At 32.6% G+C, this 57,671-nt stretch carries 45 protein-coding genes and 1 pseudogene (1 of these 46 running past the window's edge); 21 read left to right on the forward strand and 25 right to left on the reverse strand.

Features of this window, described 5'->3' with window-relative positions:
• The 4 genes and pseudogenes from WNY60_RS14025 to WNY60_RS14040 all read right to left on the reverse strand — a co-directional run.
• Positions 1 to 773: pseudogene (locus WNY60_RS14025) on the reverse strand (hypothetical protein); the annotation flags it as partial.
• A gap of 141 nt (positions 774 to 914) precedes the next feature.
• Positions 915 to 1,949 carry an aldo/keto reductase gene (locus WNY60_RS14030; RefSeq protein ID WP_342862743.1) on the reverse strand — a complete coding sequence of 345 codons (1,035 nt, stop codon included), beginning with the start codon at positions 1,947 to 1,949 and terminating at the stop codon, positions 915 to 917.
• A gap of 179 nt (positions 1,950 to 2,128) precedes the next feature.
• Positions 2,129 to 3,082, reverse strand: coding sequence for an OmpA family protein (locus WNY60_RS14035; protein ID WP_342862745.1), 954 nt, complete (start codon positions 3,080 to 3,082; stop codon positions 2,129 to 2,131).
• A gap of 15 nt (positions 3,083 to 3,097) precedes the next feature.
• Complete coding sequence (locus tag WNY60_RS14040) at positions 3,098 to 3,859, reverse strand: exodeoxyribonuclease III (protein WP_145004282.1); 762 nt, start codon at positions 3,857 to 3,859, stop codon at positions 3,098 to 3,100.
• Between the two features lie 176 nt (positions 3,860 to 4,035).
• Between WNY60_RS14040 and WNY60_RS14045 the strand changes: the two genes are divergently transcribed.
• The 6 genes from WNY60_RS14045 (at position 4,036) to WNY60_RS14070 (ending at position 16,135) form a co-directional block, all read left to right on the forward strand.
• Complete coding sequence (locus WNY60_RS14045; protein ID WP_342862747.1) at positions 4,036 to 7,479, forward strand: hypothetical protein; 3,444 nt, start codon at positions 4,036 to 4,038, stop codon at positions 7,477 to 7,479.
• 122 nt (positions 7,480 to 7,601) lie between these two features.
• Complete coding sequence (locus tag WNY60_RS14050; RefSeq protein ID WP_261375375.1) at positions 7,602 to 7,928, forward strand: hypothetical protein; 327 nt, start codon at positions 7,602 to 7,604, stop codon at positions 7,926 to 7,928.
• Positions 7,929 to 7,995: 67 nt separating this feature from the next.
• Positions 7,996 to 12,309, forward strand: a complete 4,314-nt coding sequence (locus WNY60_RS14055) for a CusA/CzcA family heavy metal efflux RND transporter (RefSeq protein ID WP_342862749.1) — start codon at positions 7,996 to 7,998, stop codon at positions 12,307 to 12,309.
• A 4-nt stretch (positions 12,310 to 12,313) separates the two neighbouring features.
• Positions 12,314 to 13,459, forward strand: a complete 1,146-nt coding sequence (locus tag WNY60_RS14060; RefSeq protein WP_342862751.1) for an efflux RND transporter periplasmic adaptor subunit — start codon at positions 12,314 to 12,316, stop codon at positions 13,457 to 13,459.
• Positions 13,460 to 13,481: 22 nt separating this feature from the next.
• Positions 13,482 to 15,455 (forward strand): heavy metal translocating P-type ATPase, encoded by a 1,974-nt coding sequence (locus WNY60_RS14065; RefSeq protein WP_342862753.1) that lies wholly within the window; start codon positions 13,482 to 13,484, stop codon positions 15,453 to 15,455.
• A gap of 98 nt (positions 15,456 to 15,553) precedes the next feature.
• A complete protein-coding gene (locus WNY60_RS14070) occupies positions 15,554 to 16,135 on the forward strand; it encodes a hypothetical protein (RefSeq protein ID WP_342862755.1) in 582 nt (193 codons plus the stop codon).
• Positions 16,136 to 16,206: 71 nt separating this feature from the next.
• On the opposite strand, the gene WNY60_RS14075 is transcribed toward WNY60_RS14070, so the two are convergent.
• From WNY60_RS14075 to WNY60_RS14090, 4 genes are all read right to left on the reverse strand, one after another.
• Positions 16,207 to 17,748: a glycine--tRNA ligase gene (locus WNY60_RS14075; protein WP_339807672.1), complete on the reverse strand. Its 1,542-nt coding sequence runs from the start codon at positions 17,746 to 17,748 to the stop codon at positions 16,207 to 16,209.
• Between the two features lie 48 nt (positions 17,749 to 17,796).
• On the reverse strand, positions 17,797 to 18,354 hold the full coding sequence (locus WNY60_RS14080) for an rRNA adenine N-6-methyltransferase family protein (protein ID WP_145004304.1): 558 nt from the start codon (positions 18,352 to 18,354) through the stop codon (positions 17,797 to 17,799).
• Between the two features lie 116 nt (positions 18,355 to 18,470).
• Positions 18,471 to 19,376 carry a hypothetical protein gene (locus WNY60_RS14085; protein ID WP_342862758.1) on the reverse strand — a complete coding sequence of 302 codons (906 nt, stop codon included), beginning with the start codon at positions 19,374 to 19,376 and terminating at the stop codon, positions 18,471 to 18,473.
• Positions 19,377 to 19,545: 169 nt separating this feature from the next.
• On the reverse strand, positions 19,546 to 20,454 hold the full coding sequence (locus WNY60_RS14090; RefSeq protein WP_342862760.1) for a hypothetical protein: 909 nt from the start codon (positions 20,452 to 20,454) through the stop codon (positions 19,546 to 19,548).
• A 153-nt stretch (positions 20,455 to 20,607) separates the two neighbouring features.
• On the opposite strand from WNY60_RS14090, the gene WNY60_RS14095 reads away from it, so the two are divergent.
• Positions 20,608 to 21,291 carry a phosphoribosyltransferase family protein gene (locus tag WNY60_RS14095; RefSeq protein WP_342862762.1) on the forward strand — a complete coding sequence of 228 codons (684 nt, stop codon included), beginning with the start codon at positions 20,608 to 20,610 and terminating at the stop codon, positions 21,289 to 21,291.
• A gap of 87 nt (positions 21,292 to 21,378) precedes the next feature.
• On the forward strand, positions 21,379 to 22,962 hold the full coding sequence (locus WNY60_RS14100; protein WP_342862763.1) for an Ig-like domain-containing protein: 1,584 nt from the start codon (positions 21,379 to 21,381) through the stop codon (positions 22,960 to 22,962).
• Here WNY60_RS14100 and WNY60_RS14105 read toward each other — a convergent pair.
• Genes WNY60_RS14105 through WNY60_RS14120 form a run of 4 tightly spaced genes read right to left on the reverse strand, consistent with a single transcriptional unit; the run spans position 22,949 to position 25,807 of the window.
• A complete protein-coding gene (locus tag WNY60_RS14105; RefSeq protein ID WP_342862764.1) occupies positions 22,949 to 23,728 on the reverse strand; it encodes a nitrilase family protein in 780 nt (259 codons plus the stop codon). The genes WNY60_RS14100 and WNY60_RS14105 overlap by 14 nt on opposite strands.
• Positions 23,728 to 24,312: a hypothetical protein gene (locus WNY60_RS14110; protein WP_339807667.1), complete on the reverse strand. Its 585-nt coding sequence runs from the start codon at positions 24,310 to 24,312 to the stop codon at positions 23,728 to 23,730. The genes WNY60_RS14105 and WNY60_RS14110 overlap by 1 nt, the downstream gene beginning before the upstream one ends.
• Before the next feature lie 56 nt (positions 24,313 to 24,368).
• The gene (locus WNY60_RS14115) at positions 24,369 to 25,061 is read right to left on the reverse strand and encodes a LytTR family DNA-binding domain-containing protein (protein WP_342862766.1); all 693 of its coding nucleotides are present in this window, start codon (positions 25,059 to 25,061) and stop codon (positions 24,369 to 24,371) included.
• Entirely contained in the window at positions 25,058 to 25,807 is a 750-nt protein-coding gene (locus tag WNY60_RS14120; RefSeq protein ID WP_342862767.1) for a sensor histidine kinase, read from the reverse strand. Before WNY60_RS14120 ends, WNY60_RS14115 begins: the two co-directional genes overlap by 4 nt.
• A 405-nt stretch (positions 25,808 to 26,212) precedes the next feature.
• Here WNY60_RS14120 and WNY60_RS14125 point away from each other — a divergent pair, with 405 nt between their 5' ends.
• Together WNY60_RS14125 and WNY60_RS14130 are read left to right on the forward strand one after the other, a co-directional pair.
• On the forward strand, positions 26,213 to 27,109 hold the full coding sequence (locus tag WNY60_RS14125) for a thioredoxin family protein (RefSeq protein WP_342862769.1): 897 nt from the start codon (positions 26,213 to 26,215) through the stop codon (positions 27,107 to 27,109).
• Between the two features lie 79 nt (positions 27,110 to 27,188).
• A complete protein-coding gene (locus WNY60_RS14130) occupies positions 27,189 to 29,279 on the forward strand; it encodes a S46 family peptidase (RefSeq protein ID WP_342862771.1) in 2,091 nt (696 codons plus the stop codon).
• Positions 29,280 to 29,361: 82 nt separating this feature from the next.
• Here the strand turns inward: WNY60_RS14130 and WNY60_RS14135 are convergent, their stop codons facing one another.
• The 8 genes from WNY60_RS14135 to WNY60_RS14170 all read right to left on the reverse strand — a co-directional run bounded on the left by WNY60_RS14135 (position 29,362) and on the right by WNY60_RS14170 (position 40,913).
• Entirely contained in the window at positions 29,362 to 29,934 is a 573-nt protein-coding gene (locus WNY60_RS14135; protein ID WP_342862772.1) for a hypothetical protein, read from the reverse strand.
• A 26-nt stretch (positions 29,935 to 29,960) separates the two neighbouring features.
• Positions 29,961 to 31,730 carry a DNA mismatch repair protein MutS gene (locus WNY60_RS14140; RefSeq protein WP_342862774.1) on the reverse strand — a complete coding sequence of 590 codons (1,770 nt, stop codon included), beginning with the start codon at positions 31,728 to 31,730 and terminating at the stop codon, positions 29,961 to 29,963.
• A 5-nt stretch (positions 31,731 to 31,735) separates the two neighbouring features.
• Entirely contained in the window at positions 31,736 to 32,704 is a 969-nt protein-coding gene (locus WNY60_RS14145) for a M28 family peptidase (protein ID WP_342862776.1), read from the reverse strand.
• Between the two features lie 97 nt (positions 32,705 to 32,801).
• Complete coding sequence (locus WNY60_RS14150; protein WP_028282322.1) at positions 32,802 to 33,548, reverse strand: succinate dehydrogenase/fumarate reductase iron-sulfur subunit; 747 nt, start codon at positions 33,546 to 33,548, stop codon at positions 32,802 to 32,804.
• A gap of 9 nt (positions 33,549 to 33,557) precedes the next feature.
• Positions 33,558 to 35,555, reverse strand: a complete 1,998-nt coding sequence (locus WNY60_RS14155) for a fumarate reductase/succinate dehydrogenase flavoprotein subunit (protein WP_342862778.1) — start codon at positions 35,553 to 35,555, stop codon at positions 33,558 to 33,560.
• 15 nt (positions 35,556 to 35,570) lie between these two features.
• Positions 35,571 to 36,245, reverse strand: a complete 675-nt coding sequence (locus WNY60_RS14160; RefSeq protein ID WP_028282324.1) for a succinate dehydrogenase cytochrome b subunit — start codon at positions 36,243 to 36,245, stop codon at positions 35,571 to 35,573.
• Between the two features lie 107 nt (positions 36,246 to 36,352).
• Positions 36,353 to 38,047 carry an alpha/beta hydrolase-fold protein gene (locus WNY60_RS14165; protein ID WP_342862780.1) on the reverse strand — a complete coding sequence of 565 codons (1,695 nt, stop codon included), beginning with the start codon at positions 38,045 to 38,047 and terminating at the stop codon, positions 36,353 to 36,355.
• Between the two features lie 55 nt (positions 38,048 to 38,102).
• Entirely contained in the window at positions 38,103 to 40,913 is a 2,811-nt protein-coding gene (locus tag WNY60_RS14170; RefSeq protein ID WP_342862781.1) for a glycosyl hydrolase, read from the reverse strand.
• Between the two features lie 218 nt (positions 40,914 to 41,131).
• Here WNY60_RS14170 and WNY60_RS14175 point away from each other — a divergent pair, with 218 nt between their 5' ends.
• Together WNY60_RS14175 and WNY60_RS14180 are read left to right on the forward strand one after the other, a co-directional pair.
• The gene (locus tag WNY60_RS14175) at positions 41,132 to 42,427 is read left to right on the forward strand and encodes an aminopeptidase P family protein (protein ID WP_342862782.1); all 1,296 of its coding nucleotides are present in this window, start codon (positions 41,132 to 41,134) and stop codon (positions 42,425 to 42,427) included.
• Between the two features lie 73 nt (positions 42,428 to 42,500).
• Positions 42,501 to 43,151 (forward strand): peroxiredoxin-like family protein, encoded by a 651-nt coding sequence (locus WNY60_RS14180; protein ID WP_342862783.1) that lies wholly within the window; start codon positions 42,501 to 42,503, stop codon positions 43,149 to 43,151.
• Between the two features lie 55 nt (positions 43,152 to 43,206).
• On the opposite strand, the gene WNY60_RS14185 is transcribed toward WNY60_RS14180, so the two are convergent.
• Entirely contained in the window at positions 43,207 to 44,535 is a 1,329-nt protein-coding gene (locus WNY60_RS14185) for an aspartate kinase (protein WP_339807654.1), read from the reverse strand.
• 102 nt (positions 44,536 to 44,637) lie between these two features.
• Here WNY60_RS14185 and WNY60_RS14190 point away from each other — a divergent pair, with 102 nt between their 5' ends.
• Positions 44,638 to 45,294 (forward strand): hypothetical protein, encoded by a 657-nt coding sequence (locus tag WNY60_RS14190; RefSeq protein ID WP_292950134.1) that lies wholly within the window; start codon positions 44,638 to 44,640, stop codon positions 45,292 to 45,294.
• Here WNY60_RS14190 and WNY60_RS14195 read toward each other — a convergent pair.
• Genes WNY60_RS14195 through WNY60_RS14205 form a run of 3 tightly spaced genes read right to left on the reverse strand, consistent with a single transcriptional unit; the run spans position 45,291 to position 48,528 of the window.
• Entirely contained in the window at positions 45,291 to 45,641 is a 351-nt protein-coding gene (locus WNY60_RS14195; RefSeq protein WP_342862784.1) for a hypothetical protein, read from the reverse strand. The genes WNY60_RS14190 and WNY60_RS14195 overlap by 4 nt on opposite strands.
• 50 nt (positions 45,642 to 45,691) lie before the next feature.
• Positions 45,692 to 46,978 carry a branched-chain amino acid transport system II carrier protein gene (brnQ, locus tag WNY60_RS14200; RefSeq protein ID WP_342862785.1) on the reverse strand — a complete coding sequence of 429 codons (1,287 nt, stop codon included), beginning with the start codon at positions 46,976 to 46,978 and terminating at the stop codon, positions 45,692 to 45,694.
• A 2-nt stretch (positions 46,979 to 46,980) separates the two neighbouring features.
• Positions 46,981 to 48,528, reverse strand: coding sequence for a serine hydrolase (locus WNY60_RS14205; protein ID WP_342862786.1), 1,548 nt, complete (start codon positions 48,526 to 48,528; stop codon positions 46,981 to 46,983).
• A 93-nt stretch (positions 48,529 to 48,621) separates the two neighbouring features.
• Here WNY60_RS14205 and WNY60_RS14210 point away from each other — a divergent pair, with 93 nt between their 5' ends.
• Positions 48,622 to 49,395 carry an alpha/beta hydrolase gene (locus WNY60_RS14210; protein ID WP_342862787.1) on the forward strand — a complete coding sequence of 258 codons (774 nt, stop codon included), beginning with the start codon at positions 48,622 to 48,624 and terminating at the stop codon, positions 49,393 to 49,395.
• Between the two features lie 110 nt (positions 49,396 to 49,505).
• Positions 49,506 to 49,787, forward strand: coding sequence for a hypothetical protein (locus tag WNY60_RS14215; protein ID WP_145004376.1), 282 nt, complete (start codon positions 49,506 to 49,508; stop codon positions 49,785 to 49,787).
• Here the strand turns inward: WNY60_RS14215 and thiL are convergent.
• Positions 49,784 to 50,833, reverse strand: coding sequence for a thiamine-phosphate kinase (gene thiL / locus WNY60_RS14220; protein ID WP_145004379.1), 1,050 nt, complete (start codon positions 50,831 to 50,833; stop codon positions 49,784 to 49,786). The genes WNY60_RS14215 and thiL overlap by 4 nt on opposite strands.
• Positions 50,834 to 51,007: 174 nt before the next feature.
• On the opposite strand from thiL, the gene WNY60_RS14225 reads away from it, so the two are divergent.
• From WNY60_RS14225 to WNY60_RS14250, 6 genes are all read left to right on the forward strand, one after another.
• The gene (locus WNY60_RS14225; RefSeq protein WP_339807649.1) at positions 51,008 to 52,561 is read left to right on the forward strand and encodes a choice-of-anchor B family protein; all 1,554 of its coding nucleotides are present in this window, start codon (positions 51,008 to 51,010) and stop codon (positions 52,559 to 52,561) included.
• 4 nt (positions 52,562 to 52,565) lie between these two features.
• The gene (locus tag WNY60_RS14230) at positions 52,566 to 54,059 is read left to right on the forward strand and encodes a choice-of-anchor B family protein (RefSeq protein WP_342862788.1); all 1,494 of its coding nucleotides are present in this window, start codon (positions 52,566 to 52,568) and stop codon (positions 54,057 to 54,059) included.
• A complete protein-coding gene (locus WNY60_RS14235; protein ID WP_342862789.1) occupies positions 54,060 to 55,409 on the forward strand; it encodes a hypothetical protein in 1,350 nt (449 codons plus the stop codon).
• Positions 55,410 to 55,411: 2 nt separating this feature from the next.
• Positions 55,412 to 56,176 carry an MbnP family protein gene (locus WNY60_RS14240; RefSeq protein WP_342862790.1) on the forward strand — a complete coding sequence of 255 codons (765 nt, stop codon included), beginning with the start codon at positions 55,412 to 55,414 and terminating at the stop codon, positions 56,174 to 56,176.
• 3 nt (positions 56,177 to 56,179) lie between these two features.
• Positions 56,180 to 57,253: a cytochrome c peroxidase gene (locus WNY60_RS14245; protein WP_342862791.1), complete on the forward strand. Its 1,074-nt coding sequence runs from the start codon at positions 56,180 to 56,182 to the stop codon at positions 57,251 to 57,253.
• 105 nt (positions 57,254 to 57,358) lie between these two features.
• On the forward strand, positions 57,359 to 57,671 hold the 5' portion of the coding sequence (locus WNY60_RS14250) for an iron-sulfur cluster assembly accessory protein (RefSeq protein WP_028282341.1). 17 nt of this gene lie beyond the right edge of the window; the window shows 313 of its 330 coding nt (coding positions 1–313); its start codon is at positions 57,359 to 57,361; its stop codon lies beyond the right edge, outside the window.

Below are 57,671 nucleotides of genomic sequence, written 5' to 3' on the forward strand. Positions count from 1 at the left end.
GGAGAACCTGCTCCAGTTGGAGCTCCTGTTCCAGCTGGTTGAACAACTACTTCCCAAGCAGCTTCTGTCCCTCCTAAAGTCCAAGATAAATCTACAGATGTAGATGTTATACCTGCTGCTGTAATAGCAGATGGATTTGGACAATCCGTGTTAAATATTGAAACATCGTCAAAAGCAAAACCGTCATCTTGACCTGATCCATCAGAAGCAAAAGCAAATCTAAAGATTACATTTGTCTGACCAACTAATCCATCTAATGCATGATTAACATTAATCCATCCATTAGACCCTGTACCATTACGACCAGTCCAACCTTCTTGTTGTCCTCCTGGACTACCGTTAATAGTTCCATCATTGTACCAGTTTGGATCACCTAAAGCGCCAACATTCTGCCAAGATGTTCCTCCATCTATTGAACTTTGGAATACAGCACCATCCCAACTAAATTCAGCCTCGTACCATATATTAAATGATACTGTTGGCGCAGTTAAAGAAGACAAGTCAAACACTGGACTCGTTACAAATGAATCGTCATTTGCGCTATAAACATCTGTTAAGTTAGTAACCCATGAGTTTGCACCTGAAGCTGCACTATTTATTACTACTGCAGCTGGCAGACCAAGTGCCCAAGTACCATTATTGGTATTGTCGGCAACCCAACCACCATCACCTGCTTCAAAATCTTCTGAATAAGGGTAAGTTGTAATTTGTGAATTAGCTTGCCATCCTATAAATAGTAGTAGCAAAGCTAAAATGAACGTAGTTTTTTTCATTAGTTTGAGAAATCGTTAGTTAATTTAATCACCTAAACTAAAAAAAAAACAACGTGAAAAACTGTTAAAAATGCTATTATAGATTAACTGCTAATTTCATCGATAAAGCGTGTTAAAATAAGCAGTAAATGCCTACAACAGCTAAGGTGCAGGGTTTGGAATTATGGCATGAATATTTTCTATCTGTTCCATTAATTCTTCATTTAGTGTTAAATTTATAGAATTAATATTTTCTTTTAACTGAATTAAGCTTGAAGCACCTATAATATTACTAGTTACAAATGGTCGACGATTTACAAATGCTAACGACATTTGGGCCAATGATAGATTATTTTGCTCTGCTAATTCTAAATATTTTTTTGTTGCTAGCGTAGATTGCTCACTACTATATCTTGCAAATCTTGGAAACAATTTTAATCTAGAATTATCTCCAGCAATCCCTTTTACATATTTTCCTGACAACACTCCAAATGCCATAGGAGAATACACTAATAAACCAATATTTTCTCTTAAAGATACCTCAGCCATATCTCCTTCGAAAACACGGTTTAAAAGCGAGTAAGCATTTTGGATGGTTACTGGTCTTGGTAAGTTATTAGTTTTAGCCTCTTCTAGATAACGCATGGTTCCCCAAGCTTTTTCATTGGACAAGCCAATCTCTCTAATTTTTCCTTCTTTTTTCACTTGGTTTAAAGCTTCTAGAACTTCTTTAAAATTATCTATCCAAGGATCCTTTGGGTTATGCTTGTAGTCTCTTACTCCAAAGGTATTGGTTTGACGTTCTGGCCAATGTAATTGATACAGATCTATATAGTCTGTTTGTAATCTTTTTAACTCTAAATCTACAGCCTCTTTAATTGATTCTGCTGTAAAGCCTGTTGTACGTATATGGGCTGTATAATCTCCTGTTCCTGCTATTTTTGAGGCTATAACTACATCTTCCCTTTTTTTGTTTTTTAACCATGTCCCAATAATCTTACTTGTTCTACCTGATGTTTCGGCTGTTGCTGGAACAGGATACAGCTCTGCTGTATCAATAAAATTAACACCTTGCTCCACTGCATAATCTAATTGTGCATGACCTTCGGCTTCGGTATTTTGATTTCCAAAAGTCATTGTGCCTAAACATATTTTACTGACTTTTATGTTTGTATTTGGAAGTGTTGTGTATTTCATCGATTTGATTGTTTAGCTTTTAAACAAATATAAAAAGACCTTTAATTATTGTTAGTAATTAAAGGTCAAATGTTTGTTAAGGTTTGCGTTAAGGATAGAAGTGGCATCCTTTTTTTGCTGCCATATATGGCAAAAAAAGATATAACGGATAGCCTGACCCTTGTGGTAACGCGCTTAAATTAATTATTTAACAGGTTGGTAATCTTGTCTAATTTTGGTGTTAAAATAACCTCGATACGACGGTTTTTAGCCTTACCTTCTGCTGTTGTATTTGGTGCAATTGGAGCAAACTCGCCACGACCTGCAGCTGTTAAGTTATCCGCTTTAATATTTGTATTTTCTTGTAGAATGGTTACAATTGCTGTGGCGCGTTTTGTTGACAAGTCCCAGTTGTTACTTATGTTTCCTTTTGGTGGATATGGTGCGTTATCTGTATGTCCTTCTATCAGTACTGAGATTTCTGGGTTATCACCTAATACGGTTCCTAATTGTTGTACTGCCTTACGACCTTGTGCTCCAACTGCCCAACTACCTGACTCAAAAAGTAATTTGTTTTCCATAGAGACGTAAACTTTACCGTTGCGTTGCTCTACAGTTAGTCCTTTACCTTCAAAGTCTGTTAAAGCACTTGATATTGCATTTTTAAGAGCTGTCATTTCTGCTTCCTTGGATGCTATAATGCTTTCTAGATCTGCTACACGTTGTGAGCGTGCTTCTAACTCTTTTTTAAGCTGTGCTAGTCTCGCGTTTTCTGCAGCTAATGCCTGCTCTTTAGTTTCTAATTGCGCTAATAACTCTCTGTTTTTTTGTGTGTTTGCAGCAATTGCAGAACTGCTATTAGCATCTAACGCGTCGTAAGAGGCTTTTAGTGCATCATATTTATTTTGTGCTACTGCATAATCTGTTTCTAGTTGGTCACGACGTTTGACTGCGTCGTCATATTTTGCCTGTAGCTGTGCTAAATCATTACTAGCTTTATTTTTAGCTTTTAACAAGTCATTGTTTTCATCTTTTAGGTTTCTGTTTTCTTTTTTTAAGGTTGCATATTTACCTTCTAACTCCTTATACACTTTTGGAGAGACGCAACTGGTTGCTATAAGCACTAATAGGATTACTGAAATTCTGTTTTTCATTGTTATTATTTGGGATTATGATTCAATTTCGACTAAAATAGGACAATGGTCACTATGTTTAGCTTCTGGTAATATAACTGCTCTTTTTATTTTTTGTTGTAATGGTTGGCTAACCATTGCATAATCTAAACGCCAACCTTTGTTATTAGCTCTTGCATTTGCACGATAGCTCCACCAAGAATACTCTTGACGCTCAGGGTTTAAATGCCTAAACGAATCTATAAAACCTGAATCTATAAAATCGCCTAACCACTCACGCTCTTCTGGTAAAAAACCAGAAACACCTTTCATTTTAGGATTGTGGATATCAATTTCTTCATGACATATATTGTAGTCTCCACAAACTACTAAATTGGGTAACGTATCTGTTAATTTATTTAAATACTTTTGGATTAAATCCATGTAATCAAACTTATGCTCTAATCGTGCAGCATTGGTACCAGAAGGCAAATACATGCTCATAATTGATAGGTTATCATAATCCACACGAAGATTACGTCCTTCAAAATCCATAGACTCTATTCCTGTACCATACTCTATATGATTAGGTTTTGTTTTACACAATACAGCGACACCACTATAGCCTTTTTTTTGAGCGCTAAACCAGTAATTATAATGGTAACCAGCGTCTTTAAACAAATCTAAATCTAACTGTTCTTCCATTGCTTTTATCTCTTGCAAACAAATCACATCAGGATTGGCGCTTTGTAACCAATCTATAAATCCTTTGTTGATTGCTGCTCTAATTCCGTTAACGTTATATGAGATAATTTTCATGTGTATTAGTTTGTTGTTTTTGTTTATTACCTAACTTTTTAATAAGCTAGTATAGTACTAAAAATTTTTGTTTCTGCTAAATTAAATAATGCTTTACTTTTACAAGATGAATTACGCCATTTTTACTGAAAAAATATTAACAAAATAATCTAGTTATATTGGTGTTATAGATATAGATGAAATTAACCATTACTTGTTTTTTTATTTTCTTCGGAATTTTTGCGTTTGCGCAAGAACAAACTAATGGGTTAAACCGAAAAGTTTTTGCTACTAGTAAAACCATCATAATTGACAGTGTAAGTATTAACAACATTGGTTTTAAAATTGAAACCAAAGCAGGTGCTGTTATAGACACAAGTTATTATAAAGTAGACTTTGGAAAATCAACACTTACATTTTTAAAACCTATTACCACAGATTCTGTAATAATAAATTACCAAAGTTATCCTGAATTTTTAACCAAAACCTACAAACAGTTTGACAAAAGTGTTATAGTTGAAAACACAGACAACATAAATAAACTAGTCCAACTAACACAACCTAACACGAACAACAGCTACAAACCGTTTGATGGTTTAACAACCTCTGGAAGTATTAGTCGTGGTGTAACTATTGGTAATAATCAAAACTCGGTTTTAAACAGTGAGCTTGATTTACAAATTACAGGAAAACTAAACGATAACGTCTCGCTTCGTGCCAGCATACAAGACGCCAATATACCTTTACAAGAAACTGGTTACTCGCAACGTTTAGACGAGTTTGACCAAGTCTTTTTAGAATTATTTTCTGACGATTGGGCTATTCGTGCTGGAGATATAGATTTAATTAATGACCAATCCTACTTTGCATCCTTTACTAAGCGCGTGCAAGGACTACAAGTTAAAGCTAAATTTGGAGACGACGACCAACAGACTAACGTATTTGCATCTGGCGCTTTAGTGCGTGGTCAATTTACCAATTATCAATTTACTGCTCAAGAAGGTAACCAAGGTCCTTACAAACTGCAAGGTCCAAATGGCGAATTATTTGTACTAATTGTATCTGGTAGCGAAACCGTTTATGTAAATGGTGTAGCATTAAAGCGTGGCGAAAACGAAGATTATATTATAGATTATAACGCAGGCGAAATTATTTTTAATGCCACTTACCCAATGACATCCGAGATGAGAATTAGCATAGATTTTCAATACTCTGAAAGAAATTACTCTAGAATTGTAGCTTATGGTGGTGCAAATCATGAAAGCGAAAAACTAAAATTAGGCGTTTCAGTGTATTCTGAAAATGACTCAAAAAACAATCCATTACAACAAAATCTATCACAAGAACAAGTGGCAATTTTAAGTACTGCAGGAGACGACTCACAACAAATGGTTGCCTTGTCTGAAGTACCAGAAACCTTCAACGAGAATAGGATTTTATACAAAAAAGAAGATTTTAATGGTGACACTATTTATGTGTTTTCTAACAATCCAGACGACACCTTATTTGGTGTTACGTTTACATTAGTTGGAGACAATCAAGGCGATTATATATTGTCTTCTAGCAATGCTATAAATAACATTTATCAATTTACGCCACCTATTGCAGGTGTAAAACAAGGTAATTACGCACCAATTGTACAATTAGTAGCGCCAACATTACTACAAATAGCTACCGTAAACGGAGTTTATCAACCTACCAAAAAGACAAAAGTTGGTTTTGAAGTTGCTGCCAGTAAAAACGATCTAAACCTATTCTCTAGCCTAGACGATGCCAACGATAATGGCTTAGCTACCAAATTAACAGTAGAGCAAAACGTAATAAAAAATGATAGCTTATGGAATGTAAATGCGGTTTTTGATGCAGATTATATTCAACAAGATTTTAAAACTATACAACGTTTGTATGCTCCAGAGTTTAATCGTGATTGGAATTTAAGCCAAGACAATTCAAACCTACTAAATGTCAACCTTGGCAACCAAGCATTAATAACTGCAGGATTACAAAGTTATCACTATAAAAAAGGTCAAATCAATTATAATTTTCAGTATTTAAATTATTCCGAAAATTTTAATGGAAACAAACATAATCTTAACGCCAATTTAAACATTGGCAATATACGATTAAACACAGCATCTAGCATATTAAAAGCAAATGGGACAAAAAACTCTTCTAAGTTTTTCAGGACCTATAATAAAGCCATATACAACTTAAAAAAACAATGGATTGGAACAGGTTTTTCTGCAGAAGAAAACAAAGAACGTATTAACCAAACACAACAATTTACCAATTTGACCCAACGTTTTACTGCTTATGAAGCTTTTACAGGTATTGGTGATAGTACAAATGTCTACGCAGAAGTTGGTTACAAATACCGTGTAAATGACAGTTTACGTAACGGAAAACTAGATCGTGTAAACAGCTCAAACACATATTATTTAGACACTAGATTACTTAAAAACGAAAAAACAAATCTGTCTTTGTATGTTAACTACAGAACTTTAAAAAATGAAGACCAAGAGCAACCAAACGAAAACTCATTAAACTCTCGCTTATTATTTAATCAGCGTTTTTTAAAAAATGGTATTATTTGGAACACCGCTTTTGAAACTAATTCCGGAACCTTACCACAGCAAGATTTTACTTATGTGCAAGTCGAACCTGGTCAAGGTGCGTATACATGGATAGATTATAATGAAAATGGAATCCAAGAACTTGAAGAGTTTGAAATAGCGCAATTCCAAGATCAAGGTGAATATATTAGAGTCCTTTTACCTAATCAAGTTTTTATTAAAACACATCAAAATAGGTTAAGTCAAACCCTTACCCTAAACCCTATTGATTGGGTAAACGCAGAGAGTAAAACCAAAAAAATATTTTCTAAGTTTTATAATCAAAGTAGTTATTTAATAGATCGAAAAATTATACGTGACGATGCTGATTTTGACTTAAATCCATTTAAGCAAGGCGAAGACAACCAACTAGGACTAACACTTAATTTTAGAAATGTATTGTTTTTTAATCGCGGAAAACAACGTTACACCACGTCTTACACCTATTTATGGAATAGTAGCGAAAACACACTAAGCTTCGGATTTATAGAGAATAATCTTAAAAGTCATCAGTTAAATTTTATACACAAAATTAAAAACAGTTGGCTAGCGACTTTAACCTCTGCTTTAGAGCAACAATTTAGCAACAGTGAAAACTTTAGCAGTAAAAACTTTGATATTGACACCAATAAACTCAACCCTAAATTATCTTATTTATTAAACGACAATGTGCAGTTTGATGTGTTTTATCAATTTACAAACAAAGACAATACTATTAATAATCTAGAGACCTTAAAACAACAAAAATATGGTCTTTCTTTTGCATATTCTCCAAAAGGGAATGCGCAAGTTGGTGCCATTTCTGGCGAATTTAATGTTTTTAACAACACCTTTGAAGGTAACGCTAACAGTCCTGTCGCTTTCCAAATGCTTGAAGGTTTACAACCCGGAAAAAACTTTACTTGGACCTTATTAGCACAAAAAAAACTAACCAAATTTTTAGATTTAAACCTAACGTATTTTGGACGTAAAACTGAAACTAGCAAGACCATCCATACAGGAAACGTGCAACTAAAAGCTTATTTTTAAGACATTTGTAACTTTTGTTACCATAAGACGCATCTAATTTTGTAAATTTGATTGTTATTATGAGCAAAATTTTAGCAATCACCTATTCACTTTTGATTCTCGTGCAGAGTTTCAACATAAACTTGGAAGATATTTCCAAATTTAGTGTGTTGCTAGAGCATGCCGAATTTCATGAAGAAATGTATGGTGATACATTTTTTGAGTTTTTAGCCGAACATTATGGAGACGCTAGAGACAGTCATGATAATGACCATGAAGAACACGAAGACCTTCCTTTTAAAGACAGTCATCATATGTGCACACACATCAACACCTCTTTTATAGGTCTTGCAAACAACTTCGAAATTAACTATCAAGAGTTTATAGAAATCCCTTTTAACTTTCATTACAACGAAACAATAACAGACGCTGTTAAAACTTCTATTTTTCAGCCACCCAGAGCTGCATAATTCAATTTAGATCTTAATCCTATTTACTTAAAATAGGCATTTTATTATTTCTTAATTTTTATGAATTATGTTAGAAAACATCATAAAATTCAGCTTAAAAAACAAGCTGATTATATTCCTATTTACAGCCTTTATTGTTGGCTTCGGTATTTTCTCATTGACCAAAATACCCATTGGTGCTGTTCCTGATATTACCAATAATCAAGTACAGGTTATTACTACTTCGCGCAATTTATCTACACAAGATGTCGAGCAATTTATAACCTATCCTGTAGAGCTTGAAATGGCTAATTTACCAGGTGTTGAAGAGATCCGATCGGTTTCAAAATTTGGGTTGTCTGTGGTAACCATCGTTTTTAATGACGACATGGGAACCTTTTTACCAAGACAACTTATTGCCGAAAAAATAAAATCGGCTTCCGAGAAAATACCTGAAGGTTTCGGTACTCCAGAAATGGGACCAATAACTACTGGTTTAGGCGAAATTTACCAATACATTTTAGATGTAAAACCTGGTTACAAAAACAAATATTCCACAACAGATTTACGTACCATCCAAGATTGGATTGTCAAACGTCAATTATCAGGAATTCCTGGAGTGGTTGAAGTGAATACTTGGGGCGGATTTTTAAAGCAATACGAAGTTGCTATCAACCCAAACAAACTAACTGCAATGAATATTTCTATTGCAGAAATTTACGACGCTTTAGAAAAAAACAACAGTGTTTCTGGAGGTGGTTATATCGAAAAAAATGAGCAAGCCTTTTTTATTCGTGGTGAAGGTTTAGTAGGCTCTTTAAAAGATATTGAGAACATAGTCGTTAAAAATGATGGCGCACCAATTTACATTAAAGATGTTGCTAATGTTGGTTTTGGAAGTGCAACACGCTTTGGAGCCATCACAGGAAATGGTGAAGGCGAAAAAGTATTAGGACAAATCATGATGCTCAAAAATGGTAACTCTAAAGAAGTTATTGACACTGTGAAGGAGCGTGTCGCGTCAATACAAAGTACATTACCAGAAGGCGTATATATAAATGGCTTTTTAGAACGAAGCGAACTGATTGGAAAAACCACATTTACCGTTGCCGAAAACTTAATTCTAGGATCATTAATTGTCATTTTTGTGGTGGTTTTATTACTTGGTAATTGGCGCTCTGGATTAGTGGTTGCTTCGGTTATACCGTTAAGTTTATTGTTTGCAATAATTTTAATGCGTCAATTTGGAGTAGATGCCAATTTAATGAGTTTAGGTGCTATCGATTTTGGAATTATCATTGATGGCGCAGTTATTATTGTCGAGTTTATTGCGTTTCAAATTATGTCGAAAGCAGCGCATCTTTCAGAAATTAACAAAACAGAAAAACAAGCCGAAATTGACCAAATAACACTAAAAAGCGCGTCAAAAATGATGAATTCTGCCATTTTTGGGCAATTAATAATCTTAATCGTGTTTATTCCAATCTTGTCTTTAAGTGGCATTGAAGGTAAAATGTTTAAGCCTATGGCAATGACTTTCAGCTTTGCTTTAATAGGAGCAATGATTTTATGTTTAACCTATGTTCCTGTAGTGTCTTCTTTGTTTCTAAAACCTAGTAAGCAGTCTGCAAAAAACATTTCTGTTAGATTAATGAAATTTCTAAATAGAGGCTACACACCAATTATAAACTGGGCGTTGTCCAACAAGAAGATAGTCATCGTGTTATCGGCAATTTTACTAGCGTCAAGCATTTGGATTTTTAGTAAAATGGGAGGCGAATTTGTACCCACTTTAGACGAAGGTGATTTTGTTATTCAACCTGTTTTAAAAACCGGAACTTCCTTAGGAAAAACGATAGAAATCACGACAAGAATTGAGCAAATTCTTTTAGACAACTTCCCTGAAGTAGACCAAGTAGTGACACGAATTGGCGCTGCAGAAGTACCAACAGACCCAATGTCTATGGAAGAAAGTGATGTTATTATAAAACTGAAACCTAAAAAAGAATGGACCTCTGCAAAAAGTAAAGATGCATTAGCAGATAAATTTAAAGAAGCCTTAACCGTAATTCCAGGAATGGAAGTAGAATTTACCCAACCTATAGAAATGCGCTTTAACGAGCTAGTAACTGGTGTTCGTGCTGATGTGGCTATTAAAATTTTTGGAGAAAATTTAACCGTTTTAGCAAACAAAGCTGATGAGATTAAAAACCTAATTGAAAATGTGGAAGGTGCTGCAGATATCTCAGTCGAAAAAGTAGAAGGCTTACCACAAATGAGTGTGAAATTCAACCGAAGTAAAATTGCACGTTACGGACTTAATATTTCCGATTTAAACGATGTTATTTCCATGGGATTTGCTGGTAAAACCGCAGGTAGTGTTTTTGAAGGCGAAAAGCGTTTTGACTTAGTACTTCGACTTCAAGAAAATAACAGAAAAAACATTGAAAGTCTTCAAAACTTATATGTCGATACACCCAATGGAAATAAAATTCCGCTTAGCGAATTAGCAGAAATTAGCTATACAACTGGTCCTGCTCAAATATCTAGAGACGACACCAAACGTCGTATTGTAGTTGGTATTAACGTTAGAAACCGAGATTTACAATCTGTTGTAAACGACGTGCAACAAATTATAGAAAGCAAGTTAAAACTACCTGTTGGTTACAACATTACTTATGGTGGACAATTTGAAAACTTACAAAGTGCAAAAGACCGTTTATTAGTGGCAGTCCCTGTAGCTTTAGTCTTAATATTTATTCTGCTTTATTTTGCATTTAACTCGGTTAAAGAAGCTCTTATTGTATATTCTGCAATCCCTCTATCTGCAGTTGGTGGTATTCTTTTATTATGGGCTAGAGATTTACCTTTTAGTATATCTGCAGGTGTTGGTTTTATTGCCCTATTTGGAATTGCAGTACTAAACGGAATTGTATTAATCGAGCATTTTAAAGAACTTAAAGCTGAAGGTTATAGCAATATAAACGAACGTATTAAAAAAGGAACCACAGAACGTTTACGACCAGTTTTACTTACCGCAGCAGCTGCAGCATTAGGTTTTTTACCTATGGCTATTTCTACAAATGCTGGTGCAGAAGTACAACGTCCTTTAGCAACGGTTGTTATTGGTGGTTTGGTTACTGCAACTTTACTAACCTTAGTAGTATTACCCGTTTTATACGCTTGGTTTGAAGAAAAAAAAGAACTTAAAATGAATAAAAAATCAATAGCTACAATACTTATTTTGCTATTTACTTTTAGTATTCAAGCACAAAACAAACCCTTAACTATAGAAGAAACTTTAGCTGTAGCAATTGAAAACAATGCGAATTTAAAAGCTGAAAACTTAAAAATTGACCAATCAAATGCTTTAGTTGGATCTGCTTTTACCTATGATAAAACGAGTGTTTATTATAATTATGACGAAAGTAATTTAGCAATAAACAATGAGCCTCTTAAGGTTTTTGGAATCTCACAAGATTTTAAATTCCCAACGGTTTATTTTGCTGAAAAGAAAGTAAACAAATCTAAAGTAAGTTTACAAGAAGCAAATTTTAGTTTGCAATTACAGCAAATAAGAAAGCAGGTTTATGCTAATTATTACCAATTAAGTTATGCTAAAAACAAAGCCAAAAACTATAAATATTTAGACAGCTTGTATAAAGATTTTGCACAAAAAGCAAAGCGTCGTTTTGAGTTAGGTGAAACTAATTATCTAGAAATGATAACTGCACAATCCAAACAGAAACAGTTGGAAACACTCTATAAACAATCACTGCAAGAAGTTATTTTATACAACCAGCAACTTAAAAAAATGGTGCAAGTAGATTCTATTACTATTGAAGATGGTTTGCTCCAAAAACTAGAAGTAGCGCAATTATCTGTTAATCAAAATGTGGGATTATCCATTTTTGATGCGACTATTAATTATCAAAAAGCACAAACTAAATTAGAAAGACAAAGCTTACTTCCAGATTTAAATGCGGAATATTTTCAGGGTACAAATAGCACTCTAAACGACAATATAAAAGGCTATCAATTAGGTCTTAAAATCCCTGTTTTATTTGGTGGTCAACGCTCTAAAATTAGAGCTTCAAAAATCGCACAAGATATTATTGTCGAACAAAAACAAGATTATCAAGTTAAATTAAATGCAGAATACCAATCGTTATTGGCAAAGCTTCAGCAGTACGAAGACGCTATTAATTATTATGAAACGCAAGGAAAAACCCTTTCCGAAGAAATTATAAAAACAGCAAATAGAACTTTTAAAGAAGGTGAGATCGATTTCTTTCAATACATCCAAAGTTTAGAAACCGCAAAAGATATTCAGCTTAGCTATTTAGAGCAATTAAACCAATACAACCAAACCGTAATTACCATCAATCACTTAACACTATAAAGAGATGAACAAGATATATATCCTATTATTTTCGCTGGTTTTAGTAGCCTGCGGAAATTCAGAAAAAACAATAGAACTAGTTCCTGCAACAGAATCACATAATGACGACATCACCATTACAAAAGCACAGTTTGAAGGCGAAAAAATGGCTTTTGGAACATTAAAGGAATACGATTTTAATGAAACCGTAAAAGTAAACGGAATGATTGATGTGCCTCCACACAACAAATCTAGCGTTTCTACTTTTTCTGGTGGCTACATCACAAAAACACCTTTGCTAATTGGAGATAGCGTAAAAAAAGGACAACTTTTAGTCACCTTGGAAAATCCGGAATTTGTTGAGATTCAGCAAAACTACTTAGAAGTTTCAGAGCAATTAAATTATTTAAAATCTGAATTCAACAGACAAAAAACATTGTTTGAAGAAAAAATTACTTCAGAAAAGAACTACTTAAAAGCCGAAAGCGCTTACAAAAGTAACCTTGCACATTATAACGGACTGCGTAAAAAATTACAAATGCTAAACATCAATCCTAGTAGCGTGGAGCAAGGACATATTTCTTCCACTGTAAATTTACATGCACCAATTTCTGGTCATGTTACAAAGGTTAATATTAGTAACGGAACCTATGTTTCGCCTAGCGATGTTATCATGGAAATTGTAGATATTGACCATATTCACTTAGAGTTATCAGTCTTTGAAAAAGACATTATGCAAATTAAAAAAAGTCAAAAAATCCTGTTTAAAATTCCTGAAGCTTCGGACAAAACCTTTGAAGCAGAAGTGCATTTGGTTGGTACTACAATTGATGAACAAACACGACGCGTAAAAGTACATGGACACGTAGATAACGACAAGGAAAATTTTATTGTTGGGATGTTTGTAGATGCTGATATTATTATAGATAGTAAAAAAGGATTCGGTTTGCCAAAAGAAGCACTAATTGAAGTTGATAATGAATTTTTTGTTTTAATTTTAGAAGAAGAAAATACAAATGAATTTCGTTTTAAAAAGTTTAAATTAGAACTTGGAAAACAAACTGAAGACTATGTCGAAATTTTAAATTCTGAAGTTTTAAAGGATAAACAAATAGTGACAAAAGGCACAAATATGTTACTAAATAATGGCGAAGGAGGACACAGTCATTAACTATAATCATAGAGTAAACTAAATGGAAAAACACACTAACCAAGCACACAACCACAGCCATAATTTGATTTTTGGCAAAAAAACAGAGCTGTATTTTGCAATACTTTGTGGTATTTTTTTAGTGACTGGTTTTACCCTAGCAAAACTAACCGATTTACCAACTTGGGCATCGCTCTCAAGTTATATAATTGCTTACTTTTTTGGTGGTTATTTTATAACAATTGAAGCTGGAGCAAAACTACCAAAAGGCCAATTTGATATTGATTTTTTAATGATTGCTGCTGCGATTGGAGCAGCTTACATTGGCAGTTGGGCAGAAGGCGCTTTGCTTCTGTTTTTATTTAGTTTAGGTCATGCGCTGGAACATTACGCGATGAATAAGGCAAAAAAATCTATTGAAGCACTAAGTGATTTATCTCCTAAAGTAGCATTAGTAAAAAACCGGAATCAGCTTATTGAAACACCAATTGAAAATTTAAAAATTGGAGATATAATCGTAGTCAAACCAAACACTAAAATTGCAGCAGATGGTGTAATTATATCTGGAAACAGCAGCCTTAATCAAGCACCAATAACTGGAGAAAGTATGCCTGTTGACAAAACAGCAATCCCAACTTTAGACAAGTTACCTGAGTTTAAGCACATCGATAAAAAACACATTGCGTTTACAGGTACTATAAATGGAGATAACACCATTGAAGTACATGTTTTAAAACTAAGTCACGACTCCACAGTCGCGCGATTAATTAAAATGGTTAGCGAGGTAGAAACCCAAAAATCGCCAACCCAACGTTTAACCAAAAAATTTGAAAAATGGTATGTGCCAATAGTAATTATTGTAGTTGTATTATTATGCTTTGCCTACCTAATTATAGACGAAACGTTTAGCGAAAGTTTGTACAGAGCCATAACTGTTTTGGTTGCAGCAAGTCCTTGCGCTTTGGCAATATCTACGCCAAGTGCAGTCCTTAGCGGAATTGCAAGAGCAGCACAAAAAGGCGTTTTAATTAAAGGCGGAAAAGCATTAGAAGATTTAGGAAGCATTACCACAATTGCGTTTGATAAAACAGGAACCCTAACCGAAGGAAAGCCAAAATTAACCAATGTGATTGCTTTAAATAATTTTGATGAAAATGAATTTCTACAAATTGTTTTAGAGGTAGAAAGTTTAAGTAATCATCCACTAGCAAAAGCAATAGCAAAGGATATTGAAAAACTACATAATATCCAATTTAAAGGCGTTGCTAAAAATAGTGAAGCCATACAAGGAAAAGGAGTTACAGCCTCTTACAACAATGCCAAAGTGTTTATTGGGAATCTAAAATTAATGCAAGATGAAGGCATTACTGTTCAAGATTTTGTAATCACAACAATGGATGGTTTTTTACAACATGGTCATACCGTTATGTTGGTTGCTTTAAAAAATGAAGTAATAGGTATAATTAGCGTTATGGATACGCCAAGACAAACAGCAGAAAGCACATTAAAAAGGCTAAAAGCAATTGGCATAAAACGCATGATTATGCTAACTGGAGATCATCAAAATGTTGGTGATGCTATTGCACAACAAATAGGATTAACCGAAGCAAAAGGAAACTTATTACCAGAAGATAAAGTAAAAGCTATCAAAAATTTATTAGCAACAGACGGGAAAATTGCTATGGTTGGAGATGGTGTAAATGATGCTCCAGCAATGGCTTTAAGCACTGTAAGTGTTGCTATGGGAGCAGCAGGAAGTGATGTGGCTTTAGAAACCGCAGACGTCGCTTTAATGTCTGACAAAATAGAAAACTTACCTTTTGTTATTGGATTAAGCAGAGCCTCTAAACGCATTATTAAAGAGAATATTTTTATAAGTTTAGGCGTTGTCGCTATACTTGTTCCTGTTACAATTTTAGGATTAACCAATATTGGATTGGCAGTTTTGTTTCATGAAGGATCAACCATAGTGGTTGTTTTAAATGCTTTACGCTTATTGGCTTATAAGGAAGATTAATAATACTATTCTTATTTACGCAACCATTTATTGCATTTACCATCTAGTAATGGTATGGCTTTTGATAAGTTATACGCTTTAATCAATCAATCTTATTTATGAAAAAAACACATGTATTATTCGTTTTATTATTGACTTCTTTTTATGGATTTGCTCAAGAAGACATTGAAACAACTACAAAAAAAAATGAAATTTCATCAAATTTATTTGACTTAGTAGTCGCAGGATCATTTAACGTTAATTACGAACGTTATTTAGAAAAAAATCAGTCACTTTTTATTGGAGCAACGTTTTTTGACACTTATGCTTACTATGACACTGGATATATAAAAGACTCTGATGCCATTAGTCTTAAAGCAGCATATGTTATCTATTTTTCAAAGAAAAAAGATCATGCTGGTTTTTACTTTTATCCGCAAGCTAAACTTAGAACAGGAACTGTAACTGTAGAGGATTATTACTATTACGACTATATTAGTGACACTAATGTAGAAGAAGAATACACGTATGATGTAGACGGTTTTTCTTTAGGCTTTGGTATTGGTCATAAATGGGTGTTTAATGACACTTTTACGTTAGGAATTAACGGAGAAATAGCAAGAAATCTTGGTAGCATTGATGATGATTACTTAGATAATGTCGAGCCAAGATTTGGAATTAATTTTGGAATTAGATTCTAAAATTTAAATATTTTACAAAAAAGCCCAAACTGATTAGTTTGGGCTTTTTTATAAATTCCTGTTATAATACTTTACATCTTCATTAACCACTCTTTCACATCAACTTCTTTTTTGATAATGTCTTTAAGCTCTGAGATGGCAACACGTTTTTGCTCCATAGTATCTCTATGTCTAATAGTAACTGTATTGGTGTCTATAGTTTCATGATCTACTGTAATACAAAATGGTGTACCATTAGCGTCTTGACGTCTGTAACGCTTACCAACCGCATCTTTTTCGTCATAAAACACATTAAAGTCCCATTTAAGATCTTCAATAATTTGTTTAGCTATTTCTGGTAAACCATCTTTTTTAACTAACGGAAAAACTGCTGCTTTTACTGGAGCTAAGACTGCTGGTAGTTTTAAAACTGTTCTAACACTACCATCTTCTAAAGTCTCGTCCATTAATGAGTTTGAAAATACTGCTAAAAACATTCTATCTAAACCAATAGACGTTTCTAAAACATATGGTGTATAACTTGCGTTGTCTTCATGATCAAAATACTGAAGTTTTTTTCCTGAAAATTCTTCGTGTTGTTTTAAATCAAAATCAGTACGCGAGTGGATTCCTTCTAATTCTTTAAAACCAAACGGAAATTTAAACTCGATATCTGTTGCAGCGTCTGCGTAATGTGCTAATTTTTCATGGTCATGAAAACGGTAGTTGTCTTCACCTAAACCTAAAGACTTATGCCATTTTAATCTGGTTTCTTTCCAGTAATCAAACCATTCTTTTTGTGTGCCTGGTTTAATAAAAAATTGCATTTCCATTTGTTCAAACTCACGCATTCTAAAAATAAATTGTCTTGCAACAATCTCATTTCTAAACGCTTTACCTGTTTGAGCAATTCCGAAAGGAATTTTCATTCTTCCCGTTTTTTGCACATTTAAAAAGTTTACAAAAATACCTTGAGCTGTTTCTGGACGTAAATACAAATCCATTGCAGTCTCTGCTGTAGCACCAAGTTTGGTACCAAACATTAGGTTAAATTGCTTAACGTCAGTCCAGTTTCTACTTCCTGATAAAGGACAAGCAATGTCTAATTCTTCAATTAAAGCTTTAACATCTGCTAAATCTTCAGCTTCTAAAGATTTTCCTAAGCGTTTTAATATGGTATCAATTTTTTCTTGATAACCTAAAACTCTAGGATTGGTAGAAATAAATTCTTGTTTATTGAAAGCTTCGCCAAAACGTTTTTCCGCTTTAGCGACTTCTTTATCGATTTTTGCTTCAATTTTAGCACAATAGTCCTCTACTAAAACGTCTGCTCTATATCTTTTTTTAGAATCTTTGTTGTCTATTAATGGGTCACTAAAGGCATCTACGTGTCCTGAGGCTTTCCAAGTTGTTGGATGCATAAATATTGCTGCATCGATACCAACAATATTATCATTCATCTGTACCATTGCTTTCCACCAATAGTCACGTATGTTTTTCTTTAATTCTGCTCCATTTTGAGCGTAGTCGTAAACTGCGCTAAGTCCATCATAGATTTCACTACTTTGGAATACGTAACCATACTCCTTTGCGTGAGAGATTACTTTTTTAAATTGATCGTCGTTGTTTGCCATAATAGTACAAAGATAAACGATAAATAAAAGTGTACAACCAAAAATTGATTAGTCTTTTTGACAAGTATAAATAAATGCTGGAGGTGCGTTTAATGGCTCAAAACCTAATGTAATATTGCCATTAAATTTTTCTTTTAATGCTGCGTAGTATGTTAAGCTGTACTGAAACTGAAAAAAGTAGCCTTTTGAGTTTAAACTTTTAAAGGCACTATCCATAATAATTTGAGTAATTGGCTTAGGAATGTTTGTTAAAGGCAAACTGGAAACAATATAGTCTGTAGTTGTAAAACCATGTTGCTTAATTACCTCTTGTACTTTGTCGGCAGATTGTTTAGAAACAATAAACCTTGGATCCTCTATTTTTAATAAATCTTTGTAAAAGGTTTCATTAATTTCAAAGCTAATCAGCTTGGCGTCTGGTTGTAATCGTTTTAAAATCTCTTTAGTAATGACACCATTACCTGGACCAAACTCCACTATTAGTTTAGCAGTACTAAAATCTATCCCTTTTAATAGTTTTGATGCTAAGAATCTAGAGCTTGGAAACAAAGTACCTGAAGTTTTTAAGCTTTTTAAGGATTCTTTTAAAAAATTTATTTTGTTCAAAAAAGGGGTTTTTAGAGATAATATAAACGAATATAAGCTTTTTTATTATTTGATATAAAATGCTAAATTAAAACCATTATAAACGACAATGGTGCTATTTAATTATTGTTTAACTATTACTTAAGCATTATAGAGGTGCTTCCTAGTCTTGTATTATCGTAAAACACGTTTACAAAATAGACGCCTTTAGTTAAAGGCTCATCCAAATCTGTAGTTATTAATGTATTAACGTCAATAGCCTCGTTTTTATAGTCAACTTTAATTTTTTTACTAAAAATTAATGACTGCTCTCCAAACGATATTGATCCTTGGTCTGCTACAACATTATTATTAGGATTTAAAATTTGAATGTATAAATCTTTTACTCCTGTTGTTGCTAATTTATTTTTATCCAACGTAAATGATACATATAGCTTATTAGCTTTATTAGCATTTGATGTGCTTACTATGCGTTTTTTAGTAACTCGTTTTACTGCTTTTGCGTCTAAAGAGGCTATGCTTAAAAGACTTGCTTTGTCTAAAGCAGTCGACATTTTAGCGTTAGCAGTAGCCAATCCTTTATTTTTAGTAGATAAACTTGAGGTATTGTTTTTTGCTACTTTTAAGTTTTGTGTAACAGCTTCGGTTTGAGATGCTAAACGATTGTTTTCTGTCTTAAGTGTAGATACAACATTTAAAAATGCTGCATTTTCTTTTTGTAAAAGATTAATTTTAGAGCGATATAATGATAATAATGAAGCGCTTGGCTGCAATGTTTTTATAGAATCTAGAATATGCGCTACATTAAGTTTTGACTGTTGTAATTTATTACGAAGTGAATCATTATCCACCTTAATATTATCATAACGTATTACCATATCTGACAATTCGTTTTCTAATAGTTTTTTTTCTTGAGACACGTATGTTTTATAATCTACTAATTGATTATAGTTAGAAAACGTGTAAGATCCTAATATTACAAAAACAACAATCAATGAGCCTATAATTATCCTATAGTTATATGTATGAGGAAAAATTAACATGATTTAATTTTATTTTAAAAAATAAAAATATTGTTATTTATTAAGGTGTCAATTTAAAATCGATGAAGAGGTAAAAAAATTGTTTAACTCTCTTAAAATCAAAAAAAACGCCTCGTGCACTTCTGCACTTAGCGTTTTTAAATAAATGGATTAATATTTATATTTTACACTAATTAAAAGTTGTCTTAGCACTTCCAATTAATTGATTATCATGATATATAGTTATATAATATTCACCTTTTAATAAAATTTCGTTATCAGAAAGGTTAATAAAAACACATGTCTGCAAACTATTATTATTATAATTAATAACATCCAGTTGACTGTACATCAAGGAAGTATCACTAATGGTAATATCTCCTTTATAAGCAATTACGTTATTTTTAGGATCTAACACCTGAAAATATAATTCTTTTTTACCTTGTGTAGCTATGTCATTTTTAGCCACTGTGTAGCAAATATTTAGCATCTTAACGCGTTTTGCAGCTGTGGTTGTTTTAATATTACCACTGTTAGTGATACGTTTGACACCTTCAACATAGATATCACTAATACTTATCATTTTTGCTTTATCTATTTCATTTAAATAGTCAGTATTAAGTTTTGACAAAGCTCTATTTTGTTGCTTTAAAGATTTAGATTGTAACATCGTTTTATCCAATGCTTCATCAGCTAATCGTGCCTCTTCTTGTAGTACTTTATTTTCTTTATTTAATTGATTAACTAATTCTAATATTTTAGAATTTTCAAGTTTTATAGCTTGCAATTGTTTTTTGTAATGGTTTAACAGCTTAATATCTGGTGTTATATGCTTAACAGAATCCAAAATACGAATGATTTTAATCTTGGATTGCTCTAGTCTATCACTTAATAATTGGTTATTCGTTTTAAGTGCATTAAAATCCATTGATAATTGATTAAGCTCTGCTTCTATTAAAGCATTTTCATCTACAAGAAAGTTTTTATATTGATTTAAAGAGCTGTAATTATAATAACTATATAAACCAAGCGCACAAAGCATAGTTAGCAGCGCAATGATAACTAACTTAAGATTATAGGTTTGGGGTTTAATAATCATGAGTTTTAATAATTATCACTAAAATAATATAAATTAATGGAATTGTAAGAATTTTTCGATAACTTGAACATGTTTTTCACTAAAAACTAGACTATTATAGCTTTTTATATCTATTTAGTATTAATTTTTAATCCATAATCTTTAATCGTAAACATGAGTTTAAAAGCTTTAGCCAATTTGTTTTTCCCTTTGGTATGTAATGCTTGTAAGGACACTTTAACAGACAACGAATCTTTTTTATGTACCAACTGTAGACATAATCTGCCTACTACAAACTTCCATTTAACTCAAGACCCTTTTGTTAAAAACGTCTTTTATGGTCGTGCAAAAATAGAATCTGCAACCGCTTTACTACGATTTGAAAAAAAAGGAATAGTACAACATTTACTGCACCAATTAAAATATGGTAAAAATGAAGCTATAGGGACATTTTTAGGTGATTGGCTAGGCGAAGAGCTAAAATCTAACCACGAATATCAAGCTATAGATGTAGTAATTCCTGTACCATTACATCCAAAAAAAATTAAAAAAAGAGGCTATAATCAGGTCTCCAAGTTTGGTCAAAATATTGCAACATTACTTAATACAGATTTTAATGAAGACCATTTGATTAAGATTACAAATCCATCAAAATCTCAAGCGCGAAAAACTAGATTAGAACGTTGGGAATTAAACAATGAAGCTTTTGCTGTAAAAGAACTAGAAAAACTAAACAACAAGCATATCTTGTTAGTTGATGACATTATTACCACAGGAAACACCTTAGAAGCCTGTATTATAGAATTAAATAAAGCTAAAAACATAAAAATAAGTATTGCTGCTATGGCAATAGCTTAAGGCATTTTTCGTTAAACGAATAATATGTTGTTAATTTGTATCTTCATTTAAATTAGTATGCAAAATCGTTTTTTAAATTTTTGTTTTTTGTGCGCTATAGCGCTCTCTTTTATCAATTGTGCTAATAGAGGAAATATTAGTGGAGGAGAACCAGATATTACGCCTCCAAAAATTACAAAAACATTTCCTAAAAATTACTCTACAAACTTTAATAGCAAAGAGATAAGAATATATTTTGACGAGTATATTAAGATTAAAAACCTATCTAAACAGCTTATTATTTCGCCACCAATGGATATCACGCCAGAGATAACACCATTAGGAAGTTCTAGCGACTTTATAAAAATTAAAATATTTGATACTTTAAAACCAAATACCACCTATGCCTTTAATTTTGGTAATAGTATAGTAGACAACAACGAAGAAAACCCATACACATATTATAAATATGTGTTTTCTACAGGTGATTATATAGATTCTTTAAAAGTAAAAGGAAAAGTAATGGATGCATTAAACCGTACCACAGATCCTTTTATATCTGTTAATTTATATGAAGTGGATTCGACTTATACAGACTCTGTAGTTTATAAAAAAAATCCAAAATATGTAACCAACACATTGGATAGTACTACTAATTTTACCTTAGAAAACTTAAAAGCTGGAACTTATAAGTTATTAGCATTAAAAGACAATAATAGTAACAATAAGTTTGACCAAAAAACAGATAAAATTGGTTTTCATGAGGAGTATATTACTGTATCAACAGACAGTTCTGCTTTTTATGAATTAAAATTATTTAAAGAAGAAATAAACTACAAAGCTTACAAACCAAAATTAGTTTCAGGTGAAAAAATTGCATTTGGATTTGAAGGTAATGATTATAAAAACATGAGTATTGACTTATTATCTGATGTACCTGCAGATTACACGTCAAGCTACTTTAAAGATCAAGCAACAGACAGTTTAAACTATTTTTACAAACCTAAACTGGAAGTAGACTCATTAGTTTTTAAAGTTAGTTACAAAACTAAAATTGACACCTTTACGGTTAGAATTAAGGATAATAAAAAAGATTCGTTATTACTTAAAGCGACACCTAATAGTAATATAGATTTTATTGAAACTTTAAAAATTTCGGCAAATATCCCAATTACCAAATTTGATAAAAATCAAATAAGTATCATGGATAAGGATTCTACTGATGTTGCTTTTACAACCAAGTTAGATACATTGCAAAATACTATAGTGGTTTTATTTGATAAAAAAGAAGATAATAAATACAAAGTCCGCTTGTTACCAAATGCTGTAACCGATTTTTTTGACAACACCAATGACACTTTAAACTTTAACCTATCTACGGTTAAAGCATCTAGTTTAGGAAATGTACGTGTTAATATTAAAAATGGTGTTTACCCTTTGATTGTACAATTAGTAGATGACAAAAACGAGGTTAAATACGAAAAATATACTACCAAACCTGAACCCTTAGATTTCTATTTAGTTAAACCTAACAAGTATTATATAAGAGCTATTTTTGACTCCAACAAAAATAAAATATATGATACAGGAGTCTATTTAACTTCTAAAAACCCAGAGCGTGTAAGCTATTCTGAAAAACCTATTGAGGTTAGAGTTGGCTGGGAATTAATTGAAGAATTTATTCTAAAATAAAACCATCTTTATCGTCCAAGAAACGTAGTTTTTTCCTGGTAGCATCTACATGAAATTTAGTTAAAGCCACTAGCTTAACAGCTTCGGTATTTAAGTTGATATCAATCAATTTTTCACCTAAAGCATCATATACAGCAGAGTGTCCTGGATACTCAAAATTATTAGCATCCAATCCTACCCTATTTACACCAATACAATAGCTCATATTTTCTATTGCTCTTGCTTGTAACAAAGTATCCCAAGCTTTAATCCTTTTTTTAGGCCAATTTGCCACGTATAAAAGCACGTCATAATCCTCAGAGATTCTGGACCAAACCGGAAAGCGCAAGTCGTAACAAATTAAAGGTCTAATCTTAAAACCTTTGTAGTTTATTATTAGTTTTTGATTCCCTTTTTTATATACTTTATCCTCTCCTGCCAACGTAAACGTATGTCGCTTGTCATAAGTATCAATAAGTCCATTAGGATGTACAAAAACTAGTCTATTATAGTAATTATCATCCACTTTTATAACCAAGCTACCAACTATTGCTGCATTTTTTGCTTTTGCTAAGGACTGCATCCATTGTATGGTTTTACCATCCATAGCTTCTGCAACAAATTGCGGAAACATAGTAAATCCAGAAGTAAACATTTCTGGTAAAACAATTAAATCTACAGTATCAGATATTGCATTTATTTTTTCTGAAAAATTCAGTCTGTTTTGTTCAGGATTTTCCCAAACCAAATCAGACTGAATAATTGCAATATTTAATACAGTGTCCACTACTTTAATTTATTCAGTTTTTGTTCTGCCTTAGTAATATTTGATCTTAACTTTTCAAGTTTACCTTCCCATTTATCAATGTCATTAGGAGACAGCTTTCCTTTAGCTTCAAGCTTTTGATATTTTTTAGTTTCTTTTTCTAATTTAGCATTAGCTTTTTCCAAGTTGCTTTCTGCTTTTTCTATTTTAGCATTAGCCTTTTCTATTTTTTGACGCGCTTTCTCCGATTTTTTTCTAGCTTTCTCAGATCTTTTACGTTCCTTTTCTGCAGCTTTACGTTCTCTTTCTTGCGCCTTAACTTCTCTTGCTTCAGCTTTAGCTTGCTTTTCTTTTTGACGTTTTTCCTTATCTGCTGCTTTAACTGCTTTTTCTGCAGCTTTAATTTCAGCTTTCTTGGTGTCTGCCAAATTATAAATTTCTATTTTTTGAGATTCAGTTAATGTTTCAGAAACATCTTTACCATTTAAGCTAATAACTTTGTTTTTTACCACATAAGCTTGATTATCAAAAGTAACTTCTTGAGCAGTTAGTGTATGAGATACTACTGTAATTAGTAGTATTAAAAGTATTTTTATTGTCTTCATTTTAATAATAAATTAGAAAGTAAAAGTAAGGAGAATTTCCTACAAAATAATCTAGTTTAAAGTATTCTTAACTTTTTAAGCAACTCACCTTTATAAGTTCTTCCAATAGGTAATCTGTGGGTTGTTATAAAGATTTCATTCCCTGAGATTTTAGTCACACTTTTAGTGTTTATAATAAATGATTTATGGATTTGTACAAACTGAGTACTAGGTAATTTTTCGATCCAGTTTTTAAGTGAATCTATAAAGGATAGTTTTTGTGTTTTAGTGGTAATAGTAATATAGTTTCTATCAGATTCTAAAAATAAAATATCTTTTAAAATTATTTTATGAAGTGTTTTATCCACATTTAAAAAAATAGAATCTTCAGTAGTTGGATTAACAACATCTTGTTTTAAAAATCGGTCTTCAGCCTTATTTACAGCCTTTAAAAATCGATCAAAACCAAAGGGTTTGACCAAATAATCCACTATGGTATCCAACTCAAAACTGCAAACTGCATATTCTGGATAAGCAGTAGTCATAATAATTGCTGGTGGATTTTTTACCATTTTTATAAAATCTAACCCTGAAATGTCAGGTAAATTAACATCTAAAAACACCAAATCTACAATGTTAGTTTTAAAGTAATTATTGGCATCCATTGCTACCTGAAAAGTAGCTAGCAATTGTAACTCAGGAATTTTACTTAAATAATTTTTAAGTAAATTTTGAGCAGGCAATTCGTCTTCTATAATTATACAAGTCATACTAAATGTAGTGTTAAAACAACCTTAAACTTATCAGAGTTTTCTATTACAAATTGGTGCTTTTCTGGATATAATAATTGCAACCGTTTTTCTAAATTTATTAATCCTATTTTAAATTGTGTAGTATCCGTAATTTTATTTTCAAAATCGTTGATACAAGTACATTTTAAAAGGTTGTTATTCTCAATAATTTCAATAGAAATAACACTATTTAACACACTATGTTTAAAAGCGTTTTCAATAATGGTAATTAACAATAATGGACCTATTTTTGAATAATTAGATGTGATACTTGTCGTATAGTTAATTTGCTTTACACCTTCGGTTCTAATTTTTTGAAACTTAATATAATTATCCAAAAACTGTAGTTCTTTATCTAAATCAACATACTGCGCATTACTATCATACAACACGTGTTTTAAATTATCTGATAGCATCAAAATAAGTTCTGGAGTTTCGGTAGGTTTTTCAATAGAATAAGAATAAATCGTATTTAAATTATTAAACAATACGTGTGGATTAATTTGCGATTTCAAAAACTTTAACTCCATTTCAGTATGTTGTTTTATCATGTCTTCTTTTTGTTTTTGTTCGTCCAAAAAACGAAACAACATCCATATAAACGAGAAAAATATTAAAGGCACCAAGGTTTGCCATAAATAATCACTTAAGCATTTCATTATGGAGCAACCACACTGTGCAAAAACATTGCAATAGACTTGAGTGGCTAAAAATGAAATTGTCATAAATAACAACCCATAAAAAATATACCATTTTCGTTTTACAAAAAATGGCAAGAGTATAAAATGATTAATATAAACAATTACTGCAAGTATAGATAAATACTGCAAAAAAGGGTTTTCGGCCCAATAATATCTGGAAAATATATATAGCGATACAAATATAAATAGCATCCATCCCAAGAGGTGAACTAAAATTTGTGACGTGTGTTTTTTTAAATCTGTCATAACAAGTCTGAAAGTAATCTAAAAACCTAAAACCATCAAAAAACAAAGTACAAAAGCCAATAAAAGCAATGCAAACTGCATAAATAATTGCTGTTTGCAATCTTAAGTACGTAGTTGGTTAACATTTTTATTTATTAAAAAATATAATAAATAGGTTTGAGTAAATCAAAAAACCAATAGATTATGAAATCATTAGTTACTCTTTTTATTTTTATTATTAGTTATGCAACTGCATATGCACAAACCCTAAACCAAGAGGTTATTAATCCTGACGGAAAACCCAAATTATTAGGTGTAATTAACAAAGAAGGACTCCAAAAAGACACTTACAAAGCGTGGTTTGATACAAATCATGACCATTATATTGTTAATGATAAATTGGTAGAAACTTTCTCTGAATCGTTAAAAGATTATACTATCAAAGTATTTTTAGGTACGTGGTGTGGTGATAGCAAAAAAGAAGTTCCGCGTTTCTATAAAGTATTAGAAACAGCAAATTATAATCTAGATAATCTAGAAGTTGTCGCTTTAGACAATCAAAAAGAGCACTACAAACAAGGACCAAATGGAGAAGAAAAAGGATATGACATCCATCGTGTGCCTACTTTTATTTTTTATAAAGATGGTAAAGAAATTAACCGCATTGTAGAGCATCCAATTGAAACCCTAGAACGTGATATTGAAAAAATTGTAACTAACCAATCTTATAGTTTTAATTACATTGCTGCAGATTATATCCAATATTTACTATCTACTAAAACAATAGAGCAACTAAATACAGAGCAAACAAAATTAGTCGCTCAACTATCAGAGTTTGTTAAAGGTAGTCGTGAGTTAAATACTTTAGGCTACGTGTATTTGCGTGCAAAAGCATTTGATAAAGCGTTATATACTTTTAAATTAAATACTTTAATTTTTCCGTATAAACCAAACGTGTATGATAGTTTAGGCGAAGCTTTTTTTATTACCAATAATTATACTGAAGCCTTAATTAATTACAACAAAGTATTAGCGTTGCAGCCAGAGGATAAAAATGCTTTGGAAATGATTCAAAAAATCAATCAAGCAAACAAGCAATAAATGCTGACTATTAAATCTATTTTAACAATTTATTATTTGTTGGTTTTTTATCTTTGATGGCATATAAAATCAAAAAAACATGAAATTTTTAAAATTCCTTTTACTGTTTATTACCATCCAAGTGTCCGCACAACAAGGTGGTATGTGGATTCCTTCGTTATTAGAAGGTATGAATGAGACCGAAATGACCAATCTTGGTAGTAAACTTACTGCTAAAGATATTTACGACGTAAACAACTCTAGCTTAAAAGATGCCATAGGACATTTTAATGGTGGTTGTACCAGCGAAGTTATTAGCGACAAAGGTTTAATTTTAACCAACCATCACTGTGGTTTTGGTCAAATACAATCACATTCGTCTTTGGAAAACGATTATTTAAAAGATGGTTTTTGGGCAATGTCTTTGGACGAAGAATTGCCAAATGAAGGTTTATACATCGAGTTTATTGTTAGAATTGAAGATGTAACATCACAAGTACTGGCTGGAATTACAGACAGTATGACTGAAAAAGAAAAACAATCATTAATAGATAGAAATAGTAATACTTACCAAAAAACGGTTACTAAAGAAGCTTGGCAAGACACTAAAGTAAAATCATTTTACGAAGGAAACCAATACTTCCTGTTTGTTACAGAGCGTTTTGAAGACATCAGATTAGTTGGTGCTCCTCCAACAAGCATTGGTAAATTTGGAAGCGATACAGACAATTGGGTTTTTCCTAGACATACAGGAGATTTTTCAATGTTTAGGATTTATGCAGACGCTAACAACAGACCTGCAAAATACAGTAAAGACAACAAACCATACAAGCCAAAGCATTTTTTACCTGTCTCTTTAGATGGCGTTGAAGAAGGTGACTTTACAATGGTATTTGGTTTTCCTGGTACAACTAGCGAGTATCTTCCTGCTGTAGCAATACAACACATTACAGAAGAATTTAACCCTACAAATATTGCTATTCGTGAAGCTGCTTTAAAAGTCATTGACGCTAAAATGAAAGAAAGCGATGCTGTACGTATTAAATACGCATCTAAACAAGCACGTATTGCAAACGCATGGAAAAAATGGATTGGAGAAAATTTAGGAATCCAAAAAAGTGATGCTGTTGCAAAAAGACGTGCTTTTGAAGCTACTTTTACTAAAGCTTTAAAAGAAAAAAATCTAGAAGATAAATTTGGAAACATCCTTCCTGAGTTTGATAACCTTTACAAAGATTTTGGTCCAATTAATATTAAACGCAGAAATTTTGTTGAAGTCTTTTTGGTTACCAACGAGTTAATGCAAATGACCTTTAGAGTTTATCAAATGGAAGAAGCTATAAAAGCTGACCCAGAGAATTTTGAAAAAGCAAAAGCGCGTCTTATTGGTACTTTACAAGGTATTCATAAAAATTATGATGCAGATGTAGACAAAGGTGTCTTTAAAAATGTAATGCCTTTTTACAATAAAAATGTTGATGCTTCAATTTATGATAAAACAGCCTTTACTAATTTAGACCAAGCTTTAAAGCTATTAGAAGGTAACGCCAAAGAGGTGTTAAAAAAATTGAATAAAGATGCTGCTTATCAATACGCAAAACCAATGATTACTGAGTTTTACAATACTATTGACAAAGCCTACCAAGAAAAAAACCAACCTATAACCGCTTTACAAACTAAGTACATGACAGCTTTAATGGAAGCTTTACCAAATGCACGCTACTTTCCGGATGCCAATAGTACTTTACGTGTTACTTATGGTCAGGTTAGAGGATATTCTCCAAGAGATGCTGTGTATTATAATCCAGTAAGTTACCTAGATGGTGTTGTAGAAAAATATGTACCAGGTGATTACGAGTTTGATGTACCAGAAAAATTATTAGAGCTACATAAAAACAAAGATTACGGTCAATATGCAGATAGCAACGGAAAAGTACCAGTTTGCTTTTTAGGAACTAACCACACTACAGGAGGAAACTCTGGTAGTCCAGCAATTGATGCTTACGGAAACCTAGTAGGTCTTAACTTTGATCGTGTTTGGGAAGGTACAATGAGTGATATGAATTATGATCCTGAAATCTGCCGAAACATTATGGTTGACTTACGCTACGTCCTTTTTATAGTAGACAAATATGCTGGAGCAACACATTTAATTGACGAAATGAAATTAGTACATCCTAAGAAAAAATAGTGTGCTAAATAATTATAAAAAAGCCTGTCGTGTAACGTATACATTGACAGGCTTTTTTTATGCTTGTAAAATCCTTAATGGTTTATTGCTCTATAATTTTAAAGGTCTCAATAATTGACATAGCGTCTTCAATATAACTATCAACATCTTTTTCAAGAACTGAATAATAGATTAAATAATCTTTATTGTTATGATTAAATAAAGTTGATAATCTAATTACTTTGAAACCATCTGTAATACTTTTTGATGTAACAATATAATATTTTCCATAAATTGAATGCACTTGTGACTTAACCTTTGGCGTTAAAAACGAAGCATTTTTAACACTTAAAAAATGACGCTCTAATGCCTCTTCAATGTTTTTACTTTTAAATGACTCTGAATTTGGAGACATAACATATATCCCGTTTTTAAATTCATTTTCTCTCAAGTCTTTTAAGTTATTAGGAGCATGAGATACAACATCATGAGACCCTGCATAAGTACACCAACTATCAGGAATAGTCATACTGTAGAATTTCATTTTAGCTTTAGCTTCAATAGTATCTAAACATTTATAATAGGTTGTGCGCTTAGATGTTTTTGTAACTGTGTTGCTTGAACCACATCCTAGCATTACTAATAATCCAAAATAAAGTAAGTATTTGATTTTCATAGTTTCTTTATTTTACAAATTAAGCTTTAAACAATCTCCATTTTTTTAAGCAGAAAACTAGCATTCATATTTTGACAAATTCCTTTTTTAAAGGTGTAATCAAAATACAATTCGTCATTAATAATTTGCGCATCAAAGTAGTAGTTTTTTACTTCTTTTAAATGCTTTTCTATTTCGCATAAGCTTAAATCATGCGTAGCAATAATGCCAGTTGCATGACTTGCTACTAGTTTTTCGACAAATTTACGTGACCCAATAGCTTTATCTGTGCTATTTGTTCCTTTAAGGATTTCGTCTAAAATTATAAAGTAATTATCCTGCTTAATAGCATCTACAATATACTTTAAACGTGTTAATTCTGAAAAAAAGTAACTACTATCATCTGTTAAACTATCGCTTGTACGCATGCTTGTAATTAACTTTACAGGACTGTAAACTGATGATGCTGCACAAACCGGTAAACCAACATTAGCCATAACAATATGTAAAGATACAGTACGTAAAAATGTACTTTTACCTGCCATATTTGCTCCTGTAATAATAAAAAACTGCTGATTTTTTATTTCAAAATCATTATCAACTCTTTTTTCTGTTTTTAATAAAGGATGTCCTAGTTGCGTTACTTTTGTGTCACTTTGTTTATCCACAATTTGAGGATAGATGTACTGTTGATGATTAAAAGCATAGTTTCCTAAACTGTTATAAGCATCAAAAAACGCAACAACCTCAAACCAATCTTCAACTTTGTCTTTGTAATTTTCCAACCATTGTTCAATACGATAGGCGTTTTTTAAATCTGTTAAAAAATAACCATTACCAAAAATTGCCGAAATCAAGTTGTTTCTATTATCCAAAGCGTCCATTGCTTTAGACAATTCATGTAATATTTGGGATGCTTTTTTGTCTTCTAATTTAATTTTAGCTTGTTTTGCTAATAATAAATTAGAGGTAAACGATTCGTTTTCAATAGCACTTAATAATGATGCATATTGTCTAAACGTGTCTCGCATCCTATCCGTATTTGCGGATAAGACGTTTGTTTTTTTAACATAGCGACCAGTAATAAATAAGCCAACAAATAACCAATATCCTATTATTGCAGCAGGAATAATTTGTGCTACAGCTAAACCGATTATTATTAGTGAAAGTGCGCTAATAATTAACGGAACCACCTTAAAATATTTTGGTATAAACGACTTATGCGTTTTTAAAAAACTTAAAATAGTACTAGCTTTAGTATCAACTTTAATTAAGCTAGCATTAGCCTGAAATACTTGTCTCCAATCAGACTTATTAGCTAAGTCCTTAATAGCATCCTGTCTTGATACAATAGCGTCTATATTATTTGCTTTTAAGCAATTTGCTAAAGTTTTAGACCCTTCACTATTGGTTGTTCTATTTATAAATTGAAAAAAGCTTCCTCTACCAAATAAATCAATATCTAAAGCATAATTATGATTAGCATCCTGAAATTGTAAACCTTCACTTTTATCAAAAAAATCACCTTTTGCAAACTGTAATTCTTCAGTATTAATAGTGACTAGAACTTTTTTTAGTTCGTATGTATGTTTTAAATCGGTGTACTTATTTAACAAATAAATAAAACCAATAACACCTATAACAACAATCCCAATCAAAATTTGCCAGTTTCCAAAAGCAAAGTAAACACTAACTCCTGTTGCTATAAACACTAAAAGTCTTGCTATACTTAATGTTGTAAGTTGCTTGTAAAGCTTTGATACATCCTTAGTATAGTTATCTATATTGCTTTTATAATACTCCAAATGGTTTGCCATTTTTTTTAAAATTCTAAACTATCAAATGCGGTAAATACGGTTATAATTGTTTGTACTGCATCCTTAAAAAATTGTTGATCAATATTTTCAAAATCGTCTGACGGTTTATGGTAGTCTTTATGATCTGCAACACCAAAATAAATAAACGGGATTTTAGCTTTATGAAACGCTGCGTGATCACTAGAATAAGTCCAATTATCTCCATCACCTAAACCTTCTTGACCAATTAAAAGATCTACTTTACCTATATCACTAAAGTTTTCTAAAACTGGCTTTAATTGAGGATAATATCTTGATCCCACAGCAAATAGCTGATTGTTATCACTTCTGCTAATCATATCCATGTTTAAATTTAAAACAATTTTTTTTTGCTGAATAACATTGTCATTAACAAAGTGGTAAGCACCTTTTAAACCTAACTCCTCAGCATCAAAAGCTGCTAAAATAACATTATATTTTGGTGGGTATTTGGCAAAATATTCCGCGAAAGCGAACAACGCACTAATTCCTGATGCATCATCATCTGCTCCATTATATATTTGACCATTTTTTACACCTTCATGATCGTAATGTGCAGATAATACAATATACTTTGATGTATGTGTGGAACCTTTAATAACTCCTAAAATATTTGTAGCATTGTATGTTTTACCTGCTTCAAAAGTAAAAGGCTGTTGGAAATTACTTCCTAAAGGGTCTACACCTAGTTTTTCAAATTTTTGAATGATGTAATCCTTGGCTAAAGCTGCACCTTTTGTACCTGTGCGTCTACCTTCATATACATCTGATGATAACGTTTTAATATTTTCAATTAAGGCGTTGGTGTCAAAATAATAATCGATATCTGACGCAGTACTTGTAACAGTTTCTGAGGTGTTTACAGCGTCTTCGTTTTGTTTAGACGTGTTTTGTGTTTTGCATCCTACTATTGTTAAACCAATAATTGCTATGTATAATATATTTATTTTTTTCATAAATCTATAGTTAATTCTAAGAGGTAAATCTAATAAAAAAACCCAAGCATTTGGCTTGGGCTTTTGTGTATTATTATTTGTGCTTTCGCAGAAAATATTATCCTTTTAAGGCAGCAGATAAGTACTCACGATTCATACGTGCAATATTCTCTAAAGAAATTCCTTTAGGACATTCTACCTCACATGCTCCAGTGTTAGTACAGTTACCAAAACCTTCTTCATCCATTTGTTTAACCATGTTTAAAACACGCTCTGTAGCCTCAACTTTACCTTGAGGTAATAATGCAAATTGTGATACTTTAGCACCAACAAATAACATTGCAGAAGAGTTTTTACAAGACGCTACACAGGCACCACAACCAATACAAGTTGCTGCTGAAAAAGCGTCATCTGCATCTTGTTTGTTAACTGGTATCGCGTTAGCATCGATCGTGTTTCCAGATGTGTTTACCGAAATAAATCCACCTGCATGTTGTATACGGTCAAATGCTGTTCTGTCTACTACTAAATCTTTAATTACAGGAAAAGCACTAGCTCTCCATGGTTCAATAGTAATAGTCTCACCATCTTTAAACGTACGCATATGTAACTGACACGTTGTGATTAAACGGTCAGGACCATGTGCTTCACCATTAATATATAATGAGCATGAACCGCAAATCCCTTCACGACAATCGTGATCAAAAGATACAGGAGCCTCTCCTTTTTCTATTAACTCGTTATTTAAAACGTCTAACATTTCTAGAAAAGACATATCTGGAGATATATTGCTGATTGGGTAATCAACCATTTTCCCCTTATCGTTAGCGTTTGCTTGACGCCAAATTTTTAACGTTAAATTCATAGCTTTTCTTTATTTATAACTTCTTTCTTTTACTTCAATATTCTCGTATGCTAATTCTTCTTTATGAAGTATAGCATCTTTTGGTTCTCCTTTGTATTCCCAAGCTGATACGTATTGAAACTCTTTACGACGCATCGCTTCACCTTCTGCTGTTTGGTACTCTTCTCTAAAGTGACCACCTGCAGACTCTTCACGTTGTAAAGCATCTTTTGCAAATAGCTCTCCTAATTCTAAGAAATCTGCTACACGACCTGCTTTAGCAAGCTCTTCGTTAAACTCATTTTGTGTTCCTGGCACACGAACGTCCCTCCAGAATTCTGCTCTAAGTTCAGAAATTTCAGTAATTGCAGATTTTAAATCTTCTGCGTTTCTTGCCATTCCACATTTATTCCACATGATTTTACCTAAACGCTTATGGAAATAATCAACGGAGTGTGTACCATTATTGTTTATTAAATGGTCAATGTTTTTTCTTACTTCAGCTTCAGCTTCAGCAAACTCTTTAGTATCTGTAGATATTGGACCTGTTCTAATATCATCCGATAAATAATCTCCAATAGTATAAGGTAATACAAAATATCCATCTGCAAGACCTTGCATTAACGCAGATGCACCTAAACGGTTAGCACCATGATCAGAGAAGTTTGCTTCTCCAATTGCATATAATCCAGGAACAGTTGTCATTAAGTTATAATCAACCCAAACACCACCCATTGTATAGTGTACTGCTGGATAAATCATCATTGGTGTATTGTATGGATCTTGATCTACGATCTTCTCATACATTTGGAATAAGTTTCCGTATTTATTTTTGATTACTTCTTGTCCTAATTTTTTAACAAGTGCAGCATCATTTTCGTCTAAACCTTTAACGTGAGCAGCTTCTTTACCGTAACGTTGAATTGCCGAAGCAAAATCTAAGAATACAGCTTCACCTGTTGCATTTACACCAAAACCAGCATCACAACGCTCTTTTGCAGCACGAGAGGCAACATCACGAGGCACTAAGTTTCCGAATGCAGGATAACGACGCTCTAGATAGTAATCTCTATCTTCTTCAGCTAATTGTACAGGTTTTAATGTTCCTGCTTTAATAGCCTCAACATCTTTCATATGTTTTGGTACCCAAATACGTCCATCGTTACGTAAAGACTCAGACATCAATGTTAATTTAGACTGATGATCTCCAGAAACCGGAATACATGTTGGGTGAATTTGTGTGTAACAAGGGTTTGCGAAAAAGGCACCACGTTTGTGTGCTTTCCATGCTGCTGTTACATTACTTCCCATCGCGTTTGTAGATAAGAAGAAAACATTACCATAACCACCTGTTCCAAGAACCACAGCGTGTGCTGAATGTCTTTCAATTTCTCCAGTAATTAAGTTACGTGTTATAATTCCACGAGCTTTACCATCAACTTTAACAACGTCTAACATTTCATGACGGTTGTACATTTTGATTTTACCACGACCAATTTGACGGTTCATAGCAGAGTAAGCTCCTAATAATAATTGTTGTCCTGTTTGTCCTGCAGCGTAAAACGTACGTGATACTAATACACCACCAAATGAACGGTTGTCTAATAATCCACCATACTCACGTGCAAAAGGAACACCTTGTGCAACACATTGGTCGATAATATTTGCTGAAACCTCTGCTAAACGATACACGTTAGCTTCTCTAGAACGGTAATCTCCACCTTTTACAGTATCGTAAAACAATCTATAAGTTGAGTCACCATCACCTTGGTAATTTTTTGCTGCATTAATTCCTCCTTGTGCTGCAATTGAATGTGCACGTCTAGGAGAATCCTGAAAGCAAAATGCTTTTACGTTATATCCTAGTTCTGCTAAAGTAGCAGCAGCAGATCCACCAGCTAATCCTGTACCAACAACAATAACATCTATGTTACGCTTGTTAGCTGGATTTACTAAGTCGATATGATTTTTATAGTTAGTCCATTTGTCTGCAATTGGACCTTGAGGTATTTTTGAATCTAAAGCCATAATATCTCTTATTTTTTAGTGGTTTAAAAAGTGGTAAACAGCAATGAAGATGAAACCTACTGGCACACCAATTGCATAAATTTTACTAAATCCTTTTAATCCCTTTGTGTATTTGTTATTTGCTCCAATTGATTGGAAAGCAGAATTAAAACCGTGTAGAAGGTGTAATGATAAAAATACAAACCCTACACAGTATAGCGCTACACGCCATAAATCTTTAAACTTGTGTACTAACTCTTCGTGGTATCTAAACTCGCCACTTGGTAGTGTACCAGACATGTCACCAACGATATATTTGGTGTTAATTTCTGGAATCCAGAAATCGATGAAGTGGATAATTAAGAATACAAGTATAAAACCTCCACTCCAAATCATGTTTCTGCTCATCCAAGAAGAATTTGCAGCTCCATTGTTTTTAGCATAGCTAATTGCTCTTGCTTTGTTGTTTCTGATTTCTAAAACAAATCCCATTACAAAATGGAATATTACACCAAGAATTAATACTGGCTGCAGTAAATATTGTACTGCCCAAAACGTTCCCATAAAGTGAGACGCTTCATTAAAAGCATCTGGACTAAATACAGAAAGAATATTAATTGCAAAATGTTGTAAAATAAAAATCATTAGAAAGAGTGCTGAAAGTGCCATAGCAAACTTTCTCCCTATTGAAGAATTTAAAATTCCGCTCATTATAATTGAAGTTAATTATTTGTTATACAAAGATAAGCCACAAGCGATATACTAACAAATTTTAAAACTTTTTTGTACTATTTAGAATGGGTTTAAGTAACAAAGCTTTAATGTAAGGTAATATTTATATTATTAACCCATAGTTGGGATCTGTCCATGTTGGCATTCCACTGGTCAATCATAAATGCGTCATCATAATCTATGATTTTTTCAAAAACTAAAACATTGTTTACTATTACTTTTATTGGTTTAGATAAATCTACCATTTCTGGTGAAATATAAATAGTGAACGAACCAACCTTTTCTGTATTTATATCAAATACATTATCAGTAAATTTAGCAGTAATCTTTGCGGACTGTCTAGGAAAATCAAATGCATTTTGATTAACATCAATCACTATAGCATTATCATTATCATCTAATTTTAGCCATTTTGTAATTTTAAAATTAGTTGGTTTTTGCGACACTTTAGTCGTTTTAATAGTATCTAATTTAATAATATTTAACCAATCAATAGTGCCATGTGCATTATCGTCAAACTCCCATTGCAATGTTTTTGAAAAAGGATTTCTTTTTCGCTTAATAAGATCTTCAAACAATATATCATAAGCAGGTTCTGCCTCATCAAAATCAGGAAACCAATGCGGAAAGCCATTATATCTGTAATCTTTATAATCCGCCTTAATTTTAGACATAATGCTATTTAAGCTATCATTTGCATTTGGCGGATAATAGTAATCTTGATCTGTAGAAAAATTAATAAAACTTCTAGCTTTTACATTTTCTATAAACGTTCCGCCAGTATAGACTTTTGGATGTGTATTAAAACCATAAAAACCAGCAAATTGTGTTGGTTGCTTCATTAAGTATGAAAACGAGCCAGTTGCTCCATTAGAGTGACCAGAGACAAATACTTTATCATCATCAATATTAATTGCTGACTTTATTTGCTTAATAATTTCTGGAACCATAAAAAAGCCTTCGTCTCCAATCATCCAATTAAAATTTTTATCAGCTTTTGGAAACACTAAAACAACATCATTAGCGTCTGCACGCTTGGTATATTTTGTATTAGCGTATTTTAAATTACTTTTTGTCTCATAATCCGATAATGTGGTGTAGCGTATTGCTCCATGTAAAAAAACCAACATTGGATATTGATTGTTTGGATTATACGTTTTGGGTAGATGCACAAAATAAGACGTGCTAGACGTATCATTTATTTGAAATGAAATAGAATAATCTTTCTTTTTTTTAGGCAAAAAATTGTTTTGACTTTTAATGTAATTATAAAGTCGCTCTGCACTTAGACTATCAATTGAAGCGCCTTTTTTAGTGCTAAAAAACTCAGCTTCATCTGATGACAAATTATCAAAAAACTGCGTTTGATTTAATATTGCAGCTTGCTTTAAACTAGACCATCGTTTATCATTAAATAAATTTGAATAGTCCTCTGTTGCATAGTCTCCTAAAATATAATCCCAACCTGGATAACCTTCGTCATCCTCTATTAATTCTGCCAATGGTTGCAAGTACTTAAAAGCAACATCATTCATTTTTAAACGACTAGCAATTACACTTACATTGTACTTAGAATAATCGTCTATACTATCTGGAAATTTATTAAACGCATTTTGATAAGTAACAAGTGCTTCCTTTAATTTTAAAGAATCTTCATCCTTAGACAATTGCATTGCCTTATCAATTAAAACACTGTAGGACTCTTTTTTTATTGCAATGCTTTTTTTGCAACTACTTAAACTTAAACAAATAATTACTATAGTTAATGCTGCCTGTTTCATATGGACGATTTACTATAAAAGAGACTTCATTTAATAAAATGTTACAGTTTTGGTATTATTCGACTTCAAAAGCTTTTTCGACACTATCAATTTTTATTATATAATTTCCTTTTACAATATAATATTTGTCATTTTTAGCTTTATTAATGTCGATAGCAGTGTTTTCTTTTAAGATTACTTTTCTACCTTTTTCATGAATCGTTAAATCGTAATCAATAAAATTAAATCCTTTATCTAAATTCACGTAAAATGATTGTATTTGCTTACCGCTTTCTGTAAGGATTTCAACCTCCTTCTTACCAGAAATAGTACTATACAATTGGATAGTCGTACTAGGCTCATAGGGTTGCATCCATTTGCTCCATGAATTTCCCCAACGAGAATAATATCGAATAGACTCTAAATCAAAAATGGTCATTTTACTACTTAAAGCCATACTAGAATCATACTTTTGTAACGCAGAAAGATTAGTTTTATAGATACCACGACCATGCGTACCTAATAACAAATCATTACTTTCTTTTTGCGTTTTTATATCATGCACAGCTACAGCTGGTAAATTTTTAGAAAACGCTTCCCATTGGTCTCCATTATTAAAACTAACATATGCTCCATTATCGGTTCCTAAGTACAGTATATTTTCCTTAACAGGATCTTCTACAATTACATTTACTGGAGCTGTTGGAATATTAGTGCTTATAGACTTCCAAGTTTGACCATAATCGTCACTCATGTAAACATAGGTAGAAAAATCGTCAAATCGGTAACCATTTAATGTTGAGTAAACGCGTTCCTTTTTATGCATTGAAGCCACTACGCGTGTTACCCATAAATTATTAGGCAAATTACCTGAAACATTACTCCAAGTTGCTCCTTGATTTTTTGACACATGAATTAATCCATCATCACTTCCAACGTATAATAAACCAAATTCAAAAGGAGACTCACTAATCGTAGTTAAGGTACCGTAAGCCACATTCCCTGATTTTCCACCTTGTGTTAAGTCATCACTAATAGCCTTCCAAGTATTACCTTGATCTAAAGATCGCATTAATTTATTACCACCTAAGTACAAAATATCTTGATTGTGATCCGACAAATGAATTGGTGTTTGCCAATTAAAACGATACGGTTTTTCGCCAAGCTCATGTTTTGGCTGGATGTAAGTCTGCTCGCCAGACGCACGGTTTAGTCTGTAATAATTACCAAATTGGTAACCTGTATACACAATATCTGGATTACGATTATCAATCTGGATTTGCATTCCATCTCCACCCATTATACTTTTCCATGGATATTCTCCATTTTGATGCCAACTTTTATCTTCAGGTGCATTATTTGCACCAACCCAAACACCATTGTCTTGTAAGCCACCATAAACGCGATATGGTTTTTGATTATCTACATTTATAGCGTAAAACTGTCCTACAGATGGCGAATTATTTTTTATCCAATTAGCACCATCATCATAAGTAATATTAACACCTCCATCATTACCATTAATTAAATGATTTGGGTTTTTAGGATTAATCCAAAGCGCATGGTGGTCTGCATGCACATTTTCTGCACTTATAGAAGTAAACGTTTTACCTCCATCTTTAGATTTTAAAATTGGCACTCCGTAAACGTAAATGTCATTTTGATTTGCAGGAGACACATATACATGTCCAAAATAATACCCATAACTATAATATAAATCGTCTAAATAATCGTTGTGTGTTTTAGACCACGTTTGTCCACCATCTGTACTTTTATAAACTTCAGCTCCAATTACTGGTGTATCAAATAGCATTGAATTTGCATCTTCTAAATAATGAGCTAAATCAATTGGCTTTACGTTTCCGCTACGTACCATTTGCTTCACGTTTTCTGCTCTGTATTTTTCCTGAAAACCATTCATTTTTAAAAACCCATTCAGTTTTTTATCGTCTAAATTTAAAAATTCAGACATGCTCATTGTTTTAAAATCATCTTTTTGCAAACCTCGTCTCACTGCGTTATTTCCGCTTGACGGTCGTCTAAATTGACTATCATGTATTGCGTAAATAATATCATTATCGTAAATAGCCAATCCAATACGTCCAACACCATTACCTACTGGAAAACCACTGTTTTTTGTAGATATTTTATCCCAAGTATCTCCAGCATCTATACTTTTATAAATTGCCGAGTTGTTTCCGCTTCCATCAAAATTCCAAGCCTTTCTATCTTTTGTCCATGCAGTAGCAAACATGGTGTTATAATCTCCAGGTACATGTTGCATATCAATAATTCCGCTGACATCATCCACGTATAATGTTTTAGTCCAATTAAGGCCACCATCTGTGGTTTTATAAACACCTCTATCTTCAGATTTAGAATATAAAGCACCTGTGACACCAACAGTAACTTCATTAACATTATTAGGATTAATCAATATACGTCCAATATGTTGAGAATTGGGCAATCCAACATGTTGCCAAGTTTGACCATTATCCGTAGACTTTAACATACCAACTCCTGCATAAGACGATCTAGACGCGTTATTCTCTCCTGTACCAACCCAAATAGTTCTGGTTGGCCAATGTACAGCAATATCACCTACATTTTGGGTTTGAGAATTATCTAAAACAGGCTCAAAAGTTGTCCCATTATTTATGGTTTGCCAAACACCTCCAGAAGCATATCCAACATAAAACTCTGATGGGTTTTCTGGGTTTACATCCAAATCTACAACACGACCACTCATAACGGTTGGTCCAATGTTTTGAAACGCTACATTTTTAACTATTGAGTTTGATTGTAATTGGGCTTTATCTGCCAACTTAGTTTGTTGTGCACTTACAGAAGTAACGACAAATAAAAATAAAAAAAGTCTATAAATCATGGTTGTTTATTATAAGTTTTGAAGATACAGATAAAAGTAAAATTAACAAAGTAAAAACCTTAAAGCAAACAGATTTTAAGATGGATTTATTACTTATCTATCTTAAAGTTCTTATTTTTACAGCTAGTTATAATTTCCGCTTGACGGAAAAAATTATAACTCAAATTTTATGAATACATTTTTTCACTACTGTGGAAATTAAAAATTAAATTTTTCTTATGAAATATCACAAAATCGACTCGTCATTATTTATAAAAAACCGTAAAAATTTTGCTTCTCAAATGAAGCCAAAAAGTATTGCCTTTTTTAACTCTAATGATATTTATCCAATTAGTGCAGATAGCACATTACCATTCCAACAACAACGCGATATTTTTTACTTAAGTGGTGTTGACCAAGAAGAAAGTATTTTAGTTTTATTTCCGGATTGTCCAAATCCTAAAAACAGAGAGGTTTTATTTTTAAAAGAAACCAATGCACACATTGCTGTTTGGGAAGGTGAAAAACTAACTAAAGAGGCTGCATTAGCTACAAGCGGAATTAAAACCGTTTATTGGTTACAAGACTTAGAAAAAGTTGTTTTTGAAATGATGACACAAGCCGAAACCGTTTACATAAACACCAATGAACATTACAGAGCTAATGTAGAAACCGAAACAAGAGAAGACCGTTTTACTAAATGGATAAAAGATAAATATCCTGCACATAGTGTTGCTAAAAGCAATCCAATATTACAACGCTTAAGATCTGTAAAAGATCAAATTGAATTAGACTTAATCCAAACTGCTTGTGATATTACAAATAAAGGTTTTAGACGTGTTTTAAACTTTGTTAAACCTGGCGTTATGGAATACAACATTGAAGCCGAGTTTATGCATGAGTTTTTAAATAATCGTTCTAAAGGTTTTTCATACACACCAATTGTAGGTTCTGGAAACAACGCCAATGTGTTACATTATATAGAAAACAATCAAGAGTGTAAAGCTGGAGATTTAATATTAATTGATGCTGGAGCAGAATACGCCAATTACGCTAGTGACATGACACGTACTATACCTGTTTCCGGTAAATACAATGACAGACAAAAAGCGGTTTACAATGCTGTTTTGAGAGTTAAAAATGAGGCTACAAAAATGCTAGTTCCTGGTACAATTTGGGCTGACTACCATGTGGAAGTTGGTAAATTAATGACTAGTGAACTACTAGGTTTAGGCCTACTTGATAAAGCAGATGTACAAAACGAAAATCCAGATTGGCCTGCTTATAAAAAATATTTTATGCATGGTACATCACACCACATGGGATTAGATACGCATGACTACGGGATTTTAACAGAGCCAATGCAAGCTAACAACGTATTTACTGTTGAACCTGGAATTTACATTCCTGCAGAAGGTTTTGGTATTAGATTGGAAGATGATGTGGTTATCCAAAAAACAGGAGAACCATTTAATTTAATGAGAGACATCCCAATTGAAATTGAGGAAATTGAAGATATAATGAATAAGTCATAATACAATTTACATTGAAAAGCGAGCCTCAAAGCTCGCTTTTTAAATTTTATAATTACCACAATTTAAACATAAGATGAAGACACTTAAAGAGCAAACAGACGCAAAAATTGAATCAGGAAGAAAAAACAATCCTGAATTTATGAAAGGTGTTGATAACATTATAAAACAAGCAAAAGCTTTTGAACAAGGCAAAGATGCTTTAAAGATAAACACAAAAGCTCCTGAATTTAATCTACCAGATCCTAAAGGCGATCAAACTAGTTTATCAAATTTATTAAATCAAGGTCCAGTTGTTGTTACTTTTTATCGTGGTAGTTGGTGTCCTTATTGTAATTTACAACTTAGAGCGTTACAAGCTAGAGTAAAGGATATTCATGCTTTAGGTGCGACATTGGTTGCTATAAGCCCTGAAGTACCTGATGGATCATTGACTGAAAACGACATAAACAATATGGACTTTATTGTTTTATCTGATCAGGATGCAAAAGTAGCTTCAAGTTATGGTGTAGCATGGAAAGTACCAGATTTTTTAATGGATCACATGCGAGTAGACAGAAATCTTGATTTGAAACAAATCAATAATGGTAACGGTAGTGTTTTACCTATTCCTGCAACTTTTATAATAGGTCAAGACGGCTTAGTTAAATGGAACTATGTAAATGTAGATTACAGAACACGCTCAGAACCTGAAGAAATTACTGAAGCTTTAAAAAAGCTATCGTAAAAAATACATTTAATTTTTAATAGAAAAGCGAACTTAATAAGTTCGCTTTTCTATTTTACACCAATACGCTACTGTTTTCAAAAACATAACGCTGTAGTTTTTTTAATGTTTCTAATTTATCACTAGTATTAATTAATAAGGAGATATTATTATTACTTCCTCCATAAGATATCATACGCACGCTTACGTCTTGCAAAATTTGAAACAAATTAGGCGTGTCTGGGTGAAATATAATAGCATTACCAACTAAGCATACAATACTCATATAATTATCAACCTCAACTACTGAAAATCGTTCCAATTCTTCTACAATAGCTTCTAGATGCGATGTATCATCTATGGTTAATGACACAGCAATTTCTGATGTTGTAATCATATCTATGGACGTTTCATAACGCTCAAAAATCTCAAATACTTTCTTTAAAAAACCATGTGCCAATAACATTCTGGCAGACTTTATCTTTATGGCTGTAATACCATCTTTTGCAGCAATTGCCTTAATCCCTTCTCCATGTACTAGATTTGTTATTAATGTACCATGCGCTTCTGGTAACATGGTGTTTTTTAACCTAACTGGTATATCCAATTCACGCACAGGCATAACGGTTTGAGGATGTAATATTTTGGCTCCAAAATAAGCCAACTCTGCAGACTCATCAAAAGACAAATTAGAAATAGCTTTTGTATTCTCTACAAATCGTGGGTCGTTATTATGGAAACCATCAATATCTGTCCAAATTTGCACTTCTTCTGCTTTTAACACAGCTCCAATTATTGTCGCTGTATAATCACTTCCTCCTCGTTGTAAATTAGCAACATTTCCTTTTACATCACGACAAATAAAACCTTGCGTAATATAAATTTCTGCTTTTGGCGACTCATTAATTACACGATTTAAATTTTGTTGTATGTAAAAATTATCAGGTTCATTTGTTTTATCAATACGCATAAAATCCAGAGCAGGCAATAACACAGCATTTATATTCTCTTGCTGCAAATAATGGCTAAAGATAAATGTAGACAACAACTCGCCTTGCGACACAATTTGATTGTATAATAAATCGTCATACAATCTATTGACCAAAACCTCAAGTGAATTAAAAGTATTATTAACATACACAAAAACCGTTTTATAAATTTCTGGTGTTGTAATTAAAGTTTTAACGGTCGTGTTATAGGTATTTCTAAGAGCATCAATAACAATTAAAGCGTCCTCTGGCTTATTATTTTTTATGTAATCCGCAACTTTGACTAAGGCATTTGTGGTACCTGACATAGCAGATAAAACCACAACTTTTTGTTGCCCATTATTAATGATATTTTTAACATTAACCATATTTTCAATAGACCCAACAGATGTGCCTCCAAACTTTAATACCAACATATTATTTACATTTATACTGCTAAATTACTTAGCGACTTTTATCTAGCCATAAAAATGAAAAAATTGTACTATTTTTACACAAATTGTTAAATAGTTAACATAATGAAAACCATAGCCTCTTGCGTAGAAGACATTTTAATTACTCAACCATTTTTGGAAGAAGCATTGTCTAGAAGTATTATTAATTATTCTGCTTTAGCAGAAGAGTTGAACGCTCCCATTAGTGCCATGTTGCGTAAACCAGTAAAATCTGGGGCAATAATGATGGCTTTGCGACGTTACAATACACCAAATACGCTTAGACATTCATTAAAATTAAAAAGCACCTTACAAAATTTAGGAGATATTACAGTACGCTCCAATTTAAGTGACTTTACGTTTCAAAACTCAGAAACATTAATACAAAGTCACACAAAAATATTAGACCAAGTAGAAGCTAATAAAGATATTTTTTATGCGTTTACACGAGGTATCTTTGAAAGTAACATTATTATATCAAGTTCGGAAAACAAAAAAGTTATTAAATGTTTTTCTAATGAAAAACAAATTGGATTACAAGAAGGTCTGTCCGCAATAAGCGTGCGCTTACCAAAAGACAACTCCAAAATATCTGGATTATATTACCAAATATTTAAGCGTTTAGCTTGGGAAAACATTCCGATTTACGAAGTCGTTTCGACCACAAACGAGTTTACTGTATTAGTAGAAGACCATGTGGTTGATAAAGCATTTTCAGTTATTAAAAACCTAAAAAACTAAGGATTAACTTTAGTCAACTCACCAGAATCTAAAGCCTTTTGATAATCTGCTTCTACAGTAGTTTGAAGTCCAAAAAACTTAGTGCCATCTTTCTTTTTTAAAACAACGTAGGTTTTATTTTCTTTAGCAACTACATCATCAATCAAAACGATAGTATTTATAACAGGCTTGTAACTTGCTAACTTACCACGTTTGACTAAAATGTTTAATCTTGGAAAATCAATATGATTGTAGTGCTCTCCCTTAGGAGCTTTTACCTCCAAAACATCACCTACTTTAGGCTGGCTTTGAGCAAAAGACATAAAACATACACTTAAAAATACTAAAGTTAATACTGCTTTTTTCATAACATTGCGTTTTAGTTGTTACACAAAGTTAAAAACTTCTACTTAAAAAATCAAGGCTTTTTAACTAGTAAATTAGTAAAAATAAATCCTAAAAGTGCTGGTAAAACCCATCCTAAACTATATTGAGCAAAAGGAATTAAGCTGACCACGTTTGATAAATTTTTTGAAGGACTTATAACACCTACAACATCAGGAATACTAAACACAAACGTCAATAATACAACAACCCTAAAAACTAAAGCTGTAGCATATTTATTTGGTATTGCATTTAGAATAATCAATACAATAGTTATTGGGTAAATAAATAAAAGTATTGGCAAAGCAATAACTATAATGGTATTAAAATCTAATTGCCCAACCACAACACCAAACACACTAGCAATTATTGCTGTTACCACATAAACCGTCTGAGAGTTATTTATTAACCCTTTAAAATAATCTGCAGTACCTGTTACAATACCAACAGCTGTTGTAAAACAAGCTAACGCAATTAAAACACTTAGCACTGCATATCCAAAACCACCTAAAGCCTTGACACTAATACCTGTTAATAGGTTAGCACGTTGCATGTCGTTGTTTAAACTACTATTAATATCAATTTCGGTTCCATATGAAGCACCAACTGCAATTAATCCTGCATAAATTATAAACAAACCAAAACCAGCAATTAACCCTGATTTTTTAATCAGGTCCTTTTTAGCTTCAAAAGTAGCGTCAGTTTTAATATTAATTGAGATAATAATAACTGCTCCAACAACTACTGCTGCAATAGCATCAAAAGTTTGATACCCTTCTAAAATACCAGCAACAATTGGAGTATCCATTTTCGTTGGGTTAGTTACCATTTGTGCGGAATACAACCCAATACCAATAACCAACAGCAACATAATTACTATAAAAGGCGTTAGATACTTACCTATTATGTTTAATATTTTAGAACGATTTAAAGCAAAAACCAATACTAAGATAAAGTACACACTACTAGTTAATAAAGGCGAAGTACCAAAATTTGGATGTATTGCAATCTCATGTGTTGCTGCTGCTGTACGTGGTGACGGAATAGCTACTGCAATAAGATAAATTAAAACACAATAAATAAAACTAAATATTGGAGACACTTTTTTACCAAAGTCATATAAAGTCCCTTGTAATTTAGCATGCGCATAAATACCAATAATAGGTATTACTACTGCTGTTATAACAAAACCTAAGGTTACCCAAAACCAATTCTGACCAGCATTATAACCTAAAAGTGGAGGCAACAATAAATTTCCTGCTCCAAAAAAAAGCGAAAATAATGCAAAGCTTGTTATTAAAAGATCTTTAGTCTTATTCAAAATTAGTCTTGCTTAATTAATTTTAAATCTTCAAAATCAAAACTAAAATCTGTTACAGGAGCAATTGGTTTTAATGTTGCGCTTACCGCTTTAGCTTTTTCGTTAAAACTAAATTGCATAAAACAATCTGCATCGTAACTTCTATTATCCCATTTAACAATATAAGTAGTTGCATTGTATGGTAACACGCTCCCTTTTAATGTATTAGATTTCTCTGAAGTGATTCGTAAATCATTTCCACTTTGTGTAATACTAACATTTCCAAACCAAGCATCAGTATAAGTACCTGTAATAGCAGATACATCCATAGTTTTACTACTATTTTTCATTTTAGCTACCTGATCAAAAACTACAGTTTTAAGACTATCGTTATATTGGTACCATTCTTTATTATTTTGACCTAATTTTTCTAACCATTTACGGTCTTCATAACCTAAATAACTATCTTTAATGGTATTAGTAATAGTATTAAAAGCCGAACCATTCATCTGATTAGTTAATACTACAATTGCTAAATCTAAATCCGGAATCATAGTAAATTGCGTCACTGTCCCCAATAATCCTCCAGTATGATATACTTGTTTATAACCACCTTTTACGTCTGTTACAAACCAACCTAAACCGTAACCTCTAAAATTAGAATCGTAACTATCATTAGCACTTACTTTTAAAGGTGTTTGCAATTGCCAAAGTTCATTAAACTGTTTTTCGCTAAGCAAACGTTCTCCTTTTTTAGTTACAGCATCATTCATTAAAAACTGAGCCCAAGTCAACATATCATCCACATTACTAACAATACCTCCAGCTGGATTTGCAGTCGGACTCCAATCATGCGGAATTTGCACTAATTTACCATCTGCTAATGTATGTGCTTCAATAATATTAGATTTATCAGTCACACGATTGTAAGACGCTTTACTATTAATCATCCCTACAGGTTTCATAATTTTGGTTTCAATAAATTCTTCCCAAGACAAACCACTTACACGTTTTAAAACTTCTCCAGCAATAATAAACATGTTGTTATTGTAAGCAAATTGACTTCTAAAAGAGCTTTCTGCCTCCAAATGTTGTACATTTTTAATAACATCTTCCACCTTAAAACTAGCTTCCGGAAAAAACATTAAATCTCCTGCACCAAGTCCCATTCCACTTCTATGCGTAACTAAATCTCTAACCGTAAACTGTTCTGTTACCCAAGCATCTTGTAGTTTAAATTCTGGAATATGTTGTCTAACTTTATCATCCCAATTAAGCTTACCCTCATCCACCATCATAGCTAATGCAAAACAGGTAAACCCTTTACTATTGGAAGCTACACCAACCAAAGTACTTTTATCCATTGCTTTTTTATTAGATAAAGCACGCACGCCATGTCCTTTAGCATACACTACTTTACCATCTTTAATTATACCAACAGATATTCCAGGAACATCAAAGGTTTTCAAGGTGTTTTCAACAAGTTGGTCTAGCTTATCTTCCTCAATTTGAGCAGATAGCGTCATGCATGTTAAAAAAGCAAAAGTGTAAAGAATTGTATTTAATCTCATAATTATATTATTTAGCGTGTTGGCAATCAAATATAGTAAATACTTACTCAAAACAACAGACTAAAAACAGTACAAATCTTATCTTTGCAGGCTATGATTTTAACTTACAAAGGGATATCAATTGCCTACTCTGTTTCGGGACAAGGTAAAACCGTCACATTATTACATGGTTTTTTAGAAAACAGTACAATGTGGAAAGACACAGTGACATTATTAGAAAAAACACATCAAGTTATTACCATAGATTTATTAGGTCATGGCAAAACAGAGTGTTTAGGCTATGTGCATACTATGGAAGACTTTGCAAATGCAATAAACGTCGTGCTGACACATTTAAATATTACAAGCACAACACTTATTGGTCATTCCTTAGGTGGTTATGTTGCTTTGGCTTTCGCCGAAATTAAACCAGAACTAATAATAGGGTTATGTTTAATGAACTCGACACCATTTGCAGATAGTCAAGAACGTATCTTACTTCGAAACAGAGCCATTAAAGTCGCAAAATCCAATTATGAAAACCTAGTGAGTATGTCTATAAGTAATCTGTTTTTTGAAGATAACAGATTACGTTTTGAAAAAGAAATTGAACACATTAAAACCGAAGCTTTAAAAACACCACTACAAAGTTACGTTGCCACGCAAGAAGGCATGAAAATTAGAATTGACAGAACTGCAATTTTAGAAAACCTAAACTGTAAAAAGTTAATTATAGCAGGTAAAAACGATCCTATTTTATCCAAATCGGACGTACTTCATCTGGAACAATTAAATGGTATTAAAATTACTATTCTAGATGGTGGACACATGTCTCACGTAGAAAATAAAGAAGAATTCCTACAAGAGATAATGTGTTTTAACGAATAAATATAGCTTTTTGACCGGTTTTTAAAATATTGTTCATATATTCGGAATCGCTATCTATCAGATTTCTAAGACCTAACCATAATTATCTGATTACATAAAGGCCTATAAGTATGAATAACGAACAACAAAAACCATCACTAAAGGGACGTTTATACTGTTCCGTTTTTGGACACAACTTTAGCGTAAGCAAAAAAGTAACCTATCATATTAAAGAGTATAAGTGCTGTCATTGCAAAAAAGAAATGACTATAAACAGCAAAGGACACTTAACCGACTTGACACCAAAGTATAAAGAAATAAACTCGGTGTTAGAGCGTATTCATCAAAACAAATTAACTAGATATAGCAACAGTCAAATTATACAATCATCTGTTTTAAAAATGACATCTTAGTTAGTTTCAAAACTATTCCAGCCTTGAGCTGTTAGTTGTATTTTTTGATCACCTCTTGTAACTAAATGTGCACCTGAAGCTTCATCTGTAATATAGCCTATTACAGTTAAATGTGGATTCGCTTTAATTTTAGGAAAATCTTCTTGAGATATGGTCATCAACAACTCATAGTCTTCTCCTCCACTTAAAGCAATAGTAGTACTATCCATATTAAACTCTTCGCTAGTAGAAATAACTTGAGGATCTAAAGGTATTTTATTTTCATACAGATCACAACCTACTTTACTGGCTTTACATAAGTGTAAAATTTCTGAAGATAAGCCATCACTAATATCAATCATAGCAGTAGGTTTAACTTCTAAATCTTCTAATAGTTTAACAATGTCTTTTCTTGCTTCAGGCTTTAATTGACGCTCTATTATATACGTGTACCCATCTAAATCAGGTTGATTATTAGGATTCACTTTAAAAACTTCTTTTTCGCGTTCTAAAACTTGCAAACCTAGATAAGCACCTCCTAAATCTCCAGACACTACTAATAAATCGTTTGGTTTGGCTCCACTTCTGTAAACCTCTTTACCTGTTTTTACTTGGCCAATTGCAGTCACAGAGATAATTAATCCAGAAGTCGAAGAGGTCGTATCACCTCCAACTAAATCAACATCGTATAACTTACAAGCAGTTTGCACGCCAGCGTAAAGCTCTTCTATAGCTTCTAAAGGAAAACGATTAGATACAGCAATGGATACTGTTATTTGAGTCGCCTCTGCATTCATGGCATAAATATCGGATAAATTGACAATTACCGCCTTGTAACCTAAATGCTTTAAAGGCATGTAGCTTAAATCAAAATGGACACCTTCAACTAAAAAATCTGTAGACACTACTACTCTATCTTTATCAAATTCTAAAACAGCAGCATCATCACCTATTGCCATAATTGTAGATTTTTGAGTTACCTCAAAACTTTTAGCTAAATGATCGATTAATCCAAATTCTCCTAATTGGCTCAAATCTGTACGTTGTTGGTTTTTATCTTCTATCATACTGCAAAAATACTAAGCTTAATTCAATCTTAACAAAAAAAGCATTTAAATTGTTTAATTATCAAAAACAAGAGGCATCAAATGTAATTAATTCATCAATTTAACAAGTTAAAAGTAAATTTTATCGCTATTTCTGCTTAATTTGTGTCCAAAAATTATGAATAACTTAACCTAATGAATATTTCAAAAAAATTACTCCTATTTTTATCTTTAGCTACTAGCACTTTAATATTTGCACAAAGTCCATGTGTAGGTGGATTCGCATCGCATACCATTGATGGTGTTACAACTAATTATCCTTGTGATGGTTATGATTTATTATCTAGAGTTCCAATCTCTACATTAGCTACAACTTTAGGTAATGAAGAAGGAAGTGATATTTGGGGATGGACAGACCCATTAGACAATAAAGAATATGCCATTATAGGAACCACTAACAGTACTGCTTTTGTAGATATTAGTGACCCAATAAACCCGATATTTTTAGGTCGAATAGAAACCGTAAACAATAACACATCGTTTTGGCGTGATGTTAAAGTATACAATAACCATGCTTACATTGTGGCAGATGGTGTTGGTGCTCATGGCATGCAAGTCTTTGACTTAACCATTTTAAGAAATGGCGTGGATAGCGATTTAACCTTTGATGGTCCCCAAGTATTACGATTTACTGGAAATGGAGGCTCTGGCGATTTAACCATTGGAAGTTGCCATAATATTGTTATAAATGAATCTGAAGGCATAGCCTATTTAGTTGGTTGTAGTGGAGCTGCAAGTGGAGGACCTGTTTTTGTAGACATTACAAATCCATCAAGCCCTACTGTAGTTGGTAGTTATGCTGAAAAAGGGTACACACATGACGCACAAGTTATAACCTACAACGGAACAGATAATAACGTAACAAGCCCTACAGTAAGTGGAGTATCTAGTTATATTGGACGCGAAATTTTACTAGCTAGTAATGGTGGCTCAAATGACAGAGTTGTATTATTAGATGTTACAGAAAAAAACAATCCTCAGTTTATTTCAGAAATCACTTATCCCAACCCAGGTTATGCACATCAAGGTTGGTTTACAGATGATCACAGATATTTTATTTTTGGTGACGAAACAGATGAACAAAATTTTGGTTTTGGAACCAGAACATTTGTTTTTGACATGTTAGATTTAGATAATCCAGTATTAATTTCAACTTACGAAGCTTCATTTACAGCAATCGACCATAATGGTTATGTTAAAGGCGATAAGTTTTATTTAGCAAATTACAGAGCAGGTTTACGTGTATTGGATATTCCTACTCTAATCTCTACCAACAGCACTAATTCAGAAATTGGATATTTTGACACATTTCCTTCTAGTAATAGCGCCAACTTTAATGGAGCTTGGAGTATTTACCCATATTTTTCAAGTGGAAATATTATAGTGAGTGATATTGAAAGAGGATTATTTGTAGTACGTGCTAGCGATAATCCTTTAAGCACAAAAACTTTTGAATTAGATAACACTATTTCTATATCTCCAAATCCAGCTACACAATCTAATGTAACAATTAAAGCTTCAGCTACTATAAACACAGTAGAAGTTTACAATATAATTGGTAAAAAGCTAATTTCTAAAAGCAATATTAACACAAATTCATACGTTTTACCTATTCCTAATTTATCCAATGGAATTTATTTGGTAAAAATCAACAATTCTGTTTCCAAAAAACTAATAGTCAACAATTAACACCATGAAAAACATTTTTAAAACATTAAAATCTTTTATGCTTAGCTTAAGCATCCTTTGTTTTTTAATTATATATCAAAGTTGCTCTAAAGATGACGAAAACGGGACAGGTACACCTGTTGCAACAATTGCAGATGCTGATCAAGACGGAATAGCAGATAATATTGATAACTGTATAAATATTGCAAACCCTAATCAAGAAGATTCTGATAGCGATGGCATTGGAGATGTTTGTGATGACGATTTAGACAATGATGGTATTACTAACGATTTTGATAATTGTCCTTTAACAGCAAATCCAGATCAATTAGACGAAAACAACAACGGAATTGGAGATGTTTGTGAAACAGAAAACGCACCACTTTATCCATGTATAGATGGCATGGCAGGACCATATCCTTGCAATGGTTACGATCTATTAGGACAAATCAATGTTTTTATATTAAGCGGTAGCAGTAATCAGGAAGGAAGTGATATTTGGGGTTGGACAGATCCTTTGGATGGTAAAGAATATGCAATTGTTGGATTATCAAACAGTACAGCTTTTGTTGACGTATCGGATCCTATTAACCCAATATTTTTAGGTCGATTAAACTCAAGTGCTGGATCAAACGCCTGGCGAGATGTTAAAACTTATAACAATCATGCGTTTATAGTAGCAGATAATGTTGGATCACATGGTATGCAAGTCTTTGATTTAACACGATTAAGAAATGTAATTAATGCACCTCAAAATTTTACTGCAGATGCACTGTTTAATGATGTTGGTAGCTGTCATAATATAGTTATTAACGAATCTGAAAGTGTTGCTTACCTAGTAGGTTGCTCCTCAACAAATGGTGGAGGACCTATATTTGTCGATATTAGCAACCCAACTAATCCTGTTAATTTAGGAGACTATACAGCTGTAGGATATACACATGACGCACAAGTAGTCACTTACTCTGGTCCAGATTTGGATTACACAGGAAAACAAATATATGTAGGTAGTAATGGTAATACAGATCAAGTTGTAATATTAGACGTTACAGACAAATCCAATGTGATTGAAATAAGTAGCTTCACATATCCACAGACTGCTTATGCGCATCAAGGTTGGTTTACAGAAGATCAAAAATATTTTATTTTAGGCGACGAACAAGACGAACAAAATTTTGGATTTAACACCAAAACACTAGTTTTTGATTTTACAGACTTAGATAATCCAATTGAACACGCCACCTATCTAGGCCCAACTCCAGCAATTGATCATAATGGTTACGTAAAGGGTAACGAATATTATTTAGCTAATTACAGAGCAGGATTAAGAGTGTTAGACATTTCCAACATAGCATCTACTACTAATTCTATGATAGAAACTGGATATTTTGATACCTATCCATCAAGTAATAGCGCTGCTTTTAATGGTGTTTGGAGTGTCTATCCGTATTTTGAAAGTGGTAATATAATTATTGGAGATATTGAAGGTGGATTACTTATAGTACGTAAAAGCAATTAAATGAAAATTAAAACAATCCATAAAACTTTAACCCTTTTTTCCATTTTAATGGCATTATCGTGTAATGACGATACTGAAAACACAACTCCTAATCCAACGATTACAACGCAAGGAATTGTAGAAAGCGTTAAAACAATTGGAGGTTCTAAAAACGAAAGTGGACAAGCTGTTCAAAACACTTCTGATGGTGGTTATATCGTTTTAGGTTTTACACAATCAACAGATGGTGATGTAACAACTAAACTAGATAACAGTTATGATGTTTGGGTTGTAAAATACAATCAAGACAACCAATTACAATGGTCTCAAACATATGGAGGATCAGGTGACGAAAGAGGTAATGATATTATTCAAACTAACGATGGAGGTTATGCAATAATTGGATTTACTTACAGTAACGATGGAGACATCACTAACAATAATGGACAGGAAGACTTTTGGATTATAAAAATAGACGCTCAAGGCAACTTGATTTGGCAAAAAACGTATGGCTTTTCAGGGATAGATACAGGCTACTCTATTATACAAACTAGCGACAATGGTTTCTTTGTAACCGGAGTTTTAGATGTTACAGCATCCAATGGAGCAGGAAATACCAGAAGCAACCAAACATTACATGCTGGCGGAGATTATTGGGCTGTAAAATTAGATCAATCCGGAACGTTAGAATGGAGTAAATACTTTGGTGGTTTTTTCTCAGACACTGCCTATGATGCCATTCAAACAGCAGACCAAGGTTTTATTATTGTCGGATCATCAGATAGCGCAGACACAGATATCTCTAATAATAAAGGATCTTATGATTTTTGGGTTGTTAAAATATCAAACTCAGGTAACTTAGAATGGGAGAAAAATTTTGGAGGAGATGAAATTGATGAAGCAAGAGCAATAACACCTTCAGGAGATGGAAACTATTTAATTATAGGAGATACAAGAAGCGAAGATATTGACGTAAGCACAAATTTTGGAGCTGCAGATGTCTGGCTAATAAAAATTTCTCCACAAGGAGAATTACTTTGGGAAAAAACATATGGAGGAGAAGATTTTGACGTTGGTAGAGCAATCTCTTCAACTCAAGACAATGGATTTATTATCTGCGGAAGCTCAAGAAGTTTAACCGGAAATTTAACTAATAATAAAGGCCAAAATGATGGTTGGGTTTTGAAAATCGACGCTAATGGTAGCTTAAAATGGCAACAAAGTATTGGAGGTAGTAACATTGACTTTTTATACGGAATTACACAGCTTAATAATGGCACAATAATATCTGTTGGAGAATCCAGCAGTAATGATTTTGATATCACAGAAAATAAAGGATTTACAGACTTACTCTTAATTGAAATAAAATAAAAATGAAAAAAACAATTGCCCTTATATTGCTTTTAGCAATTACATTTTCCTGTAACGAGGATATGGATGACAACACAACATTATCTGCAAGCGTTAACTTTAAATTTACGCATGATTGGAATGACACTCTAATTAATAGTAGCAATCTAGAAACAGAAACAGTTACAAATGCTAATGGTGAAGTAATAAACATGGTTAGATTTAGATATTTAACATCTAAATTCAAACTAACAAATACAGCAGGAGACACCTACAGTTTTGAAGGCTTTAAATTTACAGACTTAGCAGAAGAAGAGTCATACAATTTTACGCCAGACATAAATGGAATTCCTTCCGGAACTTACACTTTAAGCTTTGTTTGGGGTTTTGATGAAGAAGATAATATTGATGGAGCCTATCCAACATTAAATACAGCCAGTTGGAATTGGCCAGAAATGTTAGGTGGTGGTTATCATTTTTTACAATTTGATGGTATGTATAATGTAGACACACCAAACCCTTTACCTTTTAACTATCATAATGGTACAGCAAGAGTTGAAGATGGATTATTTGAACAAAATTTTGCGACGATAACTTTAGACACACCAATTACAATAACTACCGAAACTACAATAGAGGTTAAGATGAATATCGCTGAGCTATTTACAAACCCTAACACATGGGACTTAAACGTATTAGACACACCTTTAATGCCTAATTATGACGCTCAAAAAATGATGCAAGAAAACATTTTAAGTGTCTTTACTATTGGCGAAATCACACAATAACTAATGAAACACTGGTTAACATACAGCCTATTTTTTATAATTCTTTTTAATTGCTCTTCCGAGGAAGCATCGCAAGACAACAACTATGTTCCAATCCCGTTTCAATTAGAAATACCTTCACTATTTGAAGACAAATTAATTGATCCAATAATTCCTGTGAGTAACAAATTAACTGTGGAAGGTGTAGCATTAGGCAAACGGTTATTTTTTGACAACATATTATCCGTTAACAACACCAAAGCCTGTGCTAGTTGCCATTCACCACAGCATGCTTTTTCTGATCCAAATCAGTTTAGTGTTGGTGTAACAAACATTGAAGGCACCAGAAATAGCATGCCTCTATTTAATTTAGCTTGGAATTTTGACGACAGATATTTTTGGGATGGACACGCATTAGGATTAGAAAACCAAGCGCTAGAACCAGTAATAGATGCTAACGAGCTGGGAAATGATAGTTGGGAACCAGTGGAAGCAAAACTTAATAATCATCCAGAATATCCGCAACTATTCAAACAGGCTTTTGGCACCTCAGTAATCACTAAAACATTAGTTTCAAAAGCAATAGCTCAATTTGAACGCACTTTAATTTCCGGCAACTCAAAATTTGATAAATTTTCAAACGGAGAAGTTGCATTAACACCACAAGAACAAAACGGATTGGATGTTTTTATGGACGAAACTAGAGGTGATTGTTTTCATTGTCATGGTAATCCAAACAATCCACTTTGGACAGATAATAAGTTTCACAACAACGGTTTGGATGCCACATTTTCAGATTTAGGATTTGGTTTAATAACTGGTAATCCTAATGATAATGGTAAATTTAAATCACCATCCTTACGTAATCTAGCCTACACAGCTCCTTATATGCATGATGGTCGATTCGCAACATTGGACCAAGTTATAGAGCATTACAGTACAGGACTACAAGCGTCGTCAACCATTGATCCTTTAATGAAAAAAGTAGCACAAGGAGGTGTCAATCTTACAGCTCAAGACAAAGCTGACCTAAAGGCCTTTTTGCTATCGCTTTCTGACCCTTCTTTTTTAAACAATCCAGCATTTATTCCTGAATAAAAAAAACCTATAAAACCATATACTAATATAATGTTAGTTGATATGGTAAAAAGCGACTGATGTTGTATCTTTGCACTCTATTTAGATAAAATCTAATTAACAAGTATGATAAAAGTTTCTGATACCGCTAAAAAGAAAGTCATCGAATTGATGAATGATGATGGCTTTAACCCAAGCACAGACTACGTTCGCGTTGGTGTAAAAAGTGGTGGTTGTTCTGGATTGTCTTATGATTTAAAATTTGACAAAGCAAAAGAAGATGAAGACAAAGTGTTTGAAGACAATGACGTTAAAATTATTGTAGACAAAAAAAGTTTTCTTTATCTTATAGGTACCACTTTAGAATACTCTGGCGGATTAAACGGAACTGGCTTTGTGTTTAATAACCCTAACGCTAACCGTACTTGCGGTTGTGGCG

Origin of the sequence: Olleya sp. AS48, assembly GCF_038900355.1 — a bacterium.
Classification (GTDB): domain Bacteria; phylum Bacteroidota; class Bacteroidia; order Flavobacteriales; family Flavobacteriaceae; genus Olleya.

Bases quoted from the DNA above. Each gene is read 5' to 3' on its own strand.
- WNY60_RS14030 (WP_342862743.1), bottom strand. From the start codon at position 1,949: ATGAAATACACAACACTTCCAAATACAAACATAAAAGTCAGTAAAATA.
- WNY60_RS14035 (WP_342862745.1), bottom strand. From the start codon at position 3,082: ATGAAAAACAGAATTTCAGTAATCCTATTAGTGCTTATAGCAACCAGT.
- WNY60_RS14040 (WP_145004282.1), bottom strand. From the start codon at position 3,859: ATGAAAATTATCTCATATAACGTTAACGGAATTAGAGCAGCAATCAAC.
- WNY60_RS14045 (WP_342862747.1), top strand. From the start codon at position 4,036: ATGAAATTAACCATTACTTGTTTTTTTATTTTCTTCGGAATTTTTGCG.
- WNY60_RS14055 (WP_342862749.1), top strand. From the start codon at position 7,996: ATGTTAGAAAACATCATAAAATTCAGCTTAAAAAACAAGCTGATTATA.
- WNY60_RS14060 (WP_342862751.1), top strand. From the start codon at position 12,314: ATGAACAAGATATATATCCTATTATTTTCGCTGGTTTTAGTAGCCTGC.
- WNY60_RS14065 (WP_342862753.1), top strand. From the start codon at position 13,482: ATGGAAAAACACACTAACCAAGCACACAACCACAGCCATAATTTGATT.
- WNY60_RS14070 (WP_342862755.1), top strand. From the start codon at position 15,554: ATGAAAAAAACACATGTATTATTCGTTTTATTATTGACTTCTTTTTAT.
- WNY60_RS14075 (WP_339807672.1), bottom strand. From the start codon at position 17,748: ATGGCAAACAACGACGATCAATTTAAAAAAGTAATCTCTCACGCAAAG.
- WNY60_RS14085 (WP_342862758.1), bottom strand. From the start codon at position 19,376: ATGTTAATTTTTCCTCATACATATAACTATAGGATAATTATAGGCTCA.
- WNY60_RS14090 (WP_342862760.1), bottom strand. From the start codon at position 20,454: ATGATTATTAAACCCCAAACCTATAATCTTAAGTTAGTTATCATTGCG.
- WNY60_RS14095 (WP_342862762.1), top strand. From the start codon at position 20,608: ATGAGTTTAAAAGCTTTAGCCAATTTGTTTTTCCCTTTGGTATGTAAT.
- WNY60_RS14110 (WP_339807667.1), bottom strand. From the start codon at position 24,312: ATGAAGACAATAAAAATACTTTTAATACTACTAATTACAGTAGTATCT.
- WNY60_RS14115 (WP_342862766.1), bottom strand. From the start codon at position 25,061: ATGACTTGTATAATTATAGAAGACGAATTGCCTGCTCAAAATTTACTT.
- WNY60_RS14120 (WP_342862767.1), bottom strand. From the start codon at position 25,807: ATGACAATTTCATTTTTAGCCACTCAAGTCTATTGCAATGTTTTTGCA.
- WNY60_RS14125 (WP_342862769.1), top strand. From the start codon at position 26,213: ATGAAATCATTAGTTACTCTTTTTATTTTTATTATTAGTTATGCAACT.
- WNY60_RS14130 (WP_342862771.1), top strand. From the start codon at position 27,189: ATGAAATTTTTAAAATTCCTTTTACTGTTTATTACCATCCAAGTGTCC.
- WNY60_RS14135 (WP_342862772.1), bottom strand. From the start codon at position 29,934: ATGAAAATCAAATACTTACTTTATTTTGGATTATTAGTAATGCTAGGA.
- WNY60_RS14140 (WP_342862774.1), bottom strand. From the start codon at position 31,730: ATGGCAAACCATTTGGAGTATTATAAAAGCAATATAGATAACTATACT.
- WNY60_RS14145 (WP_342862776.1), bottom strand. From the start codon at position 32,704: ATGAAAAAAATAAATATATTATACATAGCAATTATTGGTTTAACAATA.
- WNY60_RS14150 (WP_028282322.1), bottom strand. From the start codon at position 33,548: ATGAATTTAACGTTAAAAATTTGGCGTCAAGCAAACGCTAACGATAAG.
- WNY60_RS14155 (WP_342862778.1), bottom strand. From the start codon at position 35,555: ATGGCTTTAGATTCAAAAATACCTCAAGGTCCAATTGCAGACAAATGG.
- WNY60_RS14160 (WP_028282324.1), bottom strand. From the start codon at position 36,245: ATGAGCGGAATTTTAAATTCTTCAATAGGGAGAAAGTTTGCTATGGCA.
- WNY60_RS14165 (WP_342862780.1), bottom strand. From the start codon at position 38,047: ATGAAACAGGCAGCATTAACTATAGTAATTATTTGTTTAAGTTTAAGT.
- WNY60_RS14170 (WP_342862781.1), bottom strand. From the start codon at position 40,913: ATGATTTATAGACTTTTTTTATTTTTATTTGTCGTTACTTCTGTAAGT.
- WNY60_RS14175 (WP_342862782.1), top strand. From the start codon at position 41,132: ATGAAATATCACAAAATCGACTCGTCATTATTTATAAAAAACCGTAAA.
- WNY60_RS14180 (WP_342862783.1), top strand. From the start codon at position 42,501: ATGAAGACACTTAAAGAGCAAACAGACGCAAAAATTGAATCAGGAAGA.
- WNY60_RS14185 (WP_339807654.1), bottom strand. From the start codon at position 44,535: ATGTTGGTATTAAAGTTTGGAGGCACATCTGTTGGGTCTATTGAAAAT.
- WNY60_RS14190 (WP_292950134.1), top strand. From the start codon at position 44,638: ATGAAAACCATAGCCTCTTGCGTAGAAGACATTTTAATTACTCAACCA.
- WNY60_RS14195 (WP_342862784.1), bottom strand. From the start codon at position 45,641: ATGAAAAAAGCAGTATTAACTTTAGTATTTTTAAGTGTATGTTTTATG.
- WNY60_RS14205 (WP_342862786.1), bottom strand. From the start codon at position 48,528: ATGAGATTAAATACAATTCTTTACACTTTTGCTTTTTTAACATGCATG.
- WNY60_RS14210 (WP_342862787.1), top strand. From the start codon at position 48,622: ATGATTTTAACTTACAAAGGGATATCAATTGCCTACTCTGTTTCGGGA.
- WNY60_RS14215 (WP_145004376.1), top strand. From the start codon at position 49,506: ATGAATAACGAACAACAAAAACCATCACTAAAGGGACGTTTATACTGT.
- thiL (WP_145004379.1), bottom strand. From the start codon at position 50,833: ATGATAGAAGATAAAAACCAACAACGTACAGATTTGAGCCAATTAGGA.
- WNY60_RS14225 (WP_339807649.1), top strand. From the start codon at position 51,008: ATGAATATTTCAAAAAAATTACTCCTATTTTTATCTTTAGCTACTAGC.
- WNY60_RS14230 (WP_342862788.1), top strand. From the start codon at position 52,566: ATGAAAAACATTTTTAAAACATTAAAATCTTTTATGCTTAGCTTAAGC.
- WNY60_RS14235 (WP_342862789.1), top strand. From the start codon at position 54,060: ATGAAAATTAAAACAATCCATAAAACTTTAACCCTTTTTTCCATTTTA.
- WNY60_RS14240 (WP_342862790.1), top strand. From the start codon at position 55,412: ATGAAAAAAACAATTGCCCTTATATTGCTTTTAGCAATTACATTTTCC.
- WNY60_RS14245 (WP_342862791.1), top strand. From the start codon at position 56,180: ATGAAACACTGGTTAACATACAGCCTATTTTTTATAATTCTTTTTAAT.